This window comes from Mesorhizobium sp. WSM4848, assembly GCF_055811375.1.
In genome coordinates this window covers 1-57,671 of the sequence record NZ_JBVVPX010000026.1, presented here as the reverse complement: position 1 = coordinate 57,671, position 57,671 = coordinate 1, and the positions used below count along the sequence as shown (strand labels likewise).

Annotated in this window: 47 protein-coding genes (1 of these 47 running past the window's edge); 38 read left to right on the top strand and 9 right to left on the bottom strand. The window is 61.3% G+C overall.

All coding sequences use genetic code 11. The features are described from left to right. The 3 genes in view from AC0L16_RS22130 to AC0L16_RS22120 are tightly spaced (at most 2 nt apart) and all read left to right on the top strand, a layout consistent with a single transcriptional unit that may run on beyond the window. Positions 1 to 816, top strand: partial view of an FtsK/SpoIIIE domain-containing protein gene (locus AC0L16_RS22130; RefSeq protein WP_473623260.1) — the 3' portion only. It extends 672 nt beyond the left edge of the window; 816 of the gene's 1,488 nt are visible here — the last part of the coding sequence; the start codon falls outside the window, past its left edge; its stop codon occupies positions 814 to 816. 1 nt (position 817) lies between these two features. Further along, positions 818 to 1,963 carry an AAA family ATPase gene (locus AC0L16_RS22125; protein WP_473623259.1) on the top strand — a complete coding sequence of 382 codons (1,146 nt, stop codon included), beginning with the start codon at positions 818 to 820 and terminating at the stop codon, positions 1,961 to 1,963. A gap of 2 nt (positions 1,964 to 1,965) precedes the next feature. Continuing rightward, a complete protein-coding gene (locus tag AC0L16_RS22120; RefSeq protein ID WP_473623257.1) occupies positions 1,966 to 2,856 on the top strand; it encodes a hypothetical protein in 891 nt (296 codons plus the stop codon). Positions 2,857 to 3,029: 173 nt separating this feature from the next. On the opposite strand, the gene AC0L16_RS22115 is transcribed toward AC0L16_RS22120, so the two are convergent. After that, the gene (locus AC0L16_RS22115; RefSeq protein ID WP_473623256.1) at positions 3,030 to 3,248 is read right to left on the bottom strand and encodes a hypothetical protein; all 219 of its coding nucleotides are present in this window, start codon (positions 3,246 to 3,248) and stop codon (positions 3,030 to 3,032) included. A 623-nt stretch (positions 3,249 to 3,871) separates the two neighbouring features. Between AC0L16_RS22115 and AC0L16_RS22110 the strand changes: the two genes are divergently transcribed. From AC0L16_RS22110 to AC0L16_RS22070, 9 genes are all read left to right on the top strand, one after another. Next, positions 3,872 to 4,978 (top strand): extracellular solute-binding protein, encoded by a 1,107-nt coding sequence (locus tag AC0L16_RS22110; RefSeq protein WP_473623255.1) that lies wholly within the window; start codon positions 3,872 to 3,874, stop codon positions 4,976 to 4,978. Between the two features lie 94 nt (positions 4,979 to 5,072). Further along, a complete protein-coding gene (locus AC0L16_RS22105) occupies positions 5,073 to 6,059 on the top strand; it encodes an ABC transporter permease (RefSeq protein WP_473623253.1) in 987 nt (328 codons plus the stop codon). Beyond that, the gene (locus tag AC0L16_RS22100; RefSeq protein ID WP_292426188.1) at positions 6,059 to 6,853 is read left to right on the top strand and encodes an ABC transporter permease; all 795 of its coding nucleotides are present in this window, start codon (positions 6,059 to 6,061) and stop codon (positions 6,851 to 6,853) included. The genes AC0L16_RS22105 and AC0L16_RS22100 overlap by 1 nt, the downstream gene beginning before the upstream one ends. Next, positions 6,853 to 7,932, top strand: a complete 1,080-nt coding sequence (locus tag AC0L16_RS22095) for an ABC transporter ATP-binding protein (RefSeq protein ID WP_473623251.1) — start codon at positions 6,853 to 6,855, stop codon at positions 7,930 to 7,932. Before AC0L16_RS22100 ends, AC0L16_RS22095 begins: the two co-directional genes overlap by 1 nt. Further along, entirely contained in the window at positions 7,929 to 9,428 is a 1,500-nt protein-coding gene (locus tag AC0L16_RS22090; RefSeq protein WP_473623249.1) for an NAD(P)-binding domain-containing protein, read from the top strand. Before AC0L16_RS22095 ends, AC0L16_RS22090 begins: the two co-directional genes overlap by 4 nt. Then, on the top strand, positions 9,425 to 9,913 hold the full coding sequence (locus tag AC0L16_RS22085; RefSeq protein ID WP_473623248.1) for a CMD domain-containing protein: 489 nt from the start codon (positions 9,425 to 9,427) through the stop codon (positions 9,911 to 9,913). The genes AC0L16_RS22090 and AC0L16_RS22085 overlap by 4 nt, the downstream gene beginning before the upstream one ends. After that, positions 9,910 to 10,485, top strand: coding sequence for a peroxidase-related enzyme (locus AC0L16_RS22080; RefSeq protein WP_473623247.1), 576 nt, complete (start codon positions 9,910 to 9,912; stop codon positions 10,483 to 10,485). The genes AC0L16_RS22085 and AC0L16_RS22080 overlap by 4 nt, the downstream gene beginning before the upstream one ends. A 132-nt stretch (positions 10,486 to 10,617) precedes the next feature. After that, positions 10,618 to 11,700: an NAD/NADP octopine/nopaline dehydrogenase family protein gene (locus AC0L16_RS22075; protein ID WP_473623321.1), complete on the top strand. Its 1,083-nt coding sequence runs from the start codon at positions 10,618 to 10,620 to the stop codon at positions 11,698 to 11,700. A gap of 1 nt (position 11,701) precedes the next feature. Beyond that, on the top strand, positions 11,702 to 13,021 hold the full coding sequence (locus AC0L16_RS22070; RefSeq protein ID WP_473623245.1) for an MATE family efflux transporter: 1,320 nt from the start codon (positions 11,702 to 11,704) through the stop codon (positions 13,019 to 13,021). Positions 13,022 to 13,706: 685 nt separating this feature from the next. Here the strand turns inward: AC0L16_RS22070 and AC0L16_RS22065 are convergent. From AC0L16_RS22065 to tssH, 3 genes are all read right to left on the bottom strand, one after another. Next, entirely contained in the window at positions 13,707 to 13,892 is a 186-nt protein-coding gene (locus tag AC0L16_RS22065) for a hypothetical protein (protein ID WP_473623244.1), read from the bottom strand. A gap of 455 nt (positions 13,893 to 14,347) precedes the next feature. Beyond that, positions 14,348 to 14,587: a hypothetical protein gene (locus AC0L16_RS22060; protein ID WP_473623242.1), complete on the bottom strand. Its 240-nt coding sequence runs from the start codon at positions 14,585 to 14,587 to the stop codon at positions 14,348 to 14,350. 165 nt (positions 14,588 to 14,752) lie between these two features. Next, a complete protein-coding gene (gene tssH / locus AC0L16_RS22055; RefSeq protein ID WP_473623241.1) occupies positions 14,753 to 17,536 on the bottom strand; it encodes a type VI secretion system ATPase TssH in 2,784 nt (927 codons plus the stop codon). Between the two features lie 331 nt (positions 17,537 to 17,867). On the opposite strand from tssH, the gene tssA reads away from it, so the two are divergent. The 17 genes from tssA to AC0L16_RS21970 are packed head-to-tail and all read left to right on the top strand — an operon-like array spanning position 17,868 to position 38,000. Further along, positions 17,868 to 19,022 carry a type VI secretion system protein TssA gene (gene tssA / locus AC0L16_RS22050; protein ID WP_473623240.1) on the top strand — a complete coding sequence of 385 codons (1,155 nt, stop codon included), beginning with the start codon at positions 17,868 to 17,870 and terminating at the stop codon, positions 19,020 to 19,022. A gap of 7 nt (positions 19,023 to 19,029) precedes the next feature. Continuing rightward, entirely contained in the window at positions 19,030 to 19,569 is a 540-nt protein-coding gene (gene tssB / locus AC0L16_RS22045; RefSeq protein ID WP_023801313.1) for a type VI secretion system contractile sheath small subunit, read from the top strand. Between the two features lie 3 nt (positions 19,570 to 19,572). After that, the gene (gene tssC / locus AC0L16_RS22040) at positions 19,573 to 21,078 is read left to right on the top strand and encodes a type VI secretion system contractile sheath large subunit (protein WP_023801312.1); all 1,506 of its coding nucleotides are present in this window, start codon (positions 19,573 to 19,575) and stop codon (positions 21,076 to 21,078) included. 51 nt (positions 21,079 to 21,129) lie between these two features. After that, positions 21,130 to 21,585, top strand: coding sequence for an Hcp family type VI secretion system effector (locus AC0L16_RS22035; RefSeq protein WP_023801311.1), 456 nt, complete (start codon positions 21,130 to 21,132; stop codon positions 21,583 to 21,585). After that, on the top strand, positions 21,572 to 22,327 hold the full coding sequence (gene tssE / locus AC0L16_RS22030) for a type VI secretion system baseplate subunit TssE (protein WP_473623320.1): 756 nt from the start codon (positions 21,572 to 21,574) through the stop codon (positions 22,325 to 22,327). The genes AC0L16_RS22035 and tssE overlap by 14 nt, the downstream gene beginning before the upstream one ends. A 1-nt stretch (position 22,328) precedes the next feature. Beyond that, a complete protein-coding gene (tssF, locus tag AC0L16_RS22025; RefSeq protein WP_473623239.1) occupies positions 22,329 to 24,203 on the top strand; it encodes a type VI secretion system baseplate subunit TssF in 1,875 nt (624 codons plus the stop codon). Further along, positions 24,167 to 25,252 carry a type VI secretion system baseplate subunit TssG gene (gene tssG / locus AC0L16_RS22020; protein ID WP_473623238.1) on the top strand — a complete coding sequence of 362 codons (1,086 nt, stop codon included), beginning with the start codon at positions 24,167 to 24,169 and terminating at the stop codon, positions 25,250 to 25,252. The genes tssF and tssG overlap by 37 nt, the downstream gene beginning before the upstream one ends. After that, on the top strand, positions 25,249 to 26,709 hold the full coding sequence (tagH, locus tag AC0L16_RS22015; protein WP_473623236.1) for a type VI secretion system-associated FHA domain protein TagH: 1,461 nt from the start codon (positions 25,249 to 25,251) through the stop codon (positions 26,707 to 26,709). Before tssG ends, tagH (AC0L16_RS22015) begins: the two co-directional genes overlap by 4 nt. 3 nt (positions 26,710 to 26,712) lie before the next feature. Then, on the top strand, positions 26,713 to 27,165 hold the full coding sequence (tssJ, locus tag AC0L16_RS22010) for a type VI secretion system lipoprotein TssJ (RefSeq protein WP_473623235.1): 453 nt from the start codon (positions 26,713 to 26,715) through the stop codon (positions 27,163 to 27,165). Positions 27,166 to 27,204: 39 nt separating this feature from the next. After that, positions 27,205 to 28,539, top strand: a complete 1,335-nt coding sequence (tssK, locus tag AC0L16_RS22005; RefSeq protein WP_023801305.1) for a type VI secretion system baseplate subunit TssK — start codon at positions 27,205 to 27,207, stop codon at positions 28,537 to 28,539. Positions 28,540 to 28,543: 4 nt separating this feature from the next. Further along, positions 28,544 to 29,866 carry a type IVB secretion system protein IcmH/DotU gene (gene icmH / locus AC0L16_RS22000; RefSeq protein WP_473623233.1) on the top strand — a complete coding sequence of 441 codons (1,323 nt, stop codon included), beginning with the start codon at positions 28,544 to 28,546 and terminating at the stop codon, positions 29,864 to 29,866. A gap of 1 nt (position 29,867) precedes the next feature. Beyond that, on the top strand, positions 29,868 to 33,407 hold the full coding sequence (gene tssM, locus AC0L16_RS21995) for a type VI secretion system membrane subunit TssM (RefSeq protein ID WP_473623232.1): 3,540 nt from the start codon (positions 29,868 to 29,870) through the stop codon (positions 33,405 to 33,407). Further along, on the top strand, positions 33,389 to 33,928 hold the full coding sequence (tagF, locus tag AC0L16_RS21990; RefSeq protein ID WP_473623230.1) for a type VI secretion system-associated protein TagF: 540 nt from the start codon (positions 33,389 to 33,391) through the stop codon (positions 33,926 to 33,928). Before tssM (AC0L16_RS21995) ends, tagF begins: the two co-directional genes overlap by 19 nt. Beyond that, entirely contained in the window at positions 33,928 to 35,031 is a 1,104-nt protein-coding gene (locus AC0L16_RS21985; protein ID WP_473623229.1) for a DUF2169 family type VI secretion system accessory protein, read from the top strand. The genes tagF and AC0L16_RS21985 overlap by 1 nt, the downstream gene beginning before the upstream one ends. Beyond that, on the top strand, positions 35,028 to 36,053 hold the full coding sequence (locus AC0L16_RS21980) for a beta-ketoacyl synthase N-terminal-like domain-containing protein (protein WP_473623227.1): 1,026 nt from the start codon (positions 35,028 to 35,030) through the stop codon (positions 36,051 to 36,053). The genes AC0L16_RS21985 and AC0L16_RS21980 overlap by 4 nt, the downstream gene beginning before the upstream one ends. After that, positions 36,054 to 37,028, top strand: coding sequence for a DUF4150 domain-containing protein (locus tag AC0L16_RS21975; RefSeq protein ID WP_473623226.1), 975 nt, complete (start codon positions 36,054 to 36,056; stop codon positions 37,026 to 37,028). It abuts the gene before it with no gap. A gap of 24 nt (positions 37,029 to 37,052) precedes the next feature. Then, the gene (locus AC0L16_RS21970; RefSeq protein WP_473623225.1) at positions 37,053 to 38,000 is read left to right on the top strand and encodes a hypothetical protein; all 948 of its coding nucleotides are present in this window, start codon (positions 37,053 to 37,055) and stop codon (positions 37,998 to 38,000) included. A 14-nt stretch (positions 38,001 to 38,014) separates the two neighbouring features. Here AC0L16_RS21970 and AC0L16_RS21965 read toward each other — a convergent pair whose 3' ends face one another. From AC0L16_RS21965 to AC0L16_RS21950, 4 genes are all read right to left on the bottom strand, one after another. Next, positions 38,015 to 38,383 carry a hypothetical protein gene (locus tag AC0L16_RS21965; protein ID WP_473623224.1) on the bottom strand — a complete coding sequence of 123 codons (369 nt, stop codon included), beginning with the start codon at positions 38,381 to 38,383 and terminating at the stop codon, positions 38,015 to 38,017. An 18-nt stretch (positions 38,384 to 38,401) separates the two neighbouring features. Continuing rightward, positions 38,402 to 38,827 (bottom strand): DUF6484 domain-containing protein, encoded by a 426-nt coding sequence (locus tag AC0L16_RS21960; protein WP_473623223.1) that lies wholly within the window; start codon positions 38,825 to 38,827, stop codon positions 38,402 to 38,404. Between the two features lie 10 nt (positions 38,828 to 38,837). Continuing rightward, positions 38,838 to 41,165, bottom strand: coding sequence for a type VI secretion system Vgr family protein (locus AC0L16_RS21955; RefSeq protein WP_473623221.1), 2,328 nt, complete (start codon positions 41,163 to 41,165; stop codon positions 38,838 to 38,840). 79 nt (positions 41,166 to 41,244) lie between these two features. Next, positions 41,245 to 41,373, bottom strand: a complete 129-nt coding sequence (locus tag AC0L16_RS21950; RefSeq protein ID WP_473623219.1) for a hypothetical protein — start codon at positions 41,371 to 41,373, stop codon at positions 41,245 to 41,247. On the opposite strand from AC0L16_RS21950, the gene tagH (AC0L16_RS21945) reads away from it, so the two are divergent. The 8 genes from tagH (AC0L16_RS21945) (at position 41,366) to AC0L16_RS21910 (ending at position 56,154) form a co-directional block, all read left to right on the top strand. Beyond that, positions 41,366 to 42,418 carry a type VI secretion system-associated FHA domain protein TagH gene (gene tagH / locus AC0L16_RS21945; protein ID WP_473623218.1) on the top strand — a complete coding sequence of 351 codons (1,053 nt, stop codon included), beginning with the start codon at positions 41,366 to 41,368 and terminating at the stop codon, positions 42,416 to 42,418. The genes AC0L16_RS21950 and tagH (AC0L16_RS21945) overlap by 8 nt on opposite strands. Before the next feature lie 398 nt (positions 42,419 to 42,816). Beyond that, the gene (gene tssL / locus AC0L16_RS21940; RefSeq protein ID WP_473623216.1) at positions 42,817 to 44,331 is read left to right on the top strand and encodes a type VI secretion system protein TssL, long form; all 1,515 of its coding nucleotides are present in this window, start codon (positions 42,817 to 42,819) and stop codon (positions 44,329 to 44,331) included. 22 nt (positions 44,332 to 44,353) lie between these two features. Then, positions 44,354 to 47,917, top strand: coding sequence for a type VI secretion system membrane subunit TssM (gene tssM, locus AC0L16_RS21935; RefSeq protein ID WP_473623215.1), 3,564 nt, complete (start codon positions 44,354 to 44,356; stop codon positions 47,915 to 47,917). A gap of 159 nt (positions 47,918 to 48,076) precedes the next feature. Then, positions 48,077 to 48,850: a PP2C family protein-serine/threonine phosphatase gene (locus AC0L16_RS21930; RefSeq protein WP_473623214.1), complete on the top strand. Its 774-nt coding sequence runs from the start codon at positions 48,077 to 48,079 to the stop codon at positions 48,848 to 48,850. After that, complete coding sequence (locus AC0L16_RS21925) at positions 48,850 to 51,525, top strand: serine/threonine-protein kinase (protein ID WP_473623212.1); 2,676 nt, start codon at positions 48,850 to 48,852, stop codon at positions 51,523 to 51,525. The genes AC0L16_RS21930 and AC0L16_RS21925 overlap by 1 nt, the downstream gene beginning before the upstream one ends. An 11-nt stretch (positions 51,526 to 51,536) precedes the next feature. Then, positions 51,537 to 52,043, top strand: coding sequence for a DUF1036 domain-containing protein (locus tag AC0L16_RS21920; protein WP_473623210.1), 507 nt, complete (start codon positions 51,537 to 51,539; stop codon positions 52,041 to 52,043). Then, entirely contained in the window at positions 52,040 to 54,367 is a 2,328-nt protein-coding gene (locus AC0L16_RS21915; protein WP_473623208.1) for a M23 family metallopeptidase, read from the top strand. Before AC0L16_RS21920 ends, AC0L16_RS21915 begins: the two co-directional genes overlap by 4 nt. 170 nt (positions 54,368 to 54,537) lie before the next feature. After that, the gene (locus AC0L16_RS21910) at positions 54,538 to 56,154 is read left to right on the top strand and encodes a caspase family protein (protein WP_473623207.1); all 1,617 of its coding nucleotides are present in this window, start codon (positions 54,538 to 54,540) and stop codon (positions 56,152 to 56,154) included. Between the two features lie 54 nt (positions 56,155 to 56,208). On the opposite strand, the gene AC0L16_RS21905 is transcribed toward AC0L16_RS21910, so the two are convergent. Beyond that, positions 56,209 to 56,739, bottom strand: a complete 531-nt coding sequence (locus AC0L16_RS21905) for an OmpA family protein (protein ID WP_473623206.1) — start codon at positions 56,737 to 56,739, stop codon at positions 56,209 to 56,211. 190 nt (positions 56,740 to 56,929) lie between these two features. Between AC0L16_RS21905 and AC0L16_RS21900 the strand changes: the two genes are divergently transcribed. Continuing rightward, complete coding sequence (locus AC0L16_RS21900) at positions 56,930 to 57,502, top strand: DUF6931 family protein (RefSeq protein WP_473623205.1); 573 nt, start codon at positions 56,930 to 56,932, stop codon at positions 57,500 to 57,502. The last annotated feature ends 169 nt before the right edge of the window (positions 57,503 to 57,671 follow it).

Genomic DNA, 57,671 nt, shown 5'->3' with positions numbered 1-57,671 from the left:
ACGCTCGACATTCCTCGCCCATCGACCACTTGGGTATCCGTCGACTGGCTAACCCTACGCGACGTGTTGAAAGGCTCCGCAGCTCAGGCAATGGCCCTTCCTATCGCATTGGGAAAGGACGTCGTCGGTCAGCCGGTCCTATTCGATTTAGTTGAAGCTCCGCACTTGCTTGTGGGAGGCACAACCGGCAGCGGCAAGTCCATCTGTTTGCACACTATTCTATTGTCCTTGATTGACGACATGCAATCTGCGCCTGAACTTCTGTTGATCGATCCGAAGACAGTCGAGTTTGCAGGCTACAAGGGTTTGCCAAATCTCATCGGCGGTGCGCCTGTCGTAACGCCGGACGAAGCTTTGACGGCATTGCAAGGGCTCGTGGAGGAGATGGATCGCCGGCAGACCGTTCTGGCCGAGTTCCAAGCCAAGAACATCGACGAGGCCAACAGCAAAGGCGCCAAACTACGCCGCATTGTCGCGATCGTCGATGAGTTGGGCGATCTCATGATGACGCGAGATGAGGTGGAAATCCCGCTTGTCCGTTTGGCGCAAAAATCCAGGTCAGTTGGCATTCACCTCGTTCTCGCAACCCAACGTCCTGAAGCGGCGACATTTACGGGCGCGCTGCGATCCAACATCCCAAGTCGGATTGCGCTGACTGTTCAAAAGGCGGCCGAATCCCGGATTATCTTAGATGAGGGAGGAGCCGAGCAATTGTTGGGCAAAGGCGACATGCTCGTCAAGTTTACAGGCGAGCAAGTTGTGCGCGCGCATGGTGCCCGCGTACTGCCCGCCGATATTTCAAATGCGGTCAGGTAAGATGGAAGTTTCAAGCCTCGTCATTTCCGACTGGAAAATCCTACAGCTGACATTGGAGGATATCGGGCCCTTCCGGCAAGGTCCCGAAGCTTTCAGCTTCATGGGTATCGATCACGAAAACGGCATAGCCACAGGTGCGGGACCCGCGAACATCTATATGCTGCTGGCGAAGAATGCCAGAGGCAAGACGACCGCTCTGGAGACGATCTACGGCCTTCTGGGACTACTGAATTCACCGGCTGCCGGCCGCTTTGCAACCTTCCCAATGTCTGGGCGTGCCCAAATCGACATTCGTGGGACCTGGACGATCGACGGTCGATCGCAAACGGTGCTGCTCTCGCTCTGGACCGGTAGCCAGGGTCCAATGGTGACCTGGACAGATGAGATGTTGGCAGAGCAGAGCCAGGTTCACGAATGGGCCCAGCTTGGAATCAACGCCACTCCGCGTGGGGTCGAACTCGCCGAGGACACCAATCGTCTAGGGCAACTGCTTTTCGATGCCAGCCAGCTCACGGTCGGCGAGCCGCCCAGGCAACTGTTTGGTGAGTCACAATTTTTGCCGACTGTCCTGTATTTTCCCGCAGAGCGCCGGGTCGTGAGCCCTTATGAGGGTGGGGCAGTTATCCGGCCTGAGGGATGGGGCTATCAACCCGCACAGGTTTTCAACTCAGATGGCCCCGACTGGGGATCGTCGGTCGATAATCTGTTGGTCTGGCTGGAATGGCTCGATGACAACCGAATCGAGGAGCTGTTGTCCTTCGTCAACGGCATCCTCTTCAAGGACGATCCCGGCAAGGCGCTTTTGCGGCCACAGCGCGAAGCTCTGCGGACATTTGTTCAGACTCGGTATGGCTTGCATCCCCTCTCTTCGCTCAGTCACGGCGAGCGCGCGATCCTCCAGATACTGGTCCGCATCATCGCACATATGACGACGTCGACAGTTGTCCTGATCGACGAGATGGAGATACATTTGCACTCCAAATGGATGAATCGCCTGCTCGAGGCCCTGAAGGAGCTCATCAGGCGCTATCCTGCATTCACTATTGTTTTCACAACACATAGCCGCGAGTTGCTGGCCAACTTCCGGCACAACGTTGCCGAAGAAGGTCTCGTCAAAGGGGGCTTTCTGATTGAGGATGATCTCTAGCCATGGCCAACCTTGGAGACATGCTGGACGTCACCGACCTTGAACACCGTTACCTAGGTAAGATCATCGTCTATGTCGAAGCGCAGACCGATGCGAGCTTTTTCACCGCCTGTCTTGGCACTGGCTATGACGAATATATTGAGTTCAAGTCATTTCCGAAGGCCACCGGGTTTTTGGCAGTGATTGACAGGGTAAAGGACGAACGGGCCGAAAACCCTCGCGTCTTTGCCCTGCTGGATGGCGAAGCAGCCGTTGCAGAACCAGGTGGTTTCGAAATTTTCCTCGCTTGCGAAGATCTACTGTTCCAAATCAACAAGCCCGGCTTGGACGCTGTCATCTATCTCAGCGAACATGAGATGGAGAACCTTGTCCTTCGCCACGCGAAACTAAGCGACTATATTGTGGACCACTGCAGCTTTGGCAATCTGGGCAACCGCAACAAAACCGACGTGGAAGCCACGATAGCGGACACCATTGATCTCCAATACAGGGGAGCAGTTTGTAAGTACGCGACCGTGAACCTGTTTCGAGACGGAAAAATCAAGACCAGCCTTGGTCGGATCTTTTGGGATCCCGCGACGGCCAATGAAGAGAGGCTCGAGACCCTCATAACTAGCGTTGGCTGTGACTGGTCGATTTTTCAGGCTGAGCGCCAGCGTTTGCAGGATGCTATCGATGCAAAACTCCGTTCAGTGTCGATTGATCGCCGCGAGTATCACAAACTGCGAATAGCTGATGGTAAGACCGCCTTCGCCTGGCTCCAGCATATATTCGCGGTGGGAAAAGGCTGGCAGGGTATTCTCACGAAACAACTGGTGGGCTCTCCCTCCATTCACTCACTGCGCAACGACATGTTTGACCTAGTTGGCCTAAATCCGAGTTCGGCCTCTTAATAACACAAGTGCTCGACTGAATGAGATTGCGCCGGAGACCTCCTTGCCGATGTGACGATTAAGCACCGGCCGCCAGGACCGACGTTTCGAGAACGGGCGCAGCGGACATTATAGGGCACCGGAAGCGCAGAGACGCCATCAGCTGGCCGCCAGAGTAGAGTTTCCAACGGTCTCTAACTCGATGGGGCGGATTCCTCGTTCCGGTACTCATGAATGAGTCCAAGGATTTGCGAGCGGACCAACTCGCGAGCCTCGGGCTGAACGAACGGCATCAACAGTTCGACCCGGTCCTCGACACTCTCGGGAAGATCCGCAGCAGGATCGATGAGGTCGTTGCCATGCGCGTAGAGATTTTCCGTCATCTTCTTGTTGAGGTTGGAAAAAATGCCCATTGATCTGCTCCAAACCAGCTACTCTGCTTAAATCTGAGGCTGACGAAAATGTTCCCCGGACGATCGATCACAACGGCTGCTTCTCCGGCCGAAGCGCTGCGGCTGGTCCAGCTCTAGTGGTAGAAACCTGGCGCTTGATAGCCGATGCGGATTATCTGTTCTGACCCAAACGGAAGTTCGCTTCCGCTCAGTCGAACTCACGCCCATACACCATCGGTGGCCTTCATTGTCCGCATTGCGAATGGCAGCAATGCGCCTGATTTCGGTCGTTAGGGCGGAGTTTGCCTCCGACCAAAAGCAGACGATAGCGGGTACCAGCTTGAGCCCGCAGTTGCACTGAAAGTTGCCTTGGTGATATGTAAACGTATGATATCGGACTTGCAGCCAATGGCCTTTCGGCACGTGGATCGAGTGCAATGAGCAGCGGTGAGAAAAACAGCATCGCCTACATCGATCTGGGTCGGCAAATGCATTCGCAAATTCCAATATGATGGAAACTGCGGACGGTTTACTGGACGAGCCCCCGGCGTGGGTCGAGCGTCCCTTCCAGCTGATACCTAGCTGCGGCCCTGCACCTTCATCTCCCACCCTACGCCCGCCAATCAAACCAAAGGGGATCGAAAGTGACCAAGCTTGTTTTGAATCGCCGAAGCACACTGCAATTGCTGGGTGGCAGCGCTGGCGCCCTGGCCCTGCCCTACATCATTCGGCCGCTGCCATCCTGGGCGCAGTCGAACGTGCTCAACGTGACCACCTATGACAAATTTTTGCCGCAGGAGTTTCTCGACAAATTCCAGAAGGACAGCGGAATCAAGGTCAATATCCGCCTGACCGACGATCAGGGCAAGCAGTACAATCTGCTGGCGGCAGAGGGTGCCAACCCTTCGACGGACATGGTGACAGTGGCTGGCCACAGATATTCGCAGTTCATCAGTTCGAACCTTCTGCAGGCTCTCGACACCGGCAAGATCCCGAATTGGAAGAACTTGAACCCCGCCTATCAGAACGCGCCCTGGGCTCGGGTCGACGGCAAGCTCTGGGGCCTGCCGATCCTCGCCGGCTATGAGGGCCTGGCCGTCAACACCAACTACGTGAAGGACCCGCAGAGCTGGGATGTCATGTTCGACCCTCAGTTCAAGGGTCTGACCTCCTACATTGTCAGCGACTTCATCACGATCACGATGCAATACCTCGGCTTCGACGGCGACTTCGTAAGCTACACGGACAAGCCCGAGGAGGCCTTGAAGGCCACCAATGCCGCGCGCGATCACCTGATCAAGCACAAGGACATGGTGCGCAAATATTACGACGCAGGTTCGGAAGTGCAGCAGATGTTCATCAACGAGGACATCTATCTCGGGCACGCCTGGTCGGGTCCGGCCGCCAAGCTCATTGCCGACGGCCATCCGATCAAGCTGTCGGTTCCGAAGGAAGGCACATACGGTTTTTGCTATACGCTCAATGTCGTCAACAACGCGCCCAATGCAGAGAATGCCTACAAGCTGCTCGACGCGATCCTGGCAACCCCGGAGGTCGGCGCCTCGATGCAACGCCAATCGGGCTTCGCCTCCACGATTTCCGGCGTTCCGGAAGCGCTGACCGACCTCGAGCGTGCGGCCGGCACGCTGCCGCAGGAACAGGTCGAGCGCATCGTCTTCTTCTCGCCGGTCAACCGCGACATGAAGAACGAGATGATCGACAAGGCGACCGCCGAAGTCAAGGCAGCCTGATCTTGCCTAAGCACCGCCGCCCGCGATCATTTGCGGGCGGCAACCATCAACCGTCCGGCGGGGTCGGGCGCCTCCTTGCGCAAGTGGACAAATAATGGCCAGCAACTCGACCCTTGCCCGTGGCGGAGCGATGCCAGCTGTTGCCGCGCCGGCGTATTCAACGCGGCTTTGCGCACTCTTCAACTCGGGTCTCTACCAGTCGACGCTGGGCGCGCTGGTCTCGAACAAGACGGCGCGGATGGTGCTGCTTGCGGCGGTTCCGATCGTGTGGATCGTCATGATGCACATCGGGCCGATTTACCAGATGCTGAAGATCAGCCTGCTCAGCAACTATCCGATCCAGCATGGCCGCGCGCCGACCGTCACCTTCGCCAATTACGCGATTTTCTTTTCCGAGCCGCTGTATTTCATGCCGCTCATTCGCAGCTTCGTCTATGCGACTTCGGCGACGGCGGTGACGCTGCTGATCGTCTATCCCGTCGCTTACTATGTGGCGAAGATCGTGCAGCCCGATCGCAGATCGAAGGCGCTGCTGCTTCTGCTGGTGCCGTTCTGGGCGGGCGAGTTGATCCGGACCTTCTCCATCATCATGCTGCTCGCCAATCGCGGCGCCCTCAACGTTTTTCTGCGTGACATTGGCATGATCGACCGGCCGATCCCTCTGCTTTATACGCCGTTCTCGCTGGGCTTTGGCCTGGTCTACCTGATCAGCCTCTATATGCTCCTGCCGCTCTACTCGGCCATCGACAAGATCCCCAAACATCTGCTCGACGCTGCAGCCGATCTCGGCGCTGGGCCGTTCACGCGCTTCAGGCGCATTGTGCTACCGCTGTCGCGCGACGGCATCGTGTCGGGATGCTCGCTGGTGTTCCTGACGTCGATCGGCGTCTTCGCCACGCCGATGCTGCTGGGCGGGCCAACCACCGTGCTGTTTCCAGAGACGATCAGCGGCTTCTTCCACGGCGCCAGCGACAAGTGGCCTGTCGGTGCAGCCTTTGCCATGATCATGCTGGTCTCGGCACTTACCACCGCTGCCATCTTCATGCGGATCGTTGGCGGTAAATCGACGAGGCTGATGTGATGCGCACGATGCTTGCCGACGCGCCACGCACCGCGTTGACGATGGCCTATTGGGGCTTCGTGCTCTACCTCTTCCTTCCGCTCACGCTGATGATGGCAATGAGCTTCAAGAATGCCGCCTTCATCGCCTTCCCCATCGGCGACTGGACCTTCGACTGGTACTTGAAGGTCATGCAGGACAAACCGTTCCTGGAAGCCTGCGCCTATTCGGTGCTGGTGGCAGGGCTCACCACGCTTGCGGCGACGGTCATCGGCGTGTGGATCGCGATGCTGATTGCAACGACCGAAGGGCGCTGGGGCGCCGTGCTGTTCGCGCTCGCCTGCCTGCCCGCGGTGGTGCCAGGAATGATTTCCGCCATTTCGCTGCGCATCTTCATCAGCACCATCGACATGCCGACCGGCACGGCCGCGATCGTGCTTGGCCACACCGTTCATGCGGTGCCTTTCGTCGTCGTGATGGCGCTGACGAGGCTGCGCTCGATGCCGGCCAACCTGGTCGACGCAGCACGAGATCTCGGCGCCGACAGCGTCGTCGCGTTCTTCCGCGTCACCCTGCCCTATCTGGGGCCTGCCATCGGCGGCGGCATGATCTTTTGCATCCTTTTGTCGATCGACGATTTCGTGCGCACCTTTTTCCTCGGCGGCTATCGCCCGACGCTGCCGATGCTGATATTCGCCAAAGTCCAGGGTGGCATGTCGCCAGAGATCAATGCGATGGCGACACTGGTGCTGCTGGTGACCGGGGCGGTTGGACTTTACGCCGAATATTACACACGCCGTTCGAGGAGCCGCTGATGGATCCGGTCGTTCAATTTCAGAATGTGACCAAGGCCTATGGCCAGGCCGTCGCGGTCGATGATCTCAACCTCACAATCCAGGCCGGCAAGTTCGTTACGCTGCTTGGGCCGTCCGGCTGCGGAAAGTCGACCACGCTACGCATGCTCGGCGGCTTCGAAATCCCCAATTCGGGACGCATCCTGCTGGCCGGAAAGGACGTGACGCGGCTACCGCCGAACAAGCGCAACGTCAACATCGTCTTCCAGGACTACGCGCTGTTCCCGCACATGAATGTGGCGCGCAACATCGCCTTCGGGCTCGAATTGAAAGGGCTCGATTCATCGGCCATCCACAAGCGCGTCATGGAACTGCTGGCGCTCGTGCAGCTGCAGGACTACGCGGCGCGCATGCCGTCGGAGTTGTCCGGTGGGCAACGACAACGCGTCGCGCTGATGCGGGCGCTGGCGCCAGACCCGCAGGTCTTGCTGCTCGACGAACCCTTGAGCGCGCTCGACGCCAAGCTGCGCCAGCAGATGCAGATCGAGCTCAAGTCGATCCAGGAGAGAACAGGCAAGACTTTCCTGTTCGTCACGCATGACCAGGAGGAAGCGCTGACCATGTCGGACCAGATCGTGGTCATGAACAATGGAAAGGTCGAACAGATGGGCGACCCGCACACTCTGTACTCGCGACCGCAGAGCGTCTTCGTGGCGAACTTCATCGGCGACGCCAACCTGCTGCGGGCCAAGGTGGTCGGCGCGGACGCGCAGGGAACCGCCCTGACCTGGAACGGCAAGCAGGTCGGCGCACTGCCCAGCGCGCATGCGATGAAACAGGGCGACTCTGTCCTGATCGTCGTGCGGCCGGAAGCGCTGCGCTTCTTGTCTGTGCCGAGCGGCGAGGCCTTCGCCGGCAAGGTCAGAAAGCGTGTCTTCAAAGGCAATCACACGTCGATGACGATAGAGGTCGACGATGGTAGCCAGTTGAACGCGCTCGTCCATCCCGGCGAAAGCGAAGCCATTTCCGGCGAGGATGTGTGGCTAGGCTGGAACCCGCGTGCTGCCACCGTCATCCGTGACGAGTCTGCCGCGGGATGACCAAGGTTCGCCACACCGACATGGCGGATAGCCTGAAGCAGCTCGCTCGACGTGTTCGGGACGATCTGGCGTGCCTGTGCGTGCCACCAGTCAACTGGGTGGCGCCGAGAGCGCCAGCAGACGGCCGGCCCGTGCATGACGTGGTGGTGATCGGCGGCGGCATGTGCGGGCTGGTCGCCAGCTTCGCGCTCCAGAACGCCGGCATCCGGAACATCCGCATTTTCGATCGCGCGCCGCGCGGGCTCGAAGGGCCATGGGTGACCTATGCCCGCATGGAGACGCTACGCTCGCCGAAACAGCTGACCGGTCCCGCCTATGGTATGGCCTCACTGACGTTTCGGGCGTGGTTTACCGCGCAGTTTGGCGAAGGTGCATGGGAAGCGCTCGACAAGATCCCGCGGCCGATGTGGATGGACTACCTGCGCTGGTACAGACAGGTGCTTGCGCTGCCAGTCGAGAACGACGTCGATGTCAAGCGGGTCGTTCCCGAAGGCGACCTGCTAAGGCTTGACCTAGCTGGAACCGGGCGACGCGAGGACGTCGTGCTGACGCGCCGCGTCGTGATGGCGACGGGCCGCGACGGCACTGGCCGGCCGAACATACCCGACTTTGTGCAACATCTGCCCAAGACGCTTTGGGCGCATTCGTCCGAGGCGATCGACTTCGCCGCGTTGAAGGGCAAACGCGTCGTCGTGATTGGCGTCGGTGCTTCCGCTGTTGACAATGCGGCCGAGGCGCTGGAAGCAGGCGCCGCCGAAGTGCGGCACCTCGCGCGGCGACGCGAGATGCCGACCGTTAATAAGCTGATGGGTATCGGCTCGTCAGGGTTTACGGCAGCCTTTCCCGACCTGGGCGACGACTGGCGCTGGCGCATCATGCACTATTCTTTCCAGACGCAGACGCCCGCGCCGCGCGGCTCGACCTTGCGGGTCAGCCGTCACGCCAACGCCCATTTCCACTTCGACGCAGGCATTGACCGGGTCGATCCTGCGAACGGTGCGCTGGAGATCACGACGACATCCGGCAACGTGCTGGACACCGACTTCATCATCCTCGGAACCGGCTTTATCGTCGACCCTTTGGCGCGTACTGAGCTCGAGGGATATGCCGACCGCATCGCCCTGTGGCGCGACCGCTACAAGCCCCCGGCCGGACTGGCAAACGAGCAGCTCGGCGCCTTCCCCTACCTCGCCGACGATTTCAGCTTCATCGAGCGCAACGCGGGCGAGGCGACGTGGCTGCATCGCATCCATTGTTTCAACTATGGCGCCAGCGTGAGCCTCGGCAAGACCAGCGGTGACATCCCCGGCATCAGCGAGGGCGCAGGCTGGCTGGCGCGGGCCATTGCCGCCAAATTCTACAGCGAGGACATCGAGGTCCATTGGCAGCGACTGCTCGACTACGATACGCCTGAACTCAAAGGCGACGAGTGGACGGCGTCCGAGCTTCCCGACCGCGGCTTCGATCGACCATCTCAGAAGCGAGGTGCGCTATGAACGATGTCGTTCTGCGCCTGTCAGGAATCGATCCCCAGAGCGAACTCGCCAAAGTCATTGCCAAACGCGCCGACATTTTCGAGCTGACGGAAAAAACGCATGACGCGGCCCTGCGTCCCTCTGATCCCGGTGGCCTGTCGCATGCGATGCGCGCGGCCATCGCCTGCCGCATCGCCAGCCTGAACGACGATGCGGCGTTTCGCGACCATTTCGGCGCGATGCTCGATCAGGCCGCCCCTGATGAAACAGAGCGGCAGGTCAGTGACCTCGACTTTAGAGCTAGCGAGTCCCGCATCAGCGCGCTGATCCGTCATGCCGACCTGGTCGCGGCCAACCCACGCGCGGCGAGCGGCAGAGATATCGAGCTGTTGCGCCGGGCGGGTATCGTCGAGGCGGATATCGTCCGTCTCTCCGAGCTGGTGGCCTTTGTGAGCTACCAGATCCGGGTCGTGGCCGGACTGCGACTGATGAGGCAATCGGCATGACACGCGTGTTGCAGGATTTCACCACCAAAGTTCCGATCTGGAAGCCGCATGTTATGCCGGTCGATCTGGATCATGCGACGCCCGCGCAGCTGGACGCTTTGCAGGTGACGCCGTCGAACCGAAAAATCTCAGACTATGTGCTTGTTCTGGCGCATGACGCCGAGACGTTGAAGCACCGGTCGCCGCTGTTCAATGGCATCATGTATAATCGCGGTGGCATGTCACGCGCCGAGCGCGAAATCGGCGCGGTCGGCGCCTCGCTGGTCAACCGTTGCATCTACTGCGCCGCCGTCCACGCGGAGCGCTATTCCCAGCTTTCCAAAGACGAAACCTCCATCGGCAAAATCTTCGCTGACGGCGTGGATGCTGAGCTTGAGCCCAGGCTATCGGCGATCCTGCAATTCGCCGTCAAGCTTTCGCAATGTCGGCCCGCGGCCGACGGTGAGGACCTTGCGCGGCTGAAGGACTGCGGCCTTGGCGACGAGGAAATCCTCGACCTGGTGCTTTCGGCCTCGCTGTTCGGCTGGGCGAACCGGTTGATGCACACGCTTGGGGAGCCGGTCGCGGAATGAACCAGCCGCCCGCCATAGGTCCGCGCCTGCAGACCCAGCCAAGGCGCGCAACCTGACGCTGGAGGCGCTTGCCTTCGACGTCACCAGGCCCGCGTGAACGAGATAGAAATCGAGCACATCGAAAGGCATGACATGCGAGTTGGTATCGTGGGCGCCGGGTCGATCGCGTTTGGAGTTGCCTGTCTGCTGGAGCAGATGGGACATCAGGCCATGCTCTGGTCGCCATCGGGCGAGCGCACGAAGGAACTGGCGACGGGCAAAGCGCTCACCGCTTCCGGCGCGATCATGGGAAAGTTTCATCCGAAGGTCGCAGCAGGTGCTGCCGACCTGGTGGACGGTGTCGAGGTCGTCGTGGTCGCCCTGCCCGGCTATGGGCACAAGTTCGCATTCGACGCGATTGCGCCGCATGTGCGTGCCGACCAGACCGTCATCATAAGCTCGCACGCCTCGTTCGGCGCGCTCTATCTGTCACGCGAGCTCGCGGCACACGGCGTGACGGCAACCATCATCGCCTGGGGAACCACCGTCGTTGCAGGACGGCAGAAGGGCCAGGCCGAAGTCAATGTCTCGACTGTGCGCCAGAAAGTAGACATCGCCACTGTTCCCCATGCGCGCAGCACCGAAGGCCTGGCGCTGTGCGAAAAGCTGTTCGGCGATCGCTTCGTCGACCGTGGCAGCCTGATGGCAATCGCGGTCAGCAACCTCAACCCGCAGAATCACATGGGGATCGCGCTCTGTAATCTGACGCGCATGGAGCGCGGCGAGACCTGGAGCCAGGGCCAGAACGTCACGCCCAAGGTTGGTCGGTTGCTCGAGCAACTCGACGAGGAGCGGCTGGTGATCGCCGCCGCGCTTGGGCAGGACGTGCGCACCATCTTCCAGCACTTCCATCTTTCGTTCCACGTGCCGCTGGCCTCGATCTCGCAGATGAACCAGGAGATGCATGAAGCCGGCAATGGCGGGCAAGGACCGACGACGGCGGACAGTCGCTATGTGCTCGAGGACGTGCCCTTTGGCCTGGTCGCAACAGCCAAGCTCGGCCGTCTCGTCGGCAAGCCGGCTGCGTTGCATGAATCCGGTATCCAGATTTTTTCGGCGCTTTATGGACGCGATTTCGTCAGCGAGAACGATCTTCTCGCGGCGCTGGATATGGACGCAATATCGCTCGACGACCTCCGGCGGCTTTCGCGCGACGGCTACGCCCTCCCGGCCTGACATGGAAGAGGCGCCCCACTCAACGGCGGCGATGGACTGGAACCGCCGCGTGGTGAGGCTGGCGCTTCCGATCATTCTGGCCAATCTCGCGCTACCGATACTTGCCATGGTCGATACGACCGTGGCCGGGCACCTGAGTGGCCCTCAGCACCTCGGCGGCGTTGCGCTGGGCGGCATCCTGTTCAGCTTCCTGTTCTGGAGCTTCGGTTTCCTGCGCATGGCAACCACGGGCCTCGCTGCGCAGTCCTATGGAGCCAACGACCAAGTCGAATTGCGCAAGCACCTCCTGCGTGCCTTGCTGATCGCTACTGTGTCGGGCGTCGTGATCGTTTGCTTGCAGTGGCCGATCATCAGCGCAGGCATCACTCTGATGGGCGGCAGCGGGGCGGTGCAGCATAGCGCGGCGGACTACGCTTATGCGCGGATATGGTCGTCGCCGGCGTCGCTGGGCAATTTTGTGGTGCTCGGCTATCTGCTCGGCAGCCAGCGCGTGTCCTTGGCGCTAGCCCTGCAGATCGGCATGAATGTTCTCAATCTTGCGGCTACTCTCATTCTCGCGATTGGCCTGGATTGGGGCGTCGTCGGCATTGGTGCCGGCACTGCAGTCGCGGAATGGGCGACATTCCTCACAGCGCTGCTTTTTGTAAAACCCTTCAAGGGAATGACTCCGGCGATAGTTGGGGCCATCCTCGACCGGGCAGCCTTCGCAAGATTGTTCGGGGTCAACATAGACATTTTCCTGCGCAGCTTCTTCCTGCTGGTCTCGTTCGGCTGGTTCACGCGTGCAGGAGCCGCCGAAGGCGACGTCGTACTGGCTGCGAACGCGGTCCTGATGAACCTGCACAGCTTCATGGCTTACGGCCTCGATGGCTTCGCGCATGCGACGGAAACGCTGGTCGGCTCGGCCATAGGCTCCAAGGACCGGACTGCGTTGCGCGGCGTGATCAGGGTTGCGGGCATCTGGTCGCTGGCAGTGGCGCTGCTGTTCTCACTGTTCTACTGGTTGGCGGGCGATGCGATCGTCAACCTGCTGACCGACCAGCAGGCAATCAGGGAAACGGCAGCCAGGTTTTTGCCCTACGTCGTCATCCTTCCAATCGCGTCGTTTGCAGGCTTTCTCCTGGACGGCGTCTTCATCGGGGCACTGCGAACCCGCGAGTTGCGCAACAGCATGTTCCTGTCGACTGTGGTGTTTCTCGCGGTTGCCTGTCTGCTGCAGGCTTCATTGGGAAACCACGGGCTTTGGATCGCGATGATCGCGTTCATGTTGTTTCGCGCCGGCGCGCTCGGAAGTTATCTCGGCCGCATATTGCGAGCTTAGTTCCTGGTCGGCCAGACCGAGTGCGGGTCGTCGATTATGAATGGGTGCGAATGCCGGCGGCCGTGCGCGTGGGAGAATTAGAGAGACATTTGCGCGAGGTGCGAAAAAGCAACGCCAATACAGCTGATTGGTTACGACGTAGGTACTCTCGCAGATGTGGTATTGGCCGTCCGGGGATTCCTGCACACGGTCTCGTGGGATGTTGAAATTATGCGGCAAGTAAGTGTAACCGCCGTCTATCCTGGACCGTACCGACGACCGAGGTATGGCGCGGCAGTCTGAGCCACCGCAACACTTGAATTTCGTCAGTGGGTCAATCTTGCCCTCGTACCAATCATGGGCGCCAGCGGCAGTTGCGGTGGCGATACACATTGCCGTGAAGACGAGTCTTCGCATGGCGTTCCCTAGGTATTTGGCAGGCGCTGCTCGTTCGAGCGTCCATGTATATTAGCGTTCCGTTAAAAATACCATTGGCCTACGACCGACTGACGCAGCTCCAGCAAGCGACGCTCGCGTTGAAAGACTGCATTGGGTCGGCAGCTTTCTGGTGGTCGCTCCGGACCTTCACCCGCGCACGTCTTACACCTGCGACGTCGCGGCCGCCGCAGGTGGGCCACGTCATCGGTCTCGATGTGGACCGGAGGGCTGAAACCAATGGAGGGCCGTAGGCCTAACCTCGCGGCAGCTATGGAGTCTTGTCGTCCTTGGCCTTGCCAAGGGCCTCGAGCAATGAAGCCAGTGTTGGAGGTATTTCTGAATCAACCGCCAGCCCCAACAGCTTCAGTACATGACGACGATTGTCTTCGGTGCCGATCAATTCGCGAACGGCGTCGGCAAGGGTCTTATGGCCCGCTCTGTCACGCGTTACCATCTACGGTCACCGGAATGAGTGCCATGACGAACTTCAGGGCGATGGCGGGTTCTCATCAGCCAGTTCTTGCTCTCGCCGCTCAAGCTCCTTCTGAAGCTTCAGAGCTAATGCGAGAAGCCTCGGCGACAGGGTTTGATCGCCTTCCAGTCCTAATCGCTTGCGTAGCCTCCGACGATTGTCTTCCGAACGGACCAGCTCTCGGAAGCCGCGATCGCTCTCTCGGGTTGCCATGAGGGTCACCTTTAGCTTTGAACGCAACTCGTCGATTGCTAAAGGGTTCCATGAGGGGTGGGATTATTTCGCTAAAGCGCGTCGCGGCTGAACGGATTCAAGCGACGCGCTTTAAGTTCTTGTTTCATGCATGTCGTTATCGCAAAACCGCTGCGCACCTTTGGTTCAAGCCAGAGGGCATGCTTTTGCGCGACACTAGAACCTTCCGAGCAGTGGTCGGATAACTAAGCGGGATTGGGCGGATACTGCTCGCACTGATCGAAAGCCACTAACAGGCCCAGGGCAGCAGCGACTTCGGCGATAGCTTCGGTGAGATCGTCGTTGGATGCAACCAAACCGGGTGCAGCCTGCCGAACCTGGACCAATGCCGCTTTGACCGAGACGGTGTCGCCATAGCCGGCCCTGTTGAGGACTGCGGCAATCGCCTGATCTAGAACTGGACCGACCCTATGGACGATGCTCATCCACCTTCCCCCCCGGGAACGCGAGAGGGTATAGTAGCGTGTCTCGGGCCAAGATGCAACCGATGCGCGAAACCACACCAAATTGGCTCTGGTGCTCGGGCGCAAAATGCGGCGGATCAAGCCTGAGCGGTGCCACGGCTCCGGCTAACCACAGATGCTGCTCAGCTATTCGAAGGAATAGGTGAAACCTCCTTCGGAGGCTCCGACCGTCACCTTCGTCATCTTCTCGCCCTCGAGCGACCGGTTCAGCACTCCACGGCTCAATTCCGGCAGAAGCGTGTTTGTCAAAATGGCGTCGATCATTCGCCCGCCGGATTCGATCTCGGTGCAGCGGGCTTTGACCAGATCCATGACACCGTCACCGATCACCAACTCGGCATCGTTGCTCGAGCGCAGCCGGCGGGCGATCTTGGCGAACTGATGGCGGGTGATAGCTTCGATCATCATGTCCGAGAGCGGGTAGTAAGGGATGGTTACCACGCGGCCGAGGAAGGCCGCTGGGAAAACCTTCAGCAGCGGGGCGCGCAATGCCGTGTCGAGATCATCGAGCCCCGCCCGTACCGTGCCGCTCCTGGTCCGGTCCATGATGACTTCGGAGCCGACGTTCGAGGTGAGCAGGATCAGCGTGTTCTTGAAATCGATCCGCCGGCCTTCACTGTCGTCCATCATTCCCTTGTCGAAGACCTGGAAGAAGATTTCATGCACATCCGGATGCGCCTTCTCGACCTCGTCAAGCAGGATCACCGAATAGGGCTTGCGCCGGACCGCCTCGGTGAGGATGCCGCCCTTGCCGTAGCCGACATATCCGGGTGGCGCGCCCTTTAGGGTTGAGACGGTGTGCGCCTCCTGGAACTCGGACATGTTGATCGAAATGAGGTTCTGCTCGCCGCCATAGAGCGTCTCGGCCAGGGCCAGCGCGGTTTCGGTCTTGCCGACGCCCGAGGGACCGCAGAGCAGAAAAACCCCCACCGGCTTTTCGGGCGCGCCGAGCCCGGCGCGGCTGGTCTGCACGCGCTTGGCAATCATTTCCATGGCGTGATCCTGACCGACCACGCGCTCGGACAGTGTGACGGCGAGCCGCAGCGCCTTTTCGGTCTGGCTCGACAGCATCCGGCCAGTCGGGATGCCAGTCCAGTCCTGCACCACGGCGGCCACGGCGTTGCGGTCGACCGACGGCAGGATCAGTGGCGTCTCGCCTTGCGCTTCTGCGAGCTCGGCCATCAGCTCGCGCAGCCGCGCGAGATCGGCAGCCGGATCGGGCGGAGATGGATCGGCAGTGGCCGTTGCTGCCGCATCGGTTGGTTCAGGCGCATCGGGTTCGGGCGCATCGGTTTCAGGCGCTTTGATCCCAGATACATCGGCGCCTGCGGTTTCGGCGACCGCCCCCTGAGGCTCCACCGCGTCGAGCGGCACACCCTCGCCGCGCAGCCTGGCGCGCAATTCGAGTATCTCGCCAACCAGCGCCTTTTCCCGATCCCAACGTTGCTGCGCGGCCGCAAGCGTGAGTTCGGTCTCGGCCAGTCCGGTTTCGACCCGAGCCTGCCGGTCGGCCACGTCGATGCCGATTGCTGCCTCGCGGCCGATGATGGCGCGCTCGACCTCCAGTGCCTGGCGGCGGCGCATGATATCCTCCACCTCGGCAGGGGTGGCATGCTGCGAAATGGCGACACGGGCGCAGGCGGTGTCGAGAAGGCTCACCGCCTTGTCAGGCAGTTGCCGCGCCGGGATGTAGCGGTGGGAGAGGCTGACCGCCGCCTCGATCGCCTCATCGAGTATCTGCACCTTGTGATGCTGCTCAAGAACACCGGCGACACCACGCAGCATGAGAACGGCGACCGCTTCCGACGGCTCATCTATCTTGACGACCTGGAAGCGGCGGGTAAGCGCCGGGTCCTTCTCGATGTGCTGCTTGTATTCGGCCCAGGTCGTTGCTGCGATGGTGCGAAGCTCACCGCGCGCCAGCGCCGGCTTCAACAGATTGGCCGCATCACCGGTTCCTGCCGCGCCGCCGGCGCCGATCAAGGTGTGCGCTTCGTCGATGAAGAGGATGACCGGCGTTTCCGAGGATTGCACCTCGTCAATGACCGCCTTCAGCCGTTTTTCGAATTCGCCCTTTACGCTGGCGCCCGCTTGCATCAGCCCGACATCGAGCATGCGCACGCTGACGCCCTGCAGCGTCGGCGGCACGTCGCCCTCGGCGATGCGCAAGGCAAAGCCCTCGACGACCGCGGTTTTGCCGACACCGGCCTCGCCGGTCAGGATCGGATTGTTTTGCCGGCGCCGCATCAGGATATCGACGATCTGCCTGATCTCGGGATCGCGGCCGACGACAGGATCGATCTTGCCATCGCGGGCGCGCTGGGTCAGGTCGGTCGCATACTTGGCCAGCGCCGAATCCCCGCCCGCAGCCCGCCGCGGCGTTTCGGCGGCGGCAAGCGCAGTCGCGGCGCCGGCTTCGAGTGAACCCTCCACGACATCCGCGAACCGCGCAATGACGGTCTGCGCATCGATCTTGTCGAATTCGCCGCTGATCTTCGACAGCAGGCCTTCCAGCACCGGCGTCTTCAGGCAGGCGAGCAGAATATGCGCACTGCGGACTTCGTCGACGCTGAATTCCAGCCCGGCCAGGCCCCAGGCCTCCTGGATGGCGTGAAAGATATGATCGGAAAACTCCTCGATCGAAGTGGCGCCGTAAGGCAGCTTGTCGACGGCGCGGGTCATATCGGCCGTGAGCCGGCTCGCATCCACCCCGGCATCTGCCAGTATTAGCTGCACATCCGAGCGCTCTGAAAGCACCAACTGCTCGATGAAGTGAACGAGCTCGACATAGGGGTTGCCGCGCAGCTTGGCGGTGTCGGCCGCAGCCTTGAAGGCACGCAAACAGACGGGGTTGAGCTTGCCGACAAGTTCCTTGCGTTTGAAGCTCTGCGACGACCGGCGCTGTTCCATCGAACTTGCCCCTCCAATCTGCCAGCCAACAAATTGCCACATAAGCAGCGACTTGACAAAGAGCGTTTATGAGCGGGGCGTCCGGGTGTTCGATTCAGTCGATTTCTTCCGTCCCGGCAGGCGCCGGCGCCATCGGCTGCAACGCCATCGAACGCCCGCCTGTTGGCGATGCGTTCACCGACAGGGTTCGACAAATCCGCCAGCACTTTTGAGCCCAGCGCGCCGGTTGCAGGCTCGTATTAAGATTGAGCATCAACTAAATTGTGGTAAAGTGTCGCAGTGTGGTAACGTTGGGTCAGGCGCGGCCCAAGAGCCGCGCGCGGGGGATGGTGTGATCGATCTCGCACTCTGGCTGAATCCGCTGGACGGTGAAAATCCGTCAGGGGAGGATTTGCGCAACGATCCAGCCTTTCATGAGCTGGAGCGCCTGACGGAACAGCAGAAAAAGGTCGAATATCAAGGGAACGCCAAGTTAGAAGTTGCCGTTCCGATCGACTGGTCCACCGTGCTCACCAAGGCCGAAGAGCTGCGTCCACACGGCCGGGACCTGCGCCTCCTCGTCATCGTTACGCGTGCTCTGGCCAACGAGTATCGGCTGGCCGGGCTGGCTGAGGGCCTGACCCTCATAGCGCAAACCTTCGATCAGCACTGGGCAACCATGCACCCGGCCCTGCGGTCCGGTGCTACGCCGCGCGACGCCGCCCTGCGCCGCATCAATGCGCTGACTGACCTCCAGAACAGTCAGGATGGCCTGCTCAAGGATTTGCGGAAAATGACGTTTTTCGCGCCGCGTGCAATCGGCCCAATCCTCGGCGAGGATCTGGAGAAGGGCGCGCTCGACGAGCGTGTCATGCTTCAGGAAGCGGCCTCGGGCCTGAACGCGACCGAAAAGGCGGCTCTGGCGAGCGCGCACAGCCAATTGGTGAACCGGGTGCGCAGCGCATGCGTCGCACAGATCGATCAGGCCGGCGCGGAGATGACGTTGCTCTTTGCCAATGCGCGCGCCGCGATCGCGGCCCTCGAGGCGGTGGAAACCGCCCTCAATGCCCGTATCGAGGGCAGCGGCGCCACCGTTCCGGAATTAAAGCGGTTTCTGCAGCGTTTGCTGACGACCCTCGAACGAAACTTGGCCGCCGGCGCCACAAAGCCTGTTTCCGCGCCTGCAGAACCAGCAACGCCTGTTCGAAACGGTAATGGAGCCGATACGATGGCAAGTATGGCGAGTTACGCGGAACCGAGCACGGGGCTCCCGGATCGGATTTCCTCGCGCGACGACGTCGTGAAATGCCTCGACCTCGTCGTCGCCTTCTACGACCGCACCGAACCGTCGAGCCCGATCCCGCACCTGGCCCGCCGGGTGCGCCGGATGGTGCATATGGATTTCGTTGAACTGATGGAAGATCTCGCCCCGTCGGGGCTGAAGGAATTCCGGCTGCTTGCCGGCGTTCCCGATGCCAAGAAGACGGCCCAGAAGGATGAAAGGTAACGAGGCCATGGCAGCTGAAAGCAAAGCGAAAGTCATCGAACGGAACCGCGCTCCGCGCGTGCAGATCGCCTATGACGTGGAAACCTATGGCAGCCCGACGACGATCGAATTGCCGTTCGTCATGGGCGTGATGGCCGACCTCTCCGGCGCTTCACAGACCAGGGAAGCGATGAAGTCGGTACTGGACCGCTCCTTTGTCGAGACTGACGCCAACCGCTTCCCCCGTTTCATGGAGGCGCTCGGGCCGCGCGTCAAAGCCCGAGTGAAGAATACGCTGCCTCAGGCTGAGGGCGCCGAGCGGGACGAAGAGCTGGCACTCGATCTCACCTTCACCAAAATGGGCGATTTCGCCCCGGACAAGATCGCCGAGCAAGTTCCGCAATTGGCCGAAATCCTCAAGATGCGTCGTCAGCTCGAGGAACTGCTCGGCTTCATGGACGGCCGTGTCGACGCCGAAAAGCGCATAGCGCAACTTCTGAACAACGAGCCGCTTCTCGGCAAGATCGCCAACCAGGCATTATCCGACGACGACAAGGTTCAGGAGTAAATCATGGCCGAACAACAAAAAACCGCAGCCGTCGCCGCCGAGGCGGAAGCCATCGACCTCGGAGAATTCAGCGGGCTCCTCGAGAAGGATTTCAAGGTCAAGAAGGACGACAGCGAGAAGCTGCAGCAACTCGTCCGTAATCTCGCGCTGGCGGCGCAGTCCCGCTCCGATACCACGACCATCTCGTCCAACGCGATCAAGTCGATCAAGTCGCTGATAGCAGGCATCGACAAGATGCTGACTACCCAGGTGAACGAGATTCTGCATGCGCCGGAAGTGCGCGAAATGGAAGGCACATGGCGCGGCCTGTGGTATCTCGTCAACAACACCGAGACGGATCAGAAGCTGAAGATCCGGGTGATGAACATTTCCAAGGTTCAGCTTGCCGACACGCTTGAAGACTACGAAGGCCAGATGTGGGATCAAAGCCCGATCTTCAAGAAGGTCTATACGGACGAGTATTCGATGCTGGGTGGCGAGCCGATCGGCTGCCTGATCGGCGCCTACGAATTCTCGAACCATCCGCGTGACGTCGGCCTGTTGCGCAACATCTCGGGCATCTGTGCCTCCGCGCATACGCCGTTCATCGCAGCCGCCGACCCGCGGCTGTTCCGCATGGACAGCTGGCAGGAACTGCCGAACCCGCAGGACCTGCAGATGATCGTCTCCAACCCGGCCTATGCCTCGTGGCAATCGCTGCGCGAGAGCGAGGACGCGCGCTACATCGGCCTGACCATGCCACGTGTTCTGGCGCGACTGCCGTATGGCTCGGAAACCGTTCCGGTGAAGGGCTTCACTTTCGAGGAAGAAGTGCAGGGCGACCACAACAAATATGTCTGGATGAACGCCGCCTTCCCGATGGGCGTGAACATAAACCGCAGTCACAAGCTCTATGGCTGGGGCACGCAGATCCGCGGCGTCGAGAACGGCGGCACAGTGATCAACCTGCCGGTGCACTCCTTCCCCACCGACGACGGATCGATCGCGATGAAATGCCCGACGGAAGTTGCCATCGACGACCGGCGCGAGGCGGAACTGGCCAAGCTCGGCCTGATGCCCATCCTGCACCGCAAGAACACCGATCTCGCAGCCTTTATCGGTGCGCATTCGCTGCAGGACGACGAGACGCGCGCCGGGCGGCTGGTCGATCCCGACGCCCAGTCAAATGAACGGCTGAGCGCCAACCTGCCCTATCTTTTCCCGGTTTCGCGCTTTGCGCACTACCTCAAGGCCATTGCGCGCGACAAGATAGGGTCGTTCAAGGAGCGCTCCGACATGCAGATCTGGTTGACCGAGTGGATCAACCGCTACGTGCTGGCCAACCCGGCCTTTGCCGACGACAAGGCGCGCGCCAAGCGCCCGCTTGCCGCCGCTGAAGTCCAGGTCGACAGCGTGGAGGGGCGGCCGGGCTACTACAACGCCCGTTTCTATCTGCGCCCGCATTACCAGCTGGAGGGCATCAACGCCTCGCTTCGACTGGTGTCAGAACTACCGTCCGTAAAGGCTTGATTTTGCAGCAACATCCACCTTGTTTTGTTTTGAAAGCGCTGGAGGAAGACAATGCCCGTGAAAATTGATGGTTTTCTAAAAGTTCCGGATATCAAAGGGCCAAGCGTTCGCGACGGTCATGAGGACGAAATCGAAGTCCACGGGGTCGATTACAAGATAATCGCGCCATACGATCCGAATTCGCTCTCACGCCGCGGTCGCGTGTCGCTGGGGATGATCAAGTTCACCAAGCATTATGACAAGTCATCGCCCTATCTGAAAAAGGCGCTGTTCGACAACAAGGCGCTGGACGAAGTTGTGTTCTCCGCCCGCCGGACCATCGATGGCGAGACCAGCGATTATCTGGTCGTCACCCTGACCGACGCTTCGATCATGGAATACGACATGTCGCAGGCCGAGGACGAGGAAGACCTGATCGAGGAGGAGGTCAGCTTCGCCTACAAGAAGATCAAGTTCGTCTATGACAAGGATGACGAAATCGAAATGGATGTCTATGTCGGCAAGTGAGGCGCGGCGGCCCGGCGCCGACAAGCTACAGGTAACCGGCAGTTCGCGAGCAAAACGCGAGGCGGTCCAGCCCTCTCTTTGGGACCGCCTCGTCAACGACCTGCCGGGCGTCACCTCCGAGATAGACGGGCTCCGCCAGACCTTGCAGGACGAGTTGGGCGCGGACCGGCTGGACACGCTGCTTGCGGGCAGTGCGCGGCTCATCGACGCCGACGCGGAGCTGACTCCCGATCAGAAGCGGCGACTGCACCGCCTGGCCTTTCAGGCCCAACACCGCGCGGAGATCGAAAGCCGTGGCGTGGTCGTATCGGCCCGCGTCCTCAGGGAGGCAGTGCGGCGCGACATCGAGGCCTTGTTCAACACCGAGCGTTTTGAAGCTGTTCCGCTTCTTTCCGATTTCGAAAGCGAACAGGCCGCAGACAATCCGCCGTCGCTGGCCGATTTTCCGGAGGTGCGCCGAAGTGTGGTCAACTACGGCGTGCCTTCCTTTTCGGGCCGTTCGTCCCGCGACTTTGATCGCGAGACCCTGGCGCGCGAGATCCGCTCGGTCCTTGCCACCTTCGAGCCCCGTCTCAAGGAAAGCGCAACAAAGGTAACGGTGACCCTCGGTGACAAAAGTGTCGGCCTGAAGATCGAGATAGACGCCGTGCTGATCATGACGCCGACGCCGGAACGCATGCGCCTGCGCACCACGATCAATCTCGATAACGGCCTGGCGCGGACCGAATTCAGGGAAAGCTGAGATGGATCGGGTCTTCGTAGAATATTACGAGGAGGAACTGACCCATATCCGCGGACTCGCTGCGGAATTTGCCGACATGCATCCGGCGGTGGCGCGCAATCTTTCTCTCGATACCGTCCCCTGCCCGGATCCGTATGTCGAGCGGCTGCTTGACGGCGTCGCTTTCCTCGCTGCACGCACCCGATTGAAAGTCGACGCCGAGCGTTCGCGGTTTTCACGCAGCGTGCTGGATGTCCTTTACCCCGATTTGGTTACCCCGGCGCCGGCAACGGCGATGGCAGTGCTGAAACCCGGCCAGCAGGTCCAGTCGATGATTGCCGGCCATGTCATCAAGCGGAACACGCGGCTGGTGTCCAGTCTGCAACCCGGCCTGTCGACGCGCTGCACATTCACCACCGCGCAGGAAATGACGCTGTGGCCGATAACGATTACGTCGGTCAGCTATTTCCAGGATCGCAGCGGGTTGGCAGCGGCGGGCATAACACCGATCGGCGGCGTAAGCGGCGAGGCGGCGCTGCGTATCACGCTGGGTCGGGCCGGAAAAGGCAAGCTTAGCGAATTGGCGCTTGACCGGCTTGATTTCTATTTTGCCGGACGCACCAAGGCGCCATTGCTGTTCGACGCGATTTTTGGCGCCTGCTCGGCCGTTGGCGCACGCGCCGAGGGCAAGGCCAATCCGCTAGCGCCTTTGCCAGGACCGGAGATGGTCGGCATCAGCGACGACGAGGCGTTGATGCCTCGTACCCGTCCGACATTCGAAGGCTACCGCCTGCTGCGTGAATATTTCATGATGCCCGAGCGCTTTCACTACGTGCGGGTTTCAGGACTGCAATCGGTCGTGCGCAGATGCGACGCCGGGGTCGAGATCATCTTCATGTTCCGGCGTCCGGTACCCGAGCTTGCCGATGTGACGCCGGCGGATTTCGAACTTTTCGCGACGCCGATCATCAACCTGTTCGAGCGTGACTGCAACGTCATCGAGCTTGATCCGCGCAGAACGCGGCAAGTGCTGCATGCCGACCGCACGCGGGCGCGCGACTTCGAAATCTATCGGGTGACCCGCGTCGAGGACGCCGATGCCGAGGGTCCCGACGCCGAAATTCCGGAGCTCTTCAGCCTGGGGCAAAACCGCAGCAATGGCTGGGTCTATTCCACCGAACGGCGGCCTCGCCGGGCCACCGAAGATGAACGGCGCGACGGGTTGACCCGCACTTCATACACCGGCGACGACGTTTTCCTATCGGTTTCGCGGCCGGCCGGAAGCCCGGCGAACCGGCCGCTGAAGCGTGTCGACATCATGGCGCTTTGCACCAATCGCGATCTGCCGATCCTCGATGACAACCCTACCTTGACGCTGGAGACAGGCGATCCCGTCGAAATGGTCCGGCTTCTCGGTGCGTTGCGCCCGCCCCAGCCGGCTATCCCGGCCGCGCTGCCCGCGGGCGCCGAAGGCGAATCCCGAGCCGACAATCTCGCCTGGCGGCTGGTGGCGCAGCTGGCGCTCAACTTTCTCAGCCTTGCCAAGGAAGGCCGCGGCGTCGATCCGCTGCATGCGCTGCTCGATCTTTATGCCGACCGGGGAGATCCGAGCCTCGCCCGCAATGTGCACTCGATCGTTCGCATCGACTCGCGGTCCGTCATCGAACGGCTGCAGATCGATGGGCCGATGTGCTTCGGACGGGGCACGGAAGTGACGCTGCATGTGGACCAGTCGGTCCTGGCTGGGCAAAGCACATTGCTGCTTTCAGCCTTGCTTGCGCGGCTGTTTGCCCGCCACGCCGGAATAAACGGCTTTGTGCGGACCCGCACGCGGCTGCTGCAGAAGCAGGAGGATGTGCCATGGCCGATGACGCCCGGCAATCGCTACCTGATCTAGACAAGTTCGACCCGGACCGGGTCGAAGAGCTGGACGATACGTTCGACTTTTTCGAACTGTTGCGCCGGCTCGAACAAAGGGGCGGCCTGTTCGGCTATTCCGGCAGCGTGGATCGCGAGCCGGCAAGGCTCGGGCAGCATGTGCGTCTTAGCTTTTCCGCCAAGGACGTGGTTGAGTTCCGCGGAGCGAAGGACAAGACGCGGGGGAAGGACGGGGCGCCAGCCCGGGTCACGGTTGCAAATCTCGGGCTGATGGGACCGGAAGGCCCGATGCCGCTTCATTTGACACGTTGGGTGCTCGATCGTCTGTCGCAGCGCTGGTTCACCGGCGCTGACGCACGGCAGACCAGCGACACGACGTTCGTGGACTTCGTCAATATTCTCCAGCACCGCATGATCGCCCTGTACTATCGAGCCTGGGCCGACGCGCATCCGGCGGTACAGGTCGAACGTGCGGTCGGCGGCCGGGTAAGAGCCATGCTTGAAGCCATGGCAGGAATCGGACTTCCCGGCACCCACAATCCCGATCTCGACGCCGTGAAGCTTCGCCAGGCGGCGTCGCTCGCCAGCCAGGTCGACGGTCCGGAGCGGCTGACGCTGTTCCTGGCGGAAGCGTTCAAGGTGCCGGTCCAGATCAAGGAGTTCGTTGCCGCCTGGATGTCCATACCGACTGCGCTGCAGACCCGACTTGCCCAAGCTTACGCAGTACTGGGTCGCGGGGCGACAATCGGCCCGCGCGTTTTCAGCCGCCAAAGCAGGATCGAACTCCGCGTCGGCCCACTCGGGTATGAGGAGTTCAAGACGTTCCTGCCGGGCGGTCAACGTCTGAAGATGTTCAAGCAGGCGGTTCGCGACATGGTCGGGGAATCGCTCGACGTCGATCTGCGGATGGTGCTCGCGCGTGAAGCGGTGCCGCCGCCCCGTATCGGAGCGGTACAGCTCGGCCGAACCACCTGGCTTGCGCGGCCCGCTGAAAGGGGCGATGCTGACGACATGCGGCTGCGGACAATTGTCGGATGGCGGCCGGAAATGGCGGAGGTCGCGGCATGAGTCTGCTGCTGACGCTTGAGCACGGGCCACGCGCCCAGGCGGTACGGCAGACCCGGCTGGACGAGGGTGAACTGGTGATCGGCCGTAGCGCGGACGCGGACTGGCAGATCGACGATCCCGACATGTTCGTTTCACGCGCCCATTGCAGGATCACCGGCGGGCGGGATGGGTATTTCGTCACCGACACATCAAGCAGCGGCTTGTTCATAAACGATTCCGACAGCCCGCTCGGCACCGGCACGTCGGCCCGTCTTCAGAACGGCATGCGGCTGAGGCTGGGCGACTACATCGTTTGCGTCGATCTGCAGACGCCGGTCGCTCACGCACCAGCGGCCAGCCAAACGTTCACAGAGCGGTCACCGCCGGCATCGCGCGCGCCGGTAAGCATCGGCCGCGATGACTTCTTTTCAGCCCCGGTCGAAGAAGAGCCGCGCCGACCACGTCCTGCCGATCTGCCCAACCCGTTCGAGCAGCCAATTCCGGGAGCGTTCGAGCGCGCCAACCAGCGCAGTTCGCCTGCCTTCGACGACCCGTTCAGCCTCGACCCGGTAGCAACGCCGGCGCCGAATGGCGCTGGCTATTCCGAACCACGTCGTGCGCCGGACGCCGCGGACCCATTCAGCTTCGATCCGGTGCCTTCCGGTGCAAGCGAGCCCGCTCCAGGCCAACCCGTTTCAAAAAAGTCATCCGAATTCGATGACGGTTTCGGCTTCGGGCCGGCCGCGTCGCCCGATTTGAGAAACGGCTCGGCCGGTCAACGCAAACACATCGCCGGAGAGCCGGCCCATCCCTGGGATTTGCCTGGCCGTCCGGCAGATATCCCTGCTCCGCCACGTGCTGGCGTTGCCGCCAAACCCGCCCCCTCCCCGGCAGCGGCGCAACCGGCGAACACCGCGCTTCGCACGGCGTTCTTGCGTGGCATGGGTGTTGAGGAAGCCGATTTTCCCGGACGCGACAGCGTCGCGGAAATGGAAAAATTCGGTCGCGAGTATCGGCTCATGATGGAAGGCCTGATGCAGCTGCTGCGCAAGCGGGCCGAGGAAAAGGGAAACGCTCGCGTCGCCCAGACGGTGGTTGGGGCCTCTGAAGTCAATCCGCTCAAGTTTCTGCCGACGGTCGACGACGCCATCGTAACCCTTATCGCCGAGCGCAGCCCCGGATTTCTGGCCGGCGAAGCGGCAATCGCCGACGCGGTGCGCGATCTCGCGCAACATCATGTGCGCGCCTGGCGAGGCGTGCAGTCCGCCTTGCGGCGCATGATTGACCGTTTTGACCCGGCAGCGATCGAGGAAGAGCTCAAATCGAGTTCCGCGATCGGCACCGTGCTTTCGGGCGGGCGCCGCGCCAGGCTGTGGGAGCTTTACCAGAAACGCCATCGTGAAATCGCCCAGAGTGCGGAATCGAGCTTTTTGGGCGAAATCGGCGCTGATTTTCGGGATGCATATGAGGAGGAGTGAAACATGATCGATCGCCGCGAATTTGTCGTTGCCCTGGGCGCAACCGGGCTGCTTGCTGCTTGCCAGAGCGGTCCGCCAAAACCATCCGCGGTGACCGTCAACCTGACCGGCGCGGCCGGCATGAACCCGGGACCAGGCGGCGGCGACCGACCGGTGACGGTCCTCGTGATGCGGCTGCGCAGCACCGGTAAATTCAACTCGGCCGATTATTTCGCGCTGCAGGGGGATGCCGGCTCCGCACTCGGAGGCGATCTCATCGGATCCGACCAGATCTCCATCGGACCTGGAAAAACCGCATCCAAAACCATCACGGTCGAGCCGGACGCGGCTGCGCTGGGCTTCGTTGCCCTGGTTCGCGAGCCTGGCGGCCGGAGCTGGCGTACAACCAAGTCGGTGTCGCCGGGATCAAAAGTTACCGTCAACGTCACGCTTGGCAGCGGCGGCATTTCCGCCTAGCGGCCAAGGCAAGGAGTGCTCGATGCAGGAAGTAGCGGCATGAGCGATGCAAACAGAGTGCTGTGGTCCGAAGGCCTGTTTCTCCGGACCCAGCATTTTCAGCAGCAGGATCGCTTTTTCGAGGCGACTGTGCGCGGCGCGTTGCAGGCCGGGCAGCTGCATACGTTCGGCTTTCAGCAGCTGACGCTGGACCAGGCAATGCTCGATGCCGGCCAGGTTTCGATCCTGTCGGCACGGGGCATCTTTCCGGATGGAACCCCCTTCTCCATCCCGGACCTGATGGACGCGCCACGACCGCTTCCGGTTACCGCCGATACCGGCGCCGGACCGGTGCTGGTCGCCCTGCCGCTCGAGCCTGCCGGCGGTGTCGGCTTCGATCCGGCGCACGCCGCATCGACAGGAGCACGCTATCATGGGCGGATCGTTTCGGTGCGCGACGCCGTCCAGGGCGGTTCGGATCCTGAAGAAATCGAAATCGCCCGCCCGCAAGCGCTGCTGATTGCACCGGGAAAATCGGTTGGCGGCTACACCGCCCTGCCGATAGCCGATATCAAAGGGGTGCGAGCCGACGGCGGCGTCTCGCTGGACGAGACGTTCCTGCCGCCGACACTGGTTACCGGGGCGGTGGCCTGGTACCGGCAGCTGCTTTTGGAAGTTGTCACCGGCCTCGACCAGATCGCCGAGGCGCATGGCAAAATGGTCATGGGCGGACCAGGGCGCAGCGTCGAAGACCTGCTGATGCTCAATCTCGCCAATGCGGCGCGTCCGCGACTGGCGCACATGCTGGCTCAGGATGTTTTCCATCCGGCCGAGCTTTACCTGGAGCTTGCCGGTCTTGCCGGTTCAATGGCGACCTACGGCTCGAGCGCGCGGCGGCTGAGCGAGTTGCCGGCCTACGATCACATGGCGCCCGGCCCCGCCTATTCGGCGCTGGCCGACGCCTTGCGCTCGCTCATCCTGAGCCTGCGCTACATCGAGCCTAAATCACGCGCACTGCCGGTCATGCGGCATTCGACCAATGTCTGGAAAATCCGCATCGACAACCCGAAGCTGCTGGTGGCCAGCCGGATCGTCATCCGGGTCGGCTCCGAGCTGTCGGAAGATGCCTTGCGCAAGATTTTCGTCAACCAGGCGACTGTCGGTTCGGCCGATCAGTTCGAGGGCCTGTGGAAATCCCGTCTACCCGGCATTCCGCTAAAACCGCTTCATTCCCAGCCGCGCGAAATCCCCTACGATGGCGATCGGCTGTGCCTTGAGCTGGATCAGAAAAGCGAGCACTGGGCCTCGCTGCTCGATGCCCCCGGCTTCGTCATCGGCGTGTCGGGTGTGCTGCCGAGCGAGCCGCAGGTCGACTGCTATTCGGTAAACAGGTGAGATGATGAGCCGGGATGATCCTTTCGGACTGTCGGAGGATCGCGAACGCACTCGCATACGACTGACCGGCGCGCCGATGCCGCGACCGATGACGCCACTGTTGTCGGGCGTGCCAATCAAACGCTCGCGTACCCATCCCAACACGCTGGTCAACGCATTCGCGCCGCTGCTCGAGTTCGCGCCCGAGCTTGAAAGCGCGCTGCCGCCGGAAAACCCGGAAGCGTTGCGCACCCGGCTGCTCGATGAGCTGGTGCGGGCACGCGACGCGGCAATGGCGGCGGGGTCCTCTCTGGAGCGCGCCGACCAGGCAGCCTGGGTGGTGGCGGCATTGCTCGACGATCTCGCCTTGAACACGCCATGGGGCGGCGCCAGCGCATGGCCGCGCCAGCCGCTTGTGGTGATGCTGCGAGGCGATGTCGATGCCGGCACGCAGTTCTTCACGCGTCTTGACGAACTGGAGCGGCATCCGAACCGGGATCGCGAATTGCTCGAACTGCAATATCATTGCCTGGCGCTCGGCTTCCGCGGCAAATATCGTGTTCCAGGCCGGTCGGGCGACCGCTCGCTCAATGCGGTTCGCGTTGCTGCCGCGCGCTTTCTGCGTGATGCCGACGCCGACGGCGCGCCGCTGTCGCCGAACTGGAAAGGCGTGATCGCATCCGACGAGCCGCAGCGCTTCATCGTGCCGATCTGGGTGATGGGGCTCGGCGCCGCGGTTCTCGCCACTGCAATCTATCTCGGCCTGTCGATGGGACTGAGCAGTCAGGCGGTCGAGCTTTCGACGCTGGTTCGTGCTTTGCCGCCGCCGGCCCGCGGCGAGATCAGCCGGACATCGCCACAGGTCGACGCACCGCCGCCGGAGGCAGTGGATTTCGCGCTGGTGCCGGAGTTTCAGGCCGGAGCGCCGGACAACCTCAGGGCCGCGCTAAGCGGCACCGAGAGCGTTTCGCTGGCCAGGCTGATCATCCAGGCCTCCAACCCCGAACTGTTCCAGTCGTCGCGGCCGACACTGACGGAAGGCTTCGAGCCGCTGATCGGTTCAATCGCCAAAGTGATCCTCGCCAATCAAGAACTGATCGGCAACATCACCGTGGTCGGCCATACCGACAGTATTCCCTTGCAACGGTCCAATCCGCTTTCCACCAACCAGCGGCTGTCGGAAGCGCGCGCCGCAACCATTACCGAGATGCTGGTCCAGAACGGTGTGCCGCAGGACCGCATTCGTTTCGAAGGACGTGCAGCTACCGATCCAGTGGCCGACGACAGCACCCGCGCGGGACGGGCCTTGAACCGCCGCGTCGAGGTGCTGGTCGAAAAGAGGCTGTGAGATGTTCATCCTGCGCTTCCTCTGGGCGGTTCTGACATCGCGCTGGCTGTGGACGCTGATCGGCATCGCACTGCTTTCCCTGGTTATCTGGGTGTTCGGTCCGATCGTCAGGGTCGGTGCTTACGAACCCTTCGCCTCGGAAAATGTCCGCATCGTCATCATTGCACTGCTGGTCATCTTCTGGCTGATCTGGCTGATCGTCGCGCAGCGCCGGGCGATCCGGGCCAACCGCATGTTCGTCGCCGAAATCGCTGCGCCCGTGGTGGAAAAACCGCTGAGCCCCGGCGAAGAGAACGTCGCCGCCGTCGGCGCCAAGTTCGCCGAGGTGATGGTCGAATTGAAGCGCCGCAAGCTGGGCGGACGCAAGTTCCTGCGCGAGATGCCCTGGTACGTGATCGTCGGGCCGCCGGCCACCGGCAAGACCACGGCCTTGCGCCAGTCCGGCCTGAACTTTCCGATCGATCTCACCGACGATCTGCAGGGGGTCGGCGGCACGCGCAACTGCGACTGGTTTTTCTCCGAGAATGCGGTTTTGATCGACACGGCGGGCCGCTACGTGCAGCAGGAGAGCCAGCCCGACGTCGATGCGGCCGAATGGCTGGGCTTCCTCGACCTGTTGAAAAAGCATCGCGGCCGCCGGGCGCTGAACGGCGTGATCGTCGCGCTGTCGATCGATGCGCTTTCAGAGGGCGACGAAGCCATCAAGGCGCATGGCCGCAAGATCCGTCGGCGCCTGGCAGAGCTCAACGACCGGCTCGAAATCCGCCTTCCAGTCTATCTGATGCTGACCAAGGCCGATCTGATCAAGGGTTTCGAGGCTTTCTTCGGCGGCCTGTCGACGGCCTCGCGCGAGCAGGTCTGGGGGACGACCTTCGCGCTCGATGCGCGTGTCGACGCAAAGACCATTGAACGGGAAATCGCCACCCTTGCGACGGAACTCGAGCGGCGGCTGGTGCCGCGCCTGGAGGACGAGGACAAACTCGCCGCCCGCGCCGAGATTTTCAGGTTTCCCGCCCAGCTGACGAGCCTGTCCGAGCCGATCCAGGTGCTGGTCGAGGCGATGTTCGGCGAAAGCCGCTACGAAGAAGCCGCCTGGCTGCGCGGCCTCTATCTGACGTCGGCAACCCAGGAAGGGGCGCCGATCGACCGGCTGACCGCGGCGCTGTCGTCATCCTTCGGTCTTCCGCCGCGACGGGCCATGCCGGCGCCGCGCGTTGAAAAACGCAGCTTTTTCCTGAAGAACCTGCTGACCGAGGTCATTTTTAGGGAGGCCGGCCTGGGGACGTTCGATCCGCTGGCGCAGCGCCGCCGTGCCTGGATCTGGCGTGGCGCCGCCGCAGCCTGTGCCGCCGCAGCCCTGTTGGCGGGTGCGATGTTCACCTGGTCCTACTATGACAACCGCAATGCGATCGCAGCGCAGGCGGGCCAGTTCGAAGCGCTGCAGGCGCCACTGACCGCGGCAGCCGCGAGCCCGGCATCGGTGGAGCAGCCCGCCATCGACAGCGCGCTCAATGCGATGGCCGAGGTCGCCAATGCCCGTACCGCACCGCCGAGCAGTGCCCAGGATCTGCTGGGGCCGTCGGCGTCGGCAGAGCTGCTGCGGGCGCAGGCCGACACTTACGAGCACGCTCTGCGCAACGTCCTCGAGCCGCACATGGTCGCTCTGCTCGAGGCGACCATGTGGCGGCAGATCCGCGATCCGGATTTCATGCTTGGGGCGCTAAAAACCTATCGCATGATGACGGGCCTGTCGCAGATGGACGCCGATTTCATTGAGAATTGGTGGGTCAACGACTTGCCGGAATTCGCACCGGCGGCGCCCTTTCCGACCGCCGACGCGGAAGAGCACCAGCTTGCCGCGATCCGCCGCATGGCGGTCGACGACAGCTACATATCAGCGGATCAGGCGCTGGTTGCCGAGGCGCTGAAAACGGTTTGCACGATTTCGCTGCCGGCGCGTGCCTACAGGCAGTTGCTGGCCGACCCGGCGGTGGCCGACCTCAAGGAATGGATCCCGGCGAATTTCGCCGGCCCCAACGGCGCCAAGGTTTTTGCGCGGCGTTCCGACAAGACGCTGCGCGTCGGCATTTCAGGCGCGTTCACCTATTCCGGCTTCCACGATGCCATTCTCGAACGGGTCGAGGACGTCGCCGCCCAGGCCGCACTCGATCGGGCGGTCTTCGCCGGAGGCTGTTCGGAAAATTCCGAAACCTCTGTCTCGGCACTGTCGGAGGATATCCTGAAACTCTATTACGAAGACTACATCGCGCAATGGGACAGCATCCTGCGCGATATCAGGCTGGCGCCATTGGCCGACCTGAATGTCGCCAGCGAGAACCTCAAGGACCTTTCGAGCGCCGACTCCGCGCTAAAACGCCTGCTTACGGCGGTCGTTCAGGAGACCGAGCTGACCCGATCCGATGAAGCGCCGGCCGCCGACAACAAGGCGGCAGCCAAGGGCACATCGAAACTGCTCGGCAAGCTGGGGAAGCTGGGAAAGATCGTAAAGACAGGGGCAAAACTGCTGCCGCGCGCAGGCTCCGCCAACGAGGTGGATCTTACCGGCACTCTGGTGGCCGAACACTTCAAGCCGCTCAAGGGGGCCATCGCCGAGGTCGACGGCCAGCCGCCGGCACTCGACGCCGCGGTGGTGGCGCTGACCGCACTTTCGAACGTGCTGCAGACGGTCACGGCCAATCCCGACCCGCAGGACGCCATCAAGAAGCAGGGCGGGCTGGCCGAACTGACGGGAGCGGTCGCCAGGCAAGCGCAGATCCTGCCCGATCCGGTCGACGACTGGCTCGGCGGCATCGCCGGCGACACCAGCGGCCTGACCCAGAAGGCGGTCACCTCGGAACTCAACGCCATCTGGCGCGCCGACATCCTGCCGTTCTGCCAGGCGGCGCTGAACGACCGCTATCCGTTCAGCCCCGAAAGCGCGGTCGACGTCAATGTCCGCGATTTCGCCCGCCTGTTCGGGCCGGCCGGGATGATCGACAGCTTCATCAACGACCATTTGATCAGCTATGTCGACACCGCCAGCCAGCCATGGAAATGGCGCGCCGATTTCGGCCTCGATGCGGCAGCTCTGGCGGCGTTCGAACAGGCCAGGCGGATCCGCGACGATCTCTTTCCAGGCGGTACCGGCCCGGTGATGAGTTTTACGCTGCAACCGACGGACCTGTCGCCCAATGTCACGCGCGTGACGCTCAATCTCGATGGCCAGAACCTCGTCTATTACAACAACGCGACGCGGCCGCAGCCGATGACCTGGCCCGGCAAGGACGGCACCGGCGTCATCTCGCTCGCCTTCCAGCCGATCGACGGCTCGCCCGAAGTCATGTTGAACGAAACCGGCAGCTGGGCGTGGCTGAGGCTGCTGCGCAGCGGCCGCTTCACCGGCACCTCGCTGTCCGACGTCTACAGCCTGCGACTGGGCACGCAAGGCATGTACGCGGATTTCGAGCTCAAGGCGGCAAGCGTCGAGAACCCCTACAATTTGCAAATGTTCAAGAAATTCTCATGTCCGCCGCAGATATGATCCCCGGCTTTTTCGGCAAAATGCCTGCCACCGGCGATTTCGTCACGCGGCGGCTGCCGGGGGATTTTGTCCGCGTCTGGGACCGCTGGCTGGCGCAGCACATCGTGCCGCTGATCGGCTCGGAAAGCTGGCCGCGCAGCACAGCGCTGCGCTTCCTGGCCGGCCCGGCTGCTTTTGGCGCCTCGGCGGGCATTATTCTGCAGAGCGCCGACAGGGTCGGCAGGCAGTTCCCGTTGAGCGTCGTGGCGCAGCTCCCTGACGCTTCCATTCAACTGGCTCGCGCCGATGCGTGGTTTGCCGGGATTGAAGATGCTGCTTTCGCCGCCCAGAGGGGCGAGCTGACGCCCGACGAACTGGATGCCGCTTTGGCCACACTGCCGGTGCCGCCGGTCGGGCAGGACGGAGACATTATAGACGATATGGTGATGTGGACTGGCCGTTCCGACATTTTCGATATTGATCCGCTGTCGCCGCAAGCGACGCTGGAGCAGATTTTTGCCGCCAACTGGGAGACCAGCTGATGCGGATCTGGAACCAGATGGGTTACCGGCACGAATTCTCCGTGAGCGCGGACACGACCGGCCGTGAGTGGGTCGTAGTGGTGGTCAAAGGCACGTTCGACTTTCCCGCGACGCCTGGCGGGTTGGTGCAAAAATCGGCCGAACAGGTGCCGCTGGTTTTTGCCGATACACAGACCGGCGAACCCGGTTACTCCGCCACACTGTGGGAAACCGATTTCGTCTTCCGCAAGCTGCGCTGTGACATCGTCGCCAATGGCTGTGCCTACGCACCAAACGGCAGGCCGGCCGAGCGTGTGCCCGTCGGCATCAAGGTGGGCAATTGGTCGAAACTGTTCGAGGTCGTCGGCCACCGCGAGTGGCGCGCCATCGGGCCGGTGTTAACTTCCACCCCGCCGCAGCCCTTCCTGAAACTGCCCATCTCCTATGATGTTGCCTGGGGTGGCGTCGACAGGCTGGACCCGGAGGACAAGCTCCCCGCCAGCTATAAATACAATCCAGTTGGAACCGGCTGGTCGCGTACCAGGAACCAGCGCCTCATTCCCGGCCTGCGTCTACCGAACACGCAAGCTGTCGGCGAGGATATCCGCACCCCGTTTGGCGATTACAAACCGATGAGTTTCGGCCCGATGGGCCGCGGCTGGCCGGGCCGCATCGAATATGGCGGCACCTATGACGACAATTGGGCCAACAACATTTTCCCTTTTCTGCCGCCGGACTTCGACGAACGCTACTTCCAGATGGCTCCGCCCGACCAGCAGATCGATCCGCCGCGCGGCGGCGAGGAAGTTCAGCTTGTCAATTTGACACCTCTGGGGCGCGAACATTTTAGAATGCCAGCCACGGCCATCAAGGTTGCGATGTTCAAGGGCCACGCCAAGGCATTCGAGGCCGATATCCATCCGGACACTGTTTTATTCGACACCGAGAACCGTCGCTTTTCATTGGTCTGGCGTGTGTCACAACGTCTTCAGCGCACGATCCTCGACTTTACGGAATGCTGGGTCGGGCCGCCGACGCCAGGCATGCTCCACGCCAAAGTCGTCAAGAAGCCATATGTGCGTCCAATCGCGGAGCCGATTCAGCTGGAGGTCGAGGACGCATGACGGCTGCGCTCGATATCATAGCGACCGGTATGGTGACGGCTGTCGGTCTTGATGCACCGTCGTCTTGTGCGGCGCTCCGCGCGCGCTTGGACGGCTTCAAGGAGACGCCTTACGCCGATGGCGAAGGCGAATGGCTGCTTGGCGCCCCGGTCAGTATGCCGCGAAGATGGATCGGCCAAAAACGTATGATCCATATGGCAGCGGCTGCTATAAGCGAGATATGCACTGCGGTGCCAGAAGCACGCGAACGGACTCCGATGCTGTTGTGCCTTCCAGAGGCCCCACGGCCTAGTTCTTCCGTCCAGGATGCATCTGTGTTCTTGCGGAACGTGTGCGCAGCCCTCGATATGGACGTCGACCCACGGTCTCGCATCGTATCGCATGGCCGGCCATCCGGTCTGGTAGCACTTGAGCAGGCGCGCCGACTGCTGGCCGAAGGGGGAACGTCAGCAGTCATTGTCGCAGGGGTGGACAGCTATCTCACTCCCGAAGCGATAGGCTTCTATCTGGCGAACCGCCGCTTGCTTGCCACCAACAATCCGAACGGCTTTATTCCCGGCGAGGCTGCGGCCGCTGTTTTGTGCACCCGTACTGGTCATGGGCCCGTACTAAGACTGCACGGTCTCGGCCTCGCCCGGGAGAATGCATTCATCTACAACGAGGCCGACGAACCGCTGCGCGGCGACGGAATGACGACCGCCTATCGGCACGCGCTGAACGAAGCCGGCATTGAGATGAACCAATTGGGGTTCCGTATTTCGGACCTTATCGGCGAGCAGTACTGGTTCAAGCAAACGGCCCTGGCAAGCCTTCGGCTCGTGCGGGGTGCCCATGACTTTCAGGACCTGTGGTCGCCGGGCGAATCGCTTGGAAATATCGGGGCGGCGGCGGTGCCGGTGATGATCGGCATGGCCCTTGCGGCCGCAAGGAAGGGCTACGCGGCGGGTAATCCGGTACTGATCGAGGCCTCCGACGACTCCGGCGCCTGCGGCGCCGCTATCTTTGCTGCTAGGGCTGCATAGATGACAGTCTACGCCAATAGCCTTGAAGTCGCCTGCAAGGCGCAGGGTAACAAGGTCATAGCGGCCTTTCCTGATGTCTGCTTCACGCCGCCGGAGAATCCGGCAACACCCCCTGGCGTTCCGATTCCCTATCCTTCTTTCGGCTTCGACAGCGACACGGACAAAGGCACCAGCACTGTCAAGATCGGCGGTCAGACGATTACGCAGAAAAACAAGTCCTACTACACCAAGACGACCGGCACTGAGGCCGGCTGCGCGGCCAAGAAAGGCATCATCACATCGAAGAATACCGGCAAGGAATACGCCGTCGCTTGGTCGAGCAATGTCAAGGCCGATGGCGAACCCGTCAACCGAATGACGGACCTGTCGACCAACAATCATGCCTCTCCACAGGGAAATACGCTGACCTTTCCGAAACTGGCCACCGGCGCCGGAGTCATTTACAGCACGGAAAAATGCCTGATTGGCTCTTATGATGCGATCGCCGCGGTCTGCAACGACAACGGCGGCGAGGCACATCACATCGTCCCGGACAAGTGTTTCCGGACCGGCAGTCGGGCCGACGCCGATGTTGCATCCACGCGCATCGCCAACGCTCCGACGCTCGGAGAGGGGGTTTGCGTCTGTCTTAGCCCTGATGATCACGAACGGATTCATGAGGCCGACCGTGAAAAGATCGTTACGCTGGGCCGACCCGGTTTGGCCAAACTCAAGGGCACAAAACTAGCGGCTGCGAAAGCCAAGTTGAAAGCGCAAGGCAAGCTCGGCGTTGCGCCGATGAGCAAGATCACCGAGGCAACCATTTCATCTCTCGATGACCTCCAAGATCTCAATGCGAATTGCATCAAGAAGGCAAAGGAAGCGGTCGAGGCACAACAAAGCGCATTCGGGCCAGGCCAGAAGGGTCGAACCTCCAACCCGTTGCCCGGCAAGGAAGCCAAGAAGACGATGAAGCCGCCAAAGCCTAGAAAATAGACCGACAACAGCAGGAGAGCGCAGATGAAGATTCGAGCGTCGGGCTACATTGCCCCAGATCTTATCGCCGCGGTCCCGACCGAACTCGACGACGAGGATCCGTACTCGCGCTTTCTCATGTTTCAGGACACGACAGAACAACAGGTCGCTGATGTTGACATCCCCAGAACAGTCGTCTCGGTTTGCACCTACCCGTTCGAGAGCGATAATGAGAATGTGTTCGTCGCGCTAACCAATGAAGGCGACCTCTACTTTCTTACTGAGGACGTGGACTACGAAAAGATCCCCGGTGCCGGCGTCCTCAGCGAGGATGCCGAGGATCTTGGTTCGACGCTCGCCATTACCCATAATGCGGGCATCCTCTATGTGTGCGGCGACGGTTCCCAAGTCTATTTCAGGCCCAGGAAGGATGAATGGGTCCGGATTTGCGAGCGTGATGTCGATGGTATGGCAAACAATTTCTTCGAGGGCATCGCCGCGATTAGCCCGAAAAAACTGGCGGTCTGCGGATACACGCACAGCCGGCCCAAGCATGCGGCAAAAGGTTGCCTCTACTTTTACAACGATGGCATATGGAGCCCGGCAGAGCTCCCAAACAATCAGGCCTTGTACGACCTTGTTTTTGTAGACGCGTCGCGCCTTGTTGCTGTGGGCGGTGGCGGCACGATTGTTACGGGAACGGGACCGGGCACAATGGAAGACGCCTCCGTCGAAGGTTTGCTCGAGAAGTTCCTCCGTATCCGCTTCGACCGATCGAAACTCTATGTGCTGGGTAAGACAGCAATCTACATATTCGACGCGAAGCTGAATCTGTTGGAGACCTTGGCATTACCGTCCGAATATGGCAGTCCGAAGAACATCGAGGTGAAGAAAGGCATCATCTGGTACTTTGATCGCGAAGGTCTGGCTCGTCACGACGGCACAGCCTGGACTCTCATGCCTGTGCCTCCCGAACTCCTCAAAAGATCGTAGTAGCCCCAAAAAAGCTACAGTTCCGAAGTGCTAACGGTCGCCTCAAACTTTCCCAAGTTGACTTCGATAAAGCGCTGCACCTTGGCGAGATCAAGGTCTGTGATGCGGATCGGTTTTTGAGCGGAGAGCATCCGCACCACGAACAGCTCTCCCGCTTCCGGGAACTCTTCGAAGCGCTGTTGCGCGATCTTGCGACCGGTCTCACCCGCGACCCTGGCCCCATCGAGATGAGCTTCAAGGCGCTCTATCAACCTAGCAAGGCGCTCATCGTCCATATCCGGGTTTTCGCCCGGATGCAGCAGATGGTAATGGTAAACCGTCCACAGGAAGGCTGCCTGTTCCACATGCTGGCGCACGATCTCGCAAAGTATTGGCGCGGGCATCAGTTCAGGTTCCGGGCATCAGTTCAGGTTCACGGAGCCGCCGCGGATTCGATTGGTCGCGCTGGCGTGGCTGGTGACATAAGTTCCTCGGATGGTGATGTGGCCATCCTTCTCCATGATAATGACCGACTTGCCGCAGCGCAGTTCGATGCGCTCATTGCCGACAATATGGACCAATTCACCGTCGCGAACGACCTGCTTGGCGTCGGCTCGGCGTGAAGAATCCACAAGTTTGCCCACGATCAGTGGGCGCAAGGGATCGCCCTCCTGAAAGAGAAGCGCTACTTCAGCGCCGATCATACTGGCATCGAGTTTGGTCAGGCTCCGCGCGGCGACTGCCGTCTCGACAAGGTTTCCAGGAAAGACCACCAGCGGCGACGTGTCGTCAAATCCCAAGAAAATGCCTATCACGACACCATCGATGCGATCACGAACTTCAGTCATGCTTCATCCTTCAATTCTGGTGGATCTTGCTGCCCTTGAACTTGATGTCGCTGGATGCCTTGCCGCTGATTTTTCCCGAAGCATCAATGGAAATATCCTTGCCTTTGAGGTTGATCGTCCCATCCTTCTTCATGATGATCTCGGCACTTCCGCACTTCAGCGTGATCGAATCCTTCGCCTCAAGCGTATAATTCTTGCCTACATTGAAAGCAGAGTCGTCGGCGATCTGGACTAGGCTCTTTTTTCCAACTTTCAGCTCATGGGCGCCCGTTACCTGTGTACTGTCATCGGCGCCTATCTCTGTCTTGCGCGTCTTGGTGATCTCGGCCATCTGGGCGCCACCAATCTTAATGCCTTGGTCTGCGCCGATCTCGATACTCTGGCTGGCCGATATGTTCCAGCTGTCGCTCGCCCCGATCGAATGGCTCTGCGCCGCCCCAACAGTCACCGACCGTGTCGCACCGATCGTATTCGTTTGTGGGCCGCCTACGCTTCGGGTTTCAGAAGCACCCACAGAATCAATGCGCGCCGCACCCACTGTAACCGTCTGCACGATCGCCACCGTCTGCGTGTGATTGGCCCCGATCGTCTCAGTAGAGTTCGACCCAATACCGATCGTCTCGTTCGACCCCACCGTCAGCGACCTGTTCACCCCCACCGTCTCGGTGTCGTTGTTGCCGATATCCGTGGTCTGGTCGACTCCGACCTTGACCGTCTTGTTGTTGCCGACGTCCTCGTCGAGGTTGTGGCCGACGGAGTGGTTGGCGTCGTGGTCGATGCGGTCGGACTGGTCGTGCTGCACCAGCTTGGTGCGGTCGTTCTTGATCAGAAGGTTGTGGTCCTTCTGCGCCTGGAAATTGACCAGTTCGGAGCCGGCCTTGTCCTCGAACATCAGCTCGTTGTAACCGCCGCCGCCTTTCGAGGAGTCGGATTTCCAGCCGGATTGCGTGGCGTTGCCCGGCAGTCCGTAGGGCGGCATCTGCGAGGCGTTGTAGACGCGACCGGTGATGATCGGCAGATCGGGGTCGCCTTCGATGAAGTCGACGATCACCTCCTGGCCGATGCGCGGGATCTGAATAAAACCCCAGCCGCTGCCGGCCCAGGTCTGCGACACGCGCACGAAGCAGGAGCTGTTCTGGTCCTTCTTGCCGAGACGGTCCCAGTGGAACTGGACCTTCACCCGTGCATATTTGTCGGTGAATATTTCCTCGCCGGACGGACCGACCACCGTCGCCGTCTGCGGGCCGCGCATGATCGGCCGTGTCGTGACCCGCGGCGGGCGATAGGCCAAGGCGGTCGGCGCCACGCCGAGGATCACCTTGAAGTTCTCGCTTTCGACGTCGGCAAGGGCTCTGTAGCCGGGATCGAACAGCCTGTATTCGGCGCTGACCACCAGGTATTCCTGGTTCTGGTCTTCTCTTGGGAAGCCGTCCAGCTTGAACGTGCAGCCGGAATACAGGCCGCGCACGGTGCCGACTGCAGCGATGCGCTGGTGCACGGCCTGGATTTCCTCGCGCCGGATCGCAGCCAGGCTGTCGCCGCGGCCAACGTCGAGATGCGCGCCGGGCTGGCGGTAATTCTCGCCCGCGGCCAGCTTGTGACCGAACGGCTGGGCGGATTTGGCCATCAGGTCGGCGCCCGGCTTCTCGAAATCATAGTCGGTATGGACATAGGCGCCCGGCCGCACCGAGCTGCCTGGAATCCATTCGGTGATGTATTCGACATCGCGCCGGGAGCCCTGCCCTTCAAAGTGATAGGGCACCTTTTCATAGCCCGGCGCCGGCTTGAGCTTGTTCATGGCATCGGCGAGCACAAGCGTGTGCTTGCCCTCGTCGTGCTCGAAGAAATACAGGATGCCTTCGTGCTCGAGCAGCCGCTGCACGAAATCGAGATCGCTCTCGTCATACTGGACGCAATACTCACGCGGCGGATAAGAGCCTTGCAGGCGCTTCTCGAATTTTGCCGTGCTGTATTTCGAGAAAACCTCCTCGACGATTTCGATGACGCTCATGTTCTGGAAAATGCGGCAGTCGGTGGTGTTGCCGAGAAACCAGAGCCATGGCCTGATGACGGCTTCGTAGTAAGCCAGACGGTCCTCGATCCGGGTCAGCCGAAACTCGGAGACGAGGCCGCTGAACCAGCGTTTGGGATCGGATTCACCTTCGATCGAAACCGCACCGCCCAGCATCTTCAGCGGATCGACGTCGGGGCTGCTGCTGACGAACCCGACCGTATAGGCCAGACAACGACTGATCTCATCGCGCCCGACAAGATGCGTGAAGGTCAACAGGTCAGCGCCAACCGGCGTCTGCACAACCGTGGCACGTTCGTTCGGCATGGGTCGTGCCCCCTCCCGCCGCTCGTTTCTGCCTGAGCCTAGCACATGTCTTGCACCGACCAAAGGGGACCCTTGGTGGCTACAGCGTGGTCGCCTGTGGAATCATCGACTGGAACGCTTCTGTGCCGCCGCTCAGAAATTGCTGGTATAATGGTATGTCCTGGGTGAGTTTTCCCGACAGGATCGACGGCGATTTTTGAATGTTCATCAGGCTGCAGATCAACAATGTCGTCTCGCTGCCCGCCGGTATGTCGACCGGCTATTCCGCTCGTGATCGCAGCTTTGAAATCGGCCGCGAGGCCTGTGACTGGACCTTGCCCGATCCCGACAAGTTCATCTCCGCCAGACACTGCGAAGTGCGTTACCAGGCAGGCGCGTTCTGGCTGCACGACATCTCGCGCAACGGCACCTTCATCAACGGATCGACGCAGCGCATGGCCGGCCCTCACCGGCTCGGTCAAGGCGACCGGTTGCTGATCGGCCGCTATGTCGTCCTGGTTTCGATTGATGACGAGCACGCCGCGACAGGCCAGCCTCGAAGCAGCCACGGTTCGACGCAGCGACAAATGCCTGTTGCAACCGGCCGGCCGCTGGATTTCGCAGATCAGCCTTTCTTCGATCCGGCGGAGCAACGGCCCGGGCAGAGAGCACCGGTGGCTTCGCCGCCCGCGCCTCTCCCTTCGACAAGAGACGAGGTGCTGCGGGACATCGCGATCGCAGCCGGCATCTCGCCGGAATTGCTTCAATCGCGTGATCCGCATGAAGCGGCTGCCGAAATCGGCGCGGTGCTGCGGACCGTTGTCGAGGAGCTAGCCCAGCTGCTGAAGGCACGTGCGGCTGCGAAAACACTGGCCAAGAGCACACAACGGACGATGATCAGTGCTGCCGACAACAATCCCCTAAAGTTCGTCCCGGGAACCGACGACATCCTCGAAATCATGTTTGCGCGGCGCAGATCCGGTTATCTTGATGCCAGGCACAGTATCGAAGACGCGTTCCGCGATCTCAAGACGCACGAGTTCGCCACCTATGCAGCCATGCAAGCTGCGCTCTCGCGGCTGCTTGACGATCTGTCGCCTGAGGCGATCAGCAAAAAACTCCCGCCGACGTCGTTCACCTCGAAGAAGGGCCTGGCCTGGGACGCCTTCGTCGCCAAATGGCGGACCATGGAGGAAGCACACGAAAACGGAATGCTGGACATATTCCTGGCCTATTTCAGCGAAGCCTATGCCAAAGCCGACAAGCAAAAGTAGACCGGGAGGACTGAAGCTTTGCTGCGCTGACCTTCGGCTGCGGCGCGGATCAAGCACCAACTGGAATGTATCAGGGCGTCGTTGGCGAACCCAAAGATGCGGCGCTGTCGTTGGCGAAGAAAAATCCTTTCGCAGCGCTGCATCCGGTTCCAATCGACCGTTTCTAAGCTTACGATCATTTTCGACAGTTCGCCAGCGGGTAAGGCTGATTGACCTGGGGGTCTGCGGCACATGTCATGTTACGGCGGGTTAGAAAGATATAGCCGACCTTCCTCCAGACACTGCCGTCGCCAGCAGCGCCTGCAGCTGCTGCGCCTGCAGTTCTTGCGCCTGGTCGGGGACCGTCTTGCCCTGATGTGGCGCACACGCGGCGCGGACGCGTGGACGGACGATTGGCGATGAGCTCGAAGGACGATCCGTTCGGCCCAGCGGGCAAGACCGTTATTCGCGCACCGCGCCGCGCCGAGAAATCAGCGCCGGCTCCTCACAGACCTGTTCCCGACGACGGGCAGCCCGGTCCCTCGCCGGTCAAGGATTCAACGGTATTCGATCCCGGTGTCGGTCAGCATGCACCGCCGGGCTGGGCCTCCGGAACCGTGATTTATCAGGCTGCGGACCCCGGCGCAGCGGCGGCAGCCGGCTCCTTTGCGGCGGCGCCGGGCATTCAGCAGGATATCCTCCTGCAAGCCACGGACGGCGTCAAATATTCCGCAGCCAATCCGATCCTCGCCGCGGCCGCTCCTTTGCTGATGCTGTTTGGCCAACTCAGGCTTATGCCTGTCGAAAGACAGGCGGAGCAACTGGCGGAACATGTCGCCGAGGCGATCGAAAAATTCGATCGGACAATGGAGAAAGCCGGTGTTCCCGAAGAAGATGCACGGATCGCAAAATTTGTTCTCTGCGAAACCGCTGACGACCTCATCGGCAACCTGCCTTGGCCCCAGACAGACACCTGGGCACAGCACAGCATGCTGTCACAGTTCTTCCACGTCGTGCCCACCGGCTCGGGTTTCTACCAAGCGCTGAACCAGATACTGGCCGCGCCGGAGGCACACTATGATTTGCTTGAACTGATGCATGCCTGCCTGTCGCTGGGGTTCGAAGGCCAGTATCGAGGCCTTGCGCGCGAGGACAACAATCTCGAACGCGTTCGACGCGACGTCTACGAGACGCTTCGTTATTTTAGGGCGCGCGCCGACGACGACATCTCGCCGCACTGGCAAAGCCTGGCGGTGTCCAGCCCAAAATCGTCGGCCCGGTTGCCGCTCTGGGTGATTGCGGCCGCAGCGTCTGCGCTGCTGACGGCGGCATTCTTCGCATTGCGGGTCTTCATCACCAATGAGGGCGATGCCCTTGCCGGCAGGCTGCTGGCGCTCGATCCGTCGACGCCGATCGCCATAGAACGCGCCACCGTGGCGCCGTCGGCTGCGCCGGTGAAGGTCGCTCCGCCTGTCGCCCCTACCCGCTCCCAGATCGATCGCATCCATGCCGCACTGGCCAAGACCATCGCGCGCGGCGGGCTGAGCGTCGGCACGCAGGGCAGGTTCATCATCGTGGAGATCAACAATGTCCTGCTGTTCCCGTCCGGCAGGGCGGAGATAAAACCGGAGTTTGCAGCAATCGCCGCGGACATTGCCGCCGCACTGGAACCGGAGCCCGGACCGATCATGATCGTCGGCCACACGGACAATGTGAAGCCGCGAAAATCGAGCCCGTTCAAATCCAACTTCGACCTTTCCATCGCCCGGGCGAAGGCCGTCGCAGGGATGATGGCGCCACGCTTCAGCAGACCTTCCCGGATCACCGTCGACGGCAAGGGTGAAGACGAGCCGATCGCCGACAATGCGACGCCGGAAGGCCGCGCCCAGAATCGCCGTGTCGACTTGATGATCCCCAAGGAGGAAACACTGTGAGCACGGCCATTTGGAAGCGCCGATGACGCGCTGGCTGCTGCGGATATTCAGTGCGATCGCGCTGGCCGGTTTCGCGGCAGCCGTCTGGTTTGCCGGACCATTGATCCGCTTTGCCGACACTCGTCCGCTGGCGCCCGTCTGGCTGCGCGTGACGATCATCGGCGTGATCGTTGCGATCGCGACGCTGTTCTATGGAGTGCGTTTCTGGCAAAAGCGAAAGGCGCAAAAGGCGCTCGAGACGATAGTCGCCCGCAATGACGACAGGGATGACGACTCGCAGGTGCTCGAGGCTCGTATGAATGAAGCCATCGCTGCGCTCAAGCGGTCGAGCGGCAAGCGCAATTTCCTCTACGAAGTTCCCTGGTACGTCGTCATCGGCCCGCCCGGTGCCGGCAAGACAACGGCGTTGGTCAATTCGGGTCTGAATTTTCCGCTTGCCGGTTCGGGGAACGCCCAGCCGGTGGCCGGCGTCGGCGGCACACGATCCTGCGACTGGTGGTTCACCGATCAGGCGGTGCTGATCGACACCGCCGGACGCTACACGACGCAGGATTCAAATGCGCAGAGCGACAAGAAGAGCTGGCTCGCCTTCTTGTCGCTGCTCAAGCGACACCGCACAAGGCAACCAATAAACGGGGTTATCCTGGCCATCAGCCTTGCCGATCTCATCAGCCTCGATGATCGGCAGCTTGACGTCCATGTCGTTGAAATACGCAGCCGTCTGCGCGAAATTCACGAAACACTGAAAATCCAGTTCCCGGTGTACCTGCTCTTCACCAAGGCCGACCTTGTCTCCGGATTCATGGATTATTTTGGCGGTTTCGACGAGCAGCGCCGCCGAAAAGTGTGGGGCGCGACATTCCAGACCGCCGATCGCAGCAAGAACATGGCCGGTGAGGCACCGGCCGAATTCGACGCATTGGCAAAGCGCCTGGCAGAGGAGATGGCCGACCGCCTGCAGGAAGAGGCCGATCCGGTCGCGCGCATAGCCATCTTTGGCTTTCCAGCTCAATTTGACGCGCTAAAAAGCCGTATTGCCAGTTTCGTCGCCAGCATATTCGATCCGGCCCGCAGCCAGGTGAATGTCAGCCTGCGTGGCCTCTATTTTTCGTCAGGCACCCAGGAGGGCACGCCGATCGACCAGGTGCTGGGCGCAATCGGCCGCAGTTTCGGCAGCGCTTCTCGCGCCCATCTTTCCGGCACCGGCAAAAGCTTCTTCTTGCATGATCTTCTGACCGGCGTCATTTTCGCGGAATCCGGCTGGGTTTCATACGACAAATCGGCTGAAAGGCGTGCAGCGATCGCCAGGTATGGCGGCCTTGGCGCAATAGCATTGATGGCTGCCGCGGCTCTGGGCACCCTGGCCCTGAGTTTTTCAGCCAACAGGTCGCTGATCGCTTCTACCACGCAAGCTGCAAGTCAGTATCGCGAGACGGCAGACCCGCTCCTCAAAAGCACGACGGTCGCCGACGTCGACCTTGAAAACGTCATCGGCCCGCTCGACCAATTGCGTGAACTGCCGGCCGGGTTCGACAGCAGTGACTTGCCGACCCCGATCCAGGAGACGTTCGGCTTCAGTCAGCGGGAAAGACTGCTTTCGGCATCAAAGACAGCTTACCGGCAGGCGCTGGAGCGCATGTTCCGCTGGCGCCTGCTGCTTCAGGCCGAACGGACGATCCAGGCTAGGATGGCTGATCCCACCGCGCTCTACGAACCGCTGAAGATCTACATGATGCTTGGCGGCAAGGCGCCCAGGGTCGACGACGAGTTGATCGTGTCCTGGATGCGGCAGGACTGGGAGCAGAACCGGTATCCGGGTGAAAACAACCGCGAGGGACGGACGCAACTCGAAAAGCATCTGCGAGCCATGCTTGCGCTGGACGACGCCTATGATCCGGTCTTCGAACTCAACCAGCCACTGGTCGAAGCCGCTCAACGCTCGCTCGGACGCATGAGCCTTGCCGATCGTGCCTCTGCCCTGGTGCAGTCGGCGGTATACGCCGCAGCGCTGGATGATTTTTCCGTCTCCGTCAAAGGCGGCCCGGAAGCGCAGCTGTTGTTCGAGCGTGTCGATGGCGGCGATCTGTCAGGCCTTCGCGTTCCCGGTATCTACACCTATAGCGGCTTCAACAACTTCTATCTCGGACAACTCTCGCGCATTGCGCAGATGCTTGTCGACGACCAGTGGGTTCTCGGCGGCGGTGGCGAGCAAGGTGGCATCGACCAGGAGTTGCCAAAACTCGGTCCCGAACTTGTCGAGCGCTATGGGCGGGAGTTCGCCGCGGCGTGGAACGGCGTTCTCGACAGACTGAAGTTCAAGGCAATGCTGAAGGACAAGCCGAACTATATCGCGCTCTCCGCCGCCGCGTCACCAAGCTCGCCAATCGACCAGCTTTTTACGGCGATAGCCGACGAAACAGCGCTGACGCGAGACGCTGGTTCCAACGAAGAGTCCGGCTCCGAGGCCGAAGCCGGCATGCGTCAAAACCAGCCGCAAGACGCTGCAGATATCGCCAGCGGATTGGCCCGCATCGGCATTCAAATCGCCGGCGGCAAATCGCAAAGCCGGGCCGGCACAGGGTCCGCTCGCGGGCAAAACCAGGATCCCGGGGCGAACATCGAAGCGCAATTCCGATCATTTCAGGCTTTGGTGAACGGTCCCGCTGGACGCCGCCCAATCGATGCGCTGACCCAGAATTTCCGCGACATCCATCAAAGCCTGCAATTGGCGGCCGATGTCCCTTCGCAAACGGAACGCGCCAACATGAATCTGCAGCTGCAGATATCCACCCTTCGCGCCAATGTCTCGCGGCTGCCCAAGCAACTCGCCCGAATGGTCACTGCGACCGCCGACGAGCTTGACGGCAACGTCGCAGAAACCTCGCTGACGAATTTGAACCAGATGCTCGACGAGAAGGTCACGCGCGCCTGCGAGGAGATGGTCGAGGGCCGTTATCCCTTCGCCAGCGATGGCCCCGAGGATATTGCGATGGCGGATTTCGCCAAACTGTTCGCTCCAGGCGGCCTGATGGACCGGTTCTTCGCACAGAATCTGGCATCGCTGATCGACATGACCGGCCAGGACTGGAACTGGAAGCAGGATGCGCGTTTCGGGCGCGACCTGTCGAAGTCGACCTTGAAAAACTTCCAGCTGGCGGCGGAAATCCGCAACGCCTTCTTTCCTTCAGGGGGTTCGGTGCCGTCGGTCAGTGTCACCTTTACGCCGTTTTCACTGCATGGTGATGCCGATACGGCGGTACTCGACGTCGATGGCCAGATCGTCCAAAGCAGCCAGGCGGGCAACGCGCCAAGCACCGTGACCTGGCCGAGCGGCATGGCTTCCGCGTCGGCGAGCCTGAGCCTCATTCCGGAAATGCCGGGCCGTGAGTCCGCGATCAAGTTCGACGGTCCGTGGGGACTGAAGCGCCTGCTGGACAGGGCCGATATCACCAGCACCGGCGGCAACACGCAAGCCCGCTTCGTAATCGGCGGACGCGATGTCGCCTATACGGTCCAGGCCAGTTCGGACCAAATCCCTCTCTTCCTTCCTGCGCTTTCCGGGTTCAGCTGTCCAAAGGCGTTTTGAGATGACCTTTGAATTTTCCAAATGCGGTGCGGCTGTCATCGGCAACAGATGGGCGGACGTTTATTTCGATACTCTAACGTTCGAGCCTGTGGCAAACTGGCGCGAGCGAGCGCCTGACAGTGCGCCGCAGAGGACGCTTGAGAAGCGCTTGGTGGCAAAGTGAACAATGTCGCCCTCCCCTTTGAAAGCTTCGGCGTCAGCCACAGAGGCTGTGTCCGCGAGCTCAACGAAGACAGCTATCTGGTCGAGCCGGAAACCGGCCTGTGGGTGGTGGCCGATGGAATGGGTGGACATGATGCCGGGGAAGTCGCTTCGGCCAGCATTGTCGATCATCTGGCAACGATCGGCATTGCAAGCTCTGCACCGGATCTGCGCGCGCGTTTCGAGGACCGGCTGAGCCGGGCCAACGCCGAAATTCGCAGGATATCGCAATCCCGCGGCGTAACCATCGGCTCCACTGTCGCCGCCCTGCTGGCGATGGACGGGCGGTTTGCCTGCCTGTGGGCAGGCGACAGTCGCGTCTACCTGATCCGCAACGGCTCGATCTCGCAGATTTCGAGAGACCATACCGAAGTCCAGGAACTTCTCGACAAGGGCATGATCAGCGCGGCCGAAGCGCTCGCCTGGCCGCGCCGCAACGTTATCACGCATGCGGTCGGCGTCAGCGACGAGATCGTCATTGATTTCCAGCAAGGCGAAATCATGCCGGGCGACATATTTGTGTTGAGCACCGACGGGCTGACAGCGCATGTCACAGATGCCGAGATCGAGGCGGCGGCGGTGTCGGCGACACCTCAGACGGCATGCGAAAACCTGCTGCAAATGGTGCTGGCGCGTGGGGGAACGGACAATGTCACGATCGTGCTCGTGAAGATCGGAGACGGGCGCAATGGGGCCTATCCCGGTCCTTCCAGAGCGGAAGGTCGAGGCTGATGAGCGCCGACGACAAGACGCGGATATCGCCTGACGTGGCCACCACAGCTGTCGGCACGCAACTCAGCGGCATCTATGAACTGGACGAGCGGATCGCATTCGGTGGCATGGGCGAAGTCTACCGTGGCCACAACATCCAGACCGGCGACCACGTCGCGATCAAGATTGTGTTGCCCGAGTTCGCCCGTGACCAGACGATCCTGTCGCTGTTTCGCAAGGAAGCGTCGATCCTCAATCACCTGTCGCACGACGCGGTCGTGCGATATCACGTCTTCACGATCGACCCCGGCATCGGTCGCCCCTACCTTGCCATGGAATTCGTCGACGGCCAATCGCTGTTCGATATCATGCGACGTGGCCCGATGCCGACGGAAGACGTGCGCAAGCTCTGCCATCGCCTGGCTTCCGGCTTGAGCGCCGTGCATCAGGCGGGAGCGATACACCGCGACCTCTCCCCCGATAACATCATCCTGCCGGGAGGCCGGGTCGATCGCGCAAAGATCATCGATTTTGGCATCGCGCGGTCGGCGACCGTCGGCGGAGAGACGCTAATCGGCGGAAAGTTCGCGGGGAAATACAACTACGTTTCTCCAGAGCAACTCGGGCTGTACGGCGGCGATGTCAGCGAGCAATCCGACATCTACAGCCTGGGCCTGGTGCTGGCTGCTGCTCTGCGCGGGAAACCGATCGACATGAGCGGCTCCCAGTTCGAGATCGTGGAAAAACGCCGAACCGTTCCGGACCTGTCCGACATCGACGCCGATTTTCGTGGAATTGTCGAGGCCATGCTGCAGCCGGATCCACAAGACCGGCCGATCAGCATGGCCGATATCGCCAGGGCGACACGTGACGACACGGACGAGGAGACAAGGCCGCCAACGTCGATCACACCGCGCGACCGGACGCCGCGAACGGGGGGAACCGCCGCGCCTGGCCCCAAGCTTCCCGGTCCCAGGCTTGCCGGTCCCAAGATGGAAAGTCAGCCTCCGGCGGCTGCCGGTGAGCAGCGCTTCGTCCCGCATGTCCGGCCCGCGCTTCTGTCCGAGCCAAGGCCTTCGCCAGTTGCCGGTCCTGCTCGCGCGGCGTTGCCAAAGGTCCCTGCAAAGTCCGCCAGGACCCGATCGATCGCGATCGCTGCCCTGGCGACATTGGCTGTCGCGTCGGGTGCAGGCGTTTATCTCAGCGGCGTGATGACGCCTTCCACGCCGACCGCCGGCGATACATCGTTCTTGTCGCCAAAAATATCAAAACCGGCCCCGACGGACAGCGCTGCAAATTCGCCGGGCGATGAGCCGGCAAAGGCAGTTCTACCCGATCAGTCACAAACAGAAGCCAGTGCACCGCCAGCCGAAAGTCAGGCAGGTGCCGCGGCGGATCAAAAGTTGGAGCCGGCACGGCCCGCCGAAGTCCTCTCACCATCCGAGGAAACCCCGGAGCGGTTGGCATCGGAAGAAAGCTCGGAGCCGGCGGCATCCGCGGAAACCTCGGAGCCGGCAGCAGCCGAAGCGCAGTTGCCAGCTGAAAATCGGGCAGATGCCGCGGCGGATCAAAGGCTGGAGCCGACGCGGCCCGCCGAAGTCCTCTCGCCAACCGAGGAAACCCAGGAGCAGGCGGCAGCCGATGACACCTCGGAGCCGGCGGTAGCCGAGGCGCCATCGCCGGCTGAAAATCGGGCGGATGCGGCGGCCGATCAAAAGTTGGAGCCGACACGGCCCGCCGAAGTCCTTTCGCCAGCCGAGGAACCCCCCGAGCCGGTTCCGCCGCGCATCCAGGTCGCGCCCATGCCGCCGGCCGACAAGGCTTCGCCCCCAGCGGTCCAGCCCGAAATGACGGAGAGCCGGAAGCCCGATCAGCCGGCCAGCCAGCCGGCACGACCCAAGGTGGCCGGGCGGGTGCCCGAACCCGCGGCAAGCCAGACAGACGATGCGAGCGCAAAACGGCAGCGGTACGAGCCGGCGCCAGGCAAACAGCCGGGCGAAGCCACTGTTGCCTTGAACGTGCCGAAACCGGACCTGGGTCTGCCGCCGAAAAATGCCCTCGACCACGCTGCGCAACGGGTCTCCTGGGTGCGGGACTTCAACGGCGGCGACTGTTTCTATGCGACGTTGACGTCGGCAACCGAGACCGCTGTCGCGATCGAAGGATTGGGCACGGAGGTCCAGCCGTTCGAACGAATGCTGTCCGACTTCCAGGCAAGATTCCGTGTCGAACCGGACATCAGTGTCCGCCTCATCGAGCCGGCTCAATGCGAAGTCACCAACTTTCTGCGCTTTCTGGACCAGATGCCGGCTGACAAGCCGCAGCTTGTTCTCGATCGAACGACGGTGCCGAGCGGCTCGCCGATCGGCGGCTCGCTGGTGACGCATGGCGGCCTCATTTCCAGCGTGCTGCTGATCGACCACAGGGGCATGGCATTCAGCCTCGACGATCGTATCCTGGCGCAAGCGGACAAGGCCACCTTCAACATTCCGATCGATCTCGGCGCAGCCGACAAGGCGGCCGGCAAGGTCGTGCCGCAGATCATAATGGTGATCACGGGTCCACAGGATATTCACGCTGCGGCGTTCTCCGCGCCGACACCAGCCGCGCTGCTGCTGCCCAAGATTCTCGACGAGATCGACGCCAACCGAGCTGAGTTCTCCGCAACGGCAAAGTACTTCCGGCTCGGCGGGTAGCATGGACGCCGATGGACCACCGCAGCTCGCGCTTTTCCTTCCTGACCGCTGTGCCGCCCAACAATCAGCGTGACCGGCTTCGCGGCCTGCTTGGCCTGAGAGGCGGTATCAGACTTGCGGTGATGTTGGGCGCGACATTGCTGGCTCTCCTGTCGTCCCACGAAGCGCGCGCCGAATTCACCGTCTGCAATCAGACGCTCGACGTCGTCAATCTCGCTGTCGGCCAAAAGGTCGACAATGCGGACCAGACCGATGGCTGGTGGACCATCGGCGCAAATCAGTGCGTGAACGTCATCCGCGAGGAACTCACCAACCGCTACATCTACATCTATGCGACGGACGTTTTTGGCCATGCGACCCTGACCGGGTCGACCGAAATGTGCATCGACCGGCGGCGTTTCTCGATACGCGGCATCGACGAATGCTGGCAGCGCGGCCATATCGCCGCACGATTTCTCGAAGTCGATACGCTTGAACAGGCGCGGTGGACCTTCTTTCTGACCGGAAGCAATCCGTGACGCACAGTATCGACACAAGCTTCAGGTTGAAAAAGCAGGCGCGCGCCGCCCTGCGCAGACGCAGGCTCTGGCGCAGGCTGCTGGCCGGTCTTGCTGTGGTTGTCCTGTTGTCGATCGCTGCCGGCTTCTATTTCACCGCGGATTATTGGTCGTTTGGCGACGAAGATGAGGAGTTGCACGCCGTCGAGGGAACCGACGATGTGCCGGCCGACGCATCTGTCTATGTGCCTGCCATCATCGATCTCGCAGGCGACCCGATGTGGATCACCCTTGCGCCCGACACCGGCGGCACAACAAAAAGCCAAGTGACCCCGCGCCCAGCAGAACTCGATCAGGCCGGCGTTTCTCCTCAGATCGAAATCCTGTCCGACGTGATGCTTAGCGCCAGCGAAAAGTTCATGACGACGATACCGTCGACGCAAGAAGATTTCGCATTCTTCCAGGCGCAGCGACAGACCGCGCCGGCGCCATCCAAAGAGCTGCAAAACGATGTTCAGCCACCGCCCGTTCCAAACGAGGCTCCGGTTGCTTCGGACCCGCAGGGGGATGATGCCGAAGCAGGTTGGGGCGAAACAATCGGTTCAGGCGAGGCAGCCCTTCCCGCGTTCCAGAAAACCCAGATCGAAAACAACACCAGCGTTGCAAACGTCGTCAGTGAACATCAGAGATACCAGGCTACCGAGGACATTTTCGTAAAGATTCTCAACGACCGCAGCCTGGACAGCGTTGCGCTCGATGCGAATTTCTCCGCCGAGGATGCCAGGCTGGCAGGCGAAGCCCTGAAGGCGCTTTTCAATCGGGAGAGCCTTGAGCTAGGTCATGTCGTCGCCATGCGCGGTTTCAGGCCGACGCGCGAGACGACAACCATGTCCCTCATGCAGGTTTCGATCTACGCCAAGAATGTATTTGTCGGCACGCTGACGCGCAATGCCGCTGGTGTGTTTGTGTCTGGTGTCGACCCTTGGGTGCGCGAAGACCTGTTCAACTACTCGGGTGCACAGGCGCAAGGCACGCACAAAAGGCAATACCGGCTGCTCGACGCGATCTATTCGACAGCAGCGCGCAACAAAGTTCCGACCGGCGTGATCGGAGAAGCGATCATGTATCTGTCGCGAGGACAGGATCTGGATGCCTTCGCCAGCGAAGACCAGCGTCTGGTCCTGATCTATTCGCAAAAGCCGCGTGGCAAGGAAGAGACGGCCGGACGGGTGCTGTATGTTGGCGTCCAGGGCAGCGAAAAAAGCCTTGACTGTTTCGTGTTCCAGCAGACCGACGGGCAGTTTGCATGCGTCAGCGGCGACGATCAGGTTCGCTCGCTGACAGTCGCCAACGGCATGGTCACCCCGGTCAACGGGGTCATGACCTCCACTTTCGGCCCACGCAAGCACCCAATCCTCGGAACCGTCCGTATCCACAAGGGCGTGGATTGGGCGGCGCCGCTGGGCACGCCAATAGCCGCCGCCTTCGACGGCGAAATCGTCTTTCAGGGCGATGGAAGCGGGTACGGCAATCTGGTGAAGATTTCGCACGGGGACGGCAGCGAGACGCGCTATGCGCATATGCAGAAGTTCGCGGACAAGGCCGGTGTCGGCGCGAAGGTGAAGGCAGGCGATATCATTGGCTATATCGGCACCACCGGTCTTTCGACCGGGCCGCACCTGCATTTCGAACTCTATCGCAATGGGCAGGCGATCGATCCGCTGGGCACGGTCACGGCAATCGCGACGGATGCTTCCGCTGTCGAAACGCTGACCGAGCGTATCGTTCAAGTCGAAAGTGGCGGCAAAGCCCGCGCCAAGAACCCACTTTCTTCGGCGACCGGCGCCGGTCAGTTCATAACCAAGACGTGGATCCGGATGATGAACACCTACCGCCCGGAACTGGCGCGGACACTGTCAACCGCCGACCTGCTCGCTCTGCGTTTTGACGCCACCATCTCGCGCGAGATGGTCAGCAATCTGGCGCGCGAAGGCGAAGCCTATCTTCGGGCACGCGGCCACCAGATCACAGCCGGCCGACTTTATCTCTGTCATTTCCTGGGGATGGAAGGCGCCCATCAAGTGTTGTCGTCGCCGGGCTCGGCGCAATTGAGCGCCGTGCTCGGATCGGCCGTCATTCAAGCCAACCCGTTTCTCACCGGCAAGTCCGCCAGCTATGTCGTGAGCTGGGCCGAAAGGAAAATGGGGCGGAAGCTGAGCCCGGCGATGGTTGAGGTGAGCCAACAGACAACGACAACCACGGAAGTCCGGCAGACATCGCCCGAGTTCGAAAAATACAAGCAGGCGATCACGGCTCTCATAAGCTCGATGCATAATACCCTTTGAACCTGCTTCTCGAGGCGTGCGAGTTTGCCGTTAGTCCATTGGTGTTCCTGCTGCCAACTTTTTTCGCGCCTTTGTGAACCAAAACTGTGGTCGAGATCACATACGCCCAGGAGCCATTTTGGCATGCGCAGAGATCGATAGTGCGCCCTGGCGGGGCGGAGGGCTGGACCATGAAAGCATTTGCCATCTTTCTGAGCGGGTTTGTCCTGTTTGTCACCACATCGCTTGGAGCCGAGGCTGCCGCGCCTGATGCCAAACGCGTGGCACTGGTCATCGGCAACAGTAAATATGCCCATGCCGTTGCCTTGCCCAATCCCGCCAACGATGCGCACCTCATCGCATCCACGCTACGCAATGCCGGCTTCCAGGTGATCGAGGGGCTCGATCAAGACAATGCAGGCATGCACAGCCTCATCAGTCGGTTTACCGAGCAATCCTACGATGCCGAGCTCGCCGTCATTTTCTATGCCGGCCACGGCATGCAGGTCGACGGCAAGAATTTCTTGATTCCGGTAGACGGCGAACTGACATCGCCCGCTCATCTCAAGACCCGCACCGTTCAGATCGACGACTTCATGGCGGCGTTACCAGCCGAGCCGGCGATCGGCGTCATCATCCTCGATGCCTGCCGCGACAATCCATTGGCAAGGACGCTGGCCGCCTGGATGCCGAAGAGCCGTTCCGCCTCGTTTGGCTCCGGACTGGCACCGATTGAAGCAAAATCGGACGGCGTTGGAACCGGCGGAATCTTGATTGCGTATGCAACCGACCCCGGCGCCATCGCTTTCGACGGCAACGGCGTAAACAGTCCCTACTCCGCGGCGCTCGCCAGGCACCTGACTGAACCCGGCGTTGAAATCCAGAGCGCGCTGACGCGTGTGCGCGGCCAGGTGACCGAAACGACACAAGGTCGCCAAAGACCTTGGCACAACGCATCACTGGGACGCGAGGTCTTCCTGGGACAGTTCAAAGCGGAAGCGGCGCCTGCCACAAAACCGATCGCTGGTGCGTCCGGCGCGATGAGGGCTGCTGCCCCGGTGACCAACGAGCCTCCTTCCTGGGAGGTTGAGCAGCGTCTGTGGGACGAAGCTTCCAAGCGCAGTTCCATTCCGTTCTACGAAGCCTATCTTGAACAGTTTCCGAGCGGCCGCTTCGCCACGGTGGCACGGCTGAACATCGACCAGTTGAACGAACCGAGGGCCGAAGATCGGCAGGTTGCGGCAGTCGAAGAGGACGAGGCCAACGCAATTTCCGGCTCAGCCGTTCGCACCTCGGTTGGAGTTTCGGACGAGGTGAAGCAGGCCCTGGGCACCGAGTTGACGGAAAGCGCGATCGGTCTCGATCGCCAGGGCCGTATCGATCTGCAGTTGCGCATCGAAGCCTTGGGCAACGAGCTTGGCCGTATCGACGGAAACATAGGCCCAAAGACCCGCCAGGCGATCGGCATCTGGCAAGCGAAGAACGGCCTGCCGCAGACGACCTTTTTGACACGCGAGCAACTGACGTTCCTGGTGATCCAGACGGATCCAATGATGGAATCGGTGCGCGCCAGATACGCTGCCGATCTGGCTCGAGCACAGCCGAAAAAACAGGTGCAGCAGGCCCGCACAAAAAAGCCGGTGGCACAGAAGGCCCGCACACAAAAGCCGGTGGTGGCACGGAAGCCCCGTAGGCAGCAGGTCGTGGTTCGACGGGATGTTCCGCCGCCGGACAACAACGACTTCCTGACCAAGGCGCTGATTTTCGGCACCGGTGTGGCCGTGGGTGGCGTGCTCAACTACAACTGACGAGCCGGTTTCAGGCGTGTCGACGTGGTCCGTGCCTCGGTGGTCGGAGCCGCCCTACTCAGTCCTTATCCGCATTTCCACCCGGCGGTTTACCGGATCGAATGGATTGGGGTTGCGCGGGTTGGCTTCGCCCAGGCCTGTCGCTTTGATGCGGGCAGGATCGACGCCGTTGGAGGTGAGGAAGGTTGTTACGGATCTGGCTCTGCGTTCCGAAAGTCCCTCGTTGTAGTCAGCCGAGCCGGATGCATCAGTATGACCCTCGACAACGAAGTTCAAAGTGCTCAGTCGGCTGTCCTTCAACGCCTTGGCGAACTCGTCCAGTTCAGCACGCGCAGTCGCATCGAGTTCCGCAGAATCAAGGCCGAAATTGATCAGCATGTCGAGGCTGGTTTTTTCGGCCGGCGCTGCTTTGGTCTTGCTGTTGCACTCTTCTTCGGTGCCGACGCAAATTCCACGCGGCGGGCCGAGCTCGCTCGCCGCGTCAAAAAACTTCACGATGTCTTCTGATTTCTGAAGCGGATCAGCAAAAGCGTGGGTCGAAAAAAACGCGACCGTAAACACGAAGGCTAAACTGCCCAACCGCATAACGGATACTCCTGTCTTGAGCATCGATTTCATCGACTGCGGACAATACCAAATTCCGAAGCGGTTGTCTGTCAATAAACGTCAAGCATACGAGTGGTGGAGGGCAGTTGCATCTTGCCAGGGACTGGAGGCTTGACCCGCCCCGTCCAGGGCTTCAGTGTCGATTGTTCCCTGGGGAAAGCGTGGCGCCATGGCCAATGAGCTTCGATTCAAAACGGCACGGGACCTTTTCATGGCCTGCCCCGCTGTTTCCAGGGACATGGTGGCACTTCCGACCGAACAGCCTTCAATCGAATTTTGCCGCGCCCTGCTGGCCGGGCGGGTGCCCGAGGAGGCGATTACGTTCTGTGCCTATCTGCTTCCCGAGCGGGCTGCGGTGTGGTGGGCACATGAATGCCTGAGCCACCTCACCGTTCTGCTCGACAGCAGGGATCAGGAATTGCTCGCGGTTGTTCGTGACTGGGTCAGCGAACCGGAGAGCCCTCACCATCGCCCAGAAGTGAGCGAGGCTGCGGCAATGCCGCCAACAACGCCGGCCGCCTGGATTGCCCTGGCTGCAGGACGGCATGGCAACGGTTCAGCTATGGCGGCGCCAGCGCTATCGGCCTTGCCGCCAGCCGCCCGCGCCGTGAGTGCGGGGGTTCTGGCCGGACTGGCACGTGTTGCACTGGAGGACCGCTTTTCAGTTCTTTCTGCGTTTGTCGAAATGGGCATCCAGATGGCAGAGACAGAGGCGCTGCGCCAATCAGCGGATGCAAATTAGACCGTAGCCAAATCCGCCAGCGGGATACGTTCAAATCGAACGAGAATCCGGCTATATCTATTTGATTTAGCGGCGGGATTTCTGCGACGCCAAGTGAACCACTTGGCTGCAGAATGCTCTAGTTGTTTGGGCTTACTATCCTCCCCAGCCTCCTCCTCCTCCGCCGCTC

Bases quoted from the DNA above. Each gene is read 5' to 3' on its own strand.
- AC0L16_RS22125 (WP_473623259.1), top strand. From the start codon at position 818: ATGGAAGTTTCAAGCCTCGTCATTTCCGACTGGAAAATCCTACAGCTG.
- AC0L16_RS22120 (WP_473623257.1), top strand. From the start codon at position 1,966: ATGGCCAACCTTGGAGACATGCTGGACGTCACCGACCTTGAACACCGT.
- AC0L16_RS22115 (WP_473623256.1), bottom strand. From the start codon at position 3,248: ATGGGCATTTTTTCCAACCTCAACAAGAAGATGACGGAAAATCTCTAC.
- AC0L16_RS22105 (WP_473623253.1), top strand. From the start codon at position 5,073: ATGGCCAGCAACTCGACCCTTGCCCGTGGCGGAGCGATGCCAGCTGTT.
- AC0L16_RS22100 (WP_292426188.1), top strand. From the start codon at position 6,059: ATGCGCACGATGCTTGCCGACGCGCCACGCACCGCGTTGACGATGGCC.
- AC0L16_RS22095 (WP_473623251.1), top strand. From the start codon at position 6,853: ATGGATCCGGTCGTTCAATTTCAGAATGTGACCAAGGCCTATGGCCAG.
- AC0L16_RS22090 (WP_473623249.1), top strand. From the start codon at position 7,929: ATGACCAAGGTTCGCCACACCGACATGGCGGATAGCCTGAAGCAGCTC.
- AC0L16_RS22085 (WP_473623248.1), top strand. From the start codon at position 9,425: ATGAACGATGTCGTTCTGCGCCTGTCAGGAATCGATCCCCAGAGCGAA.
- AC0L16_RS22080 (WP_473623247.1), top strand. From the start codon at position 9,910: ATGACACGCGTGTTGCAGGATTTCACCACCAAAGTTCCGATCTGGAAG.
- AC0L16_RS22075 (WP_473623321.1), top strand. From the start codon at position 10,618: ATGCGAGTTGGTATCGTGGGCGCCGGGTCGATCGCGTTTGGAGTTGCC.
- AC0L16_RS22070 (WP_473623245.1), top strand. From the start codon at position 11,702: ATGGAAGAGGCGCCCCACTCAACGGCGGCGATGGACTGGAACCGCCGC.
- AC0L16_RS22065 (WP_473623244.1), bottom strand. From the start codon at position 13,892: ATGGTAACGCGTGACAGAGCGGGCCATAAGACCCTTGCCGACGCCGTT.
- AC0L16_RS22060 (WP_473623242.1), bottom strand. From the start codon at position 14,587: ATGAGCATCGTCCATAGGGTCGGTCCAGTTCTAGATCAGGCGATTGCC.
- tssH (WP_473623241.1), bottom strand. From the start codon at position 17,536: ATGGAACAGCGCCGGTCGTCGCAGAGCTTCAAACGCAAGGAACTTGTC.
- tssB (WP_023801313.1), top strand. From the start codon at position 19,030: ATGGCAGCTGAAAGCAAAGCGAAAGTCATCGAACGGAACCGCGCTCCG.
- tssC (WP_023801312.1), top strand. From the start codon at position 19,573: ATGGCCGAACAACAAAAAACCGCAGCCGTCGCCGCCGAGGCGGAAGCC.
- AC0L16_RS22035 (WP_023801311.1), top strand. From the start codon at position 21,130: ATGCCCGTGAAAATTGATGGTTTTCTAAAAGTTCCGGATATCAAAGGG.
- tssE (WP_473623320.1), top strand. From the start codon at position 21,572: ATGTCGGCAAGTGAGGCGCGGCGGCCCGGCGCCGACAAGCTACAGGTA.
- tssF (WP_473623239.1), top strand. From the start codon at position 22,329: ATGGATCGGGTCTTCGTAGAATATTACGAGGAGGAACTGACCCATATC.
- tssG (WP_473623238.1), top strand. From the start codon at position 24,167: ATGGCCGATGACGCCCGGCAATCGCTACCTGATCTAGACAAGTTCGAC.
- tagH (WP_473623236.1), top strand. From the start codon at position 25,249: ATGAGTCTGCTGCTGACGCTTGAGCACGGGCCACGCGCCCAGGCGGTA.
- tssJ (WP_473623235.1), top strand. From the start codon at position 26,713: ATGATCGATCGCCGCGAATTTGTCGTTGCCCTGGGCGCAACCGGGCTG.
- tssK (WP_023801305.1), top strand. From the start codon at position 27,205: ATGAGCGATGCAAACAGAGTGCTGTGGTCCGAAGGCCTGTTTCTCCGG.
- icmH (WP_473623233.1), top strand. From the start codon at position 28,544: ATGAGCCGGGATGATCCTTTCGGACTGTCGGAGGATCGCGAACGCACT.
- tssM (WP_473623232.1), top strand. From the start codon at position 29,868: ATGTTCATCCTGCGCTTCCTCTGGGCGGTTCTGACATCGCGCTGGCTG.
- tagF (WP_473623230.1), top strand. From the start codon at position 33,389: ATGTCCGCCGCAGATATGATCCCCGGCTTTTTCGGCAAAATGCCTGCC.
- AC0L16_RS21985 (WP_473623229.1), top strand. From the start codon at position 33,928: ATGCGGATCTGGAACCAGATGGGTTACCGGCACGAATTCTCCGTGAGC.
- AC0L16_RS21980 (WP_473623227.1), top strand. From the start codon at position 35,028: ATGACGGCTGCGCTCGATATCATAGCGACCGGTATGGTGACGGCTGTC.
- AC0L16_RS21975 (WP_473623226.1), top strand. From the start codon at position 36,054: ATGACAGTCTACGCCAATAGCCTTGAAGTCGCCTGCAAGGCGCAGGGT.
- AC0L16_RS21970 (WP_473623225.1), top strand. From the start codon at position 37,053: ATGAAGATTCGAGCGTCGGGCTACATTGCCCCAGATCTTATCGCCGCG.
- AC0L16_RS21965 (WP_473623224.1), bottom strand. From the start codon at position 38,383: ATGCCCGCGCCAATACTTTGCGAGATCGTGCGCCAGCATGTGGAACAG.
- AC0L16_RS21960 (WP_473623223.1), bottom strand. From the start codon at position 38,827: ATGACTGAAGTTCGTGATCGCATCGATGGTGTCGTGATAGGCATTTTC.
- AC0L16_RS21955 (WP_473623221.1), bottom strand. From the start codon at position 41,165: ATGCCGAACGAACGTGCCACGGTTGTGCAGACGCCGGTTGGCGCTGAC.
- tagH (WP_473623218.1), top strand. From the start codon at position 41,366: ATGTTCATCAGGCTGCAGATCAACAATGTCGTCTCGCTGCCCGCCGGT.
- AC0L16_RS21950 (WP_473623219.1), bottom strand. From the start codon at position 41,373: ATGAACATTCAAAAATCGCCGTCGATCCTGTCGGGAAAACTCACCCAG.
- tssL (WP_473623216.1), top strand. From the start codon at position 42,817: ATGAGCTCGAAGGACGATCCGTTCGGCCCAGCGGGCAAGACCGTTATT.
- tssM (WP_473623215.1), top strand. From the start codon at position 44,354: ATGACGCGCTGGCTGCTGCGGATATTCAGTGCGATCGCGCTGGCCGGT.
- AC0L16_RS21925 (WP_473623212.1), top strand. From the start codon at position 48,850: ATGAGCGCCGACGACAAGACGCGGATATCGCCTGACGTGGCCACCACA.
- AC0L16_RS21920 (WP_473623210.1), top strand. From the start codon at position 51,537: ATGGACCACCGCAGCTCGCGCTTTTCCTTCCTGACCGCTGTGCCGCCC.
- AC0L16_RS21910 (WP_473623207.1), top strand. From the start codon at position 54,538: ATGAAAGCATTTGCCATCTTTCTGAGCGGGTTTGTCCTGTTTGTCACC.
- AC0L16_RS21905 (WP_473623206.1), bottom strand. From the start codon at position 56,739: ATGCGGTTGGGCAGTTTAGCCTTCGTGTTTACGGTCGCGTTTTTTTCG.
- AC0L16_RS21900 (WP_473623205.1), top strand. From the start codon at position 56,930: ATGGCCAATGAGCTTCGATTCAAAACGGCACGGGACCTTTTCATGGCC.